This is a genomic window from Streptomyces sp. R818, assembly GCF_056172735.1.
In genome coordinates, this window is sequence record NZ_JAOCNE010000006.1 from 363,262 (window position 1) to 420,355 (window position 57,094).

Annotated in this window: 48 protein-coding genes and 3 rRNA genes (2 of these 51 running past the window's edge); 23 read left to right on the plus strand and 28 right to left on the minus strand. The window is 69.6% G+C overall.

The window, feature by feature from the left end; genetic code table 11:
* The 4 genes from manA to N5I75_RS18010 all read left to right on the plus strand — a co-directional run.
* Nucleotides 1-492: the end of a mannose-6-phosphate isomerase, class I gene (gene manA, locus N5I75_RS17995; protein ID WP_476678734.1), read on the plus strand. Its footprint begins 660 nt before the window's first position; 492 of the gene's 1,152 nt are visible here — the last part of the coding sequence; the start codon falls outside the window, past its left edge; its stop codon occupies nucleotides 490-492.
* 125 nt (nucleotides 493-617) lie between these two features.
* Nucleotides 618-1,595, plus strand: a complete 978-nt coding sequence (locus tag N5I75_RS18000) for a cation diffusion facilitator family transporter (RefSeq protein WP_476678736.1) — start codon at nucleotides 618-620, stop codon at nucleotides 1,593-1,595.
* A 346-nt stretch (nucleotides 1,596-1,941) separates the two neighbouring features.
* Nucleotides 1,942-3,405, plus strand: a complete 1,464-nt coding sequence (gene ahcY, locus N5I75_RS18005) for an adenosylhomocysteinase (RefSeq protein ID WP_476678738.1) — start codon at nucleotides 1,942-1,944, stop codon at nucleotides 3,403-3,405.
* A 163-nt stretch (nucleotides 3,406-3,568) separates the two neighbouring features.
* Nucleotides 3,569-4,183, plus strand: coding sequence for a hypothetical protein (locus N5I75_RS18010; RefSeq protein WP_476678740.1), 615 nt, complete (start codon nucleotides 3,569-3,571; stop codon nucleotides 4,181-4,183).
* 18 nt (nucleotides 4,184-4,201) lie between these two features.
* On the opposite strand, the gene N5I75_RS18015 is transcribed toward N5I75_RS18010, so the two are convergent.
* A complete protein-coding gene (locus N5I75_RS18015) occupies nucleotides 4,202-5,203 on the minus strand; it encodes an RDD family protein (RefSeq protein ID WP_476679532.1) in 1,002 nt (333 codons plus the stop codon).
* A gap of 107 nt (nucleotides 5,204-5,310) precedes the next feature.
* Between N5I75_RS18015 and N5I75_RS18020 the strand changes: the two genes are divergently transcribed.
* The 4 genes from N5I75_RS18020 to rrf all read left to right on the plus strand — a co-directional run bounded on the left by N5I75_RS18020 (nucleotide 5,311) and on the right by rrf (nucleotide 12,059).
* Entirely contained in the window at nucleotides 5,311-6,318 is a 1,008-nt protein-coding gene (locus N5I75_RS18020; protein WP_476678741.1) for a stage II sporulation protein M, read from the plus strand.
* Between the two features lie 581 nt (nucleotides 6,319-6,899).
* Nucleotides 6,900-8,425: ribosomal RNA gene (locus N5I75_RS18025) — 16S ribosomal RNA — on the plus strand.
* Between the two features lie 307 nt (nucleotides 8,426-8,732).
* A 23S ribosomal RNA gene (locus tag N5I75_RS18030) occupies nucleotides 8,733-11,855 on the plus strand.
* A gap of 87 nt (nucleotides 11,856-11,942) precedes the next feature.
* Nucleotides 11,943-12,059: ribosomal RNA gene (gene rrf, locus N5I75_RS18035) — 5S ribosomal RNA — on the plus strand.
* Together the 16S, 23S and 5S rRNA genes form the textbook arrangement of a ribosomal RNA operon.
* A 167-nt stretch (nucleotides 12,060-12,226) precedes the next feature.
* On the opposite strand, the gene N5I75_RS18040 is transcribed toward rrf, so the two are convergent.
* The 6 genes from N5I75_RS18040 to N5I75_RS18065 all read right to left on the minus strand — a co-directional run bounded on the left by N5I75_RS18040 (nucleotide 12,227) and on the right by N5I75_RS18065 (nucleotide 20,273).
* Nucleotides 12,227-14,359, minus strand: a complete 2,133-nt coding sequence (locus tag N5I75_RS18040) for a type IV secretory system conjugative DNA transfer family protein (RefSeq protein WP_476678743.1) — start codon at nucleotides 14,357-14,359, stop codon at nucleotides 12,227-12,229.
* A gap of 16 nt (nucleotides 14,360-14,375) precedes the next feature.
* A complete protein-coding gene (locus N5I75_RS18045) occupies nucleotides 14,376-15,797 on the minus strand; it encodes an ATP-binding protein (protein ID WP_476678745.1) in 1,422 nt (473 codons plus the stop codon).
* Nucleotides 15,798-15,892: 95 nt separating this feature from the next.
* Nucleotides 15,893-17,452 carry an SCO6880 family protein gene (locus N5I75_RS18050; RefSeq protein ID WP_476678747.1) on the minus strand — a complete coding sequence of 520 codons (1,560 nt, stop codon included), beginning with the start codon at nucleotides 17,450-17,452 and terminating at the stop codon, nucleotides 15,893-15,895.
* Nucleotides 17,449-18,798 (minus strand): hypothetical protein, encoded by a 1,350-nt coding sequence (locus tag N5I75_RS18055; RefSeq protein ID WP_476678749.1) that lies wholly within the window; start codon nucleotides 18,796-18,798, stop codon nucleotides 17,449-17,451. Before N5I75_RS18055 ends, N5I75_RS18050 begins: the two co-directional genes overlap by 4 nt.
* Nucleotides 18,788-19,588 carry a DUF8175 domain-containg protein gene (locus N5I75_RS18060; RefSeq protein WP_476678751.1) on the minus strand — a complete coding sequence of 267 codons (801 nt, stop codon included), beginning with the start codon at nucleotides 19,586-19,588 and terminating at the stop codon, nucleotides 18,788-18,790. The genes N5I75_RS18055 and N5I75_RS18060 overlap by 11 nt, the downstream gene beginning before the upstream one ends.
* A gap of 376 nt (nucleotides 19,589-19,964) precedes the next feature.
* Complete coding sequence (locus N5I75_RS18065) at nucleotides 19,965-20,273, minus strand: hypothetical protein (RefSeq protein ID WP_394432769.1); 309 nt, start codon at nucleotides 20,271-20,273, stop codon at nucleotides 19,965-19,967.
* A 356-nt stretch (nucleotides 20,274-20,629) separates the two neighbouring features.
* Between N5I75_RS18065 and N5I75_RS18070 the strand changes: the two genes are divergently transcribed.
* A complete protein-coding gene (locus N5I75_RS18070; RefSeq protein ID WP_476678753.1) occupies nucleotides 20,630-21,640 on the plus strand; it encodes a bifunctional lytic transglycosylase/C40 family peptidase in 1,011 nt (336 codons plus the stop codon).
* Between the two features lie 177 nt (nucleotides 21,641-21,817).
* On the plus strand, nucleotides 21,818-22,537 hold the full coding sequence (locus tag N5I75_RS18075) for a phosphatase PAP2 family protein (protein ID WP_476678755.1): 720 nt from the start codon (nucleotides 21,818-21,820) through the stop codon (nucleotides 22,535-22,537).
* A gap of 305 nt (nucleotides 22,538-22,842) precedes the next feature.
* On the opposite strand, the gene N5I75_RS18080 is transcribed toward N5I75_RS18075, so the two are convergent.
* Together N5I75_RS18080 and N5I75_RS18085 are read right to left on the minus strand one after the other, a co-directional pair.
* On the minus strand, nucleotides 22,843-24,423 hold the full coding sequence (locus tag N5I75_RS18080) for an FAD-binding oxidoreductase (RefSeq protein WP_476678757.1): 1,581 nt from the start codon (nucleotides 24,421-24,423) through the stop codon (nucleotides 22,843-22,845).
* Between the two features lie 85 nt (nucleotides 24,424-24,508).
* Entirely contained in the window at nucleotides 24,509-24,673 is a 165-nt protein-coding gene (locus N5I75_RS18085) for a hypothetical protein (RefSeq protein ID WP_476678759.1), read from the minus strand.
* A 137-nt stretch (nucleotides 24,674-24,810) separates the two neighbouring features.
* Between N5I75_RS18085 and N5I75_RS18090 the strand changes: the two genes are divergently transcribed.
* A complete protein-coding gene (locus N5I75_RS18090; protein ID WP_476679533.1) occupies nucleotides 24,811-25,644 on the plus strand; it encodes an SCO4651 family lipoprotein in 834 nt (277 codons plus the stop codon).
* A 97-nt stretch (nucleotides 25,645-25,741) separates the two neighbouring features.
* On the plus strand, nucleotides 25,742-25,930 hold the full coding sequence (locus tag N5I75_RS18095) for a hypothetical protein (protein ID WP_476678761.1): 189 nt from the start codon (nucleotides 25,742-25,744) through the stop codon (nucleotides 25,928-25,930).
* A 109-nt stretch (nucleotides 25,931-26,039) separates the two neighbouring features.
* On the opposite strand, the gene N5I75_RS18100 is transcribed toward N5I75_RS18095, so the two are convergent.
* Entirely contained in the window at nucleotides 26,040-26,408 is a 369-nt protein-coding gene (locus N5I75_RS18100) for a metal-sensitive transcriptional regulator (RefSeq protein ID WP_476678763.1), read from the minus strand.
* Between the two features lie 201 nt (nucleotides 26,409-26,609).
* On the opposite strand from N5I75_RS18100, the gene N5I75_RS18105 reads away from it, so the two are divergent.
* Nucleotides 26,610-27,230: a DUF47 domain-containing protein gene (locus tag N5I75_RS18105; protein WP_394432785.1), complete on the plus strand. Its 621-nt coding sequence runs from the start codon at nucleotides 26,610-26,612 to the stop codon at nucleotides 27,228-27,230.
* A gap of 9 nt (nucleotides 27,231-27,239) precedes the next feature.
* Nucleotides 27,240-28,238, plus strand: a complete 999-nt coding sequence (locus tag N5I75_RS18110) for an inorganic phosphate transporter (protein WP_476678765.1) — start codon at nucleotides 27,240-27,242, stop codon at nucleotides 28,236-28,238.
* A gap of 254 nt (nucleotides 28,239-28,492) precedes the next feature.
* On the opposite strand, the gene pstB is transcribed toward N5I75_RS18110, so the two are convergent.
* The 12 genes from pstB to mshD form a co-directional block, all read right to left on the minus strand.
* The gene (gene pstB / locus N5I75_RS18115) at nucleotides 28,493-29,269 is read right to left on the minus strand and encodes a phosphate ABC transporter ATP-binding protein PstB (protein ID WP_476678767.1); all 777 of its coding nucleotides are present in this window, start codon (nucleotides 29,267-29,269) and stop codon (nucleotides 28,493-28,495) included.
* Between the two features lie 73 nt (nucleotides 29,270-29,342).
* Complete coding sequence (pstA, locus tag N5I75_RS18120) at nucleotides 29,343-30,419, minus strand: phosphate ABC transporter permease PstA (RefSeq protein WP_476678768.1); 1,077 nt, start codon at nucleotides 30,417-30,419, stop codon at nucleotides 29,343-29,345.
* Nucleotides 30,416-31,423: a phosphate ABC transporter permease subunit PstC gene (gene pstC / locus N5I75_RS18125; protein WP_476678770.1), complete on the minus strand. Its 1,008-nt coding sequence runs from the start codon at nucleotides 31,421-31,423 to the stop codon at nucleotides 30,416-30,418. The genes pstA and pstC overlap by 4 nt, the downstream gene beginning before the upstream one ends.
* Nucleotides 31,424-31,537: 114 nt before the next feature.
* On the minus strand, nucleotides 31,538-32,674 hold the full coding sequence (pstS, locus tag N5I75_RS18130; protein WP_476678772.1) for a phosphate ABC transporter substrate-binding protein PstS: 1,137 nt from the start codon (nucleotides 32,672-32,674) through the stop codon (nucleotides 31,538-31,540).
* Nucleotides 32,675-32,893: 219 nt separating this feature from the next.
* Nucleotides 32,894-33,367, minus strand: a complete 474-nt coding sequence (locus N5I75_RS18135; protein WP_476678774.1) for an NUDIX hydrolase — start codon at nucleotides 33,365-33,367, stop codon at nucleotides 32,894-32,896.
* Complete coding sequence (locus N5I75_RS18140; protein ID WP_476678776.1) at nucleotides 33,337-34,323, minus strand: CHAD domain-containing protein; 987 nt, start codon at nucleotides 34,321-34,323, stop codon at nucleotides 33,337-33,339. Before N5I75_RS18140 ends, N5I75_RS18135 begins: the two co-directional genes overlap by 31 nt.
* A complete protein-coding gene (locus tag N5I75_RS18145; protein ID WP_476678777.1) occupies nucleotides 34,304-36,610 on the minus strand; it encodes an RNA degradosome polyphosphate kinase in 2,307 nt (768 codons plus the stop codon). Before N5I75_RS18145 ends, N5I75_RS18140 begins: the two co-directional genes overlap by 20 nt.
* Before the next feature lie 288 nt (nucleotides 36,611-36,898).
* Nucleotides 36,899-37,846, minus strand: a complete 948-nt coding sequence (locus N5I75_RS18150; protein WP_476678779.1) for an ABC transporter permease — start codon at nucleotides 37,844-37,846, stop codon at nucleotides 36,899-36,901.
* Nucleotides 37,843-38,826, minus strand: a complete 984-nt coding sequence (locus N5I75_RS18155; RefSeq protein ID WP_476678781.1) for a hypothetical protein — start codon at nucleotides 38,824-38,826, stop codon at nucleotides 37,843-37,845. Before N5I75_RS18155 ends, N5I75_RS18150 begins: the two co-directional genes overlap by 4 nt.
* Nucleotides 38,823-39,722, minus strand: a complete 900-nt coding sequence (locus N5I75_RS18160) for an ABC transporter ATP-binding protein (RefSeq protein WP_476678783.1) — start codon at nucleotides 39,720-39,722, stop codon at nucleotides 38,823-38,825. Before N5I75_RS18160 ends, N5I75_RS18155 begins: the two co-directional genes overlap by 4 nt.
* Complete coding sequence (locus N5I75_RS18165; RefSeq protein ID WP_476679534.1) at nucleotides 39,719-40,120, minus strand: GntR family transcriptional regulator; 402 nt, start codon at nucleotides 40,118-40,120, stop codon at nucleotides 39,719-39,721. Before N5I75_RS18165 ends, N5I75_RS18160 begins: the two co-directional genes overlap by 4 nt.
* A 114-nt stretch (nucleotides 40,121-40,234) precedes the next feature.
* Nucleotides 40,235-41,170, minus strand: a complete 936-nt coding sequence (gene mshD / locus N5I75_RS18170; protein ID WP_476678784.1) for a mycothiol synthase — start codon at nucleotides 41,168-41,170, stop codon at nucleotides 40,235-40,237.
* A gap of 200 nt (nucleotides 41,171-41,370) precedes the next feature.
* Between mshD and N5I75_RS18175 the strand changes: the two genes are divergently transcribed.
* Both N5I75_RS18175 and N5I75_RS18180 read left to right on the plus strand, forming a co-directional pair.
* A complete protein-coding gene (locus N5I75_RS18175; RefSeq protein WP_476678786.1) occupies nucleotides 41,371-43,224 on the plus strand; it encodes a bifunctional metallophosphatase/5'-nucleotidase in 1,854 nt (617 codons plus the stop codon).
* Between the two features lie 109 nt (nucleotides 43,225-43,333).
* A complete protein-coding gene (locus N5I75_RS18180; RefSeq protein WP_476678788.1) occupies nucleotides 43,334-44,536 on the plus strand; it encodes an LmeA family phospholipid-binding protein in 1,203 nt (400 codons plus the stop codon).
* A gap of 2 nt (nucleotides 44,537-44,538) precedes the next feature.
* On the opposite strand, the gene N5I75_RS18185 is transcribed toward N5I75_RS18180, so the two are convergent.
* The 4 genes from N5I75_RS18185 to N5I75_RS18200 are packed head-to-tail and all read right to left on the minus strand — an operon-like array spanning nucleotide 44,539 to nucleotide 48,104.
* Nucleotides 44,539-45,960 carry a HAMP domain-containing sensor histidine kinase gene (locus tag N5I75_RS18185; RefSeq protein WP_476678789.1) on the minus strand — a complete coding sequence of 474 codons (1,422 nt, stop codon included), beginning with the start codon at nucleotides 45,958-45,960 and terminating at the stop codon, nucleotides 44,539-44,541.
* Nucleotides 45,957-46,691: a response regulator transcription factor gene (locus tag N5I75_RS18190; protein ID WP_476678791.1), complete on the minus strand. Its 735-nt coding sequence runs from the start codon at nucleotides 46,689-46,691 to the stop codon at nucleotides 45,957-45,959. The genes N5I75_RS18185 and N5I75_RS18190 overlap by 4 nt, the downstream gene beginning before the upstream one ends.
* A gap of 59 nt (nucleotides 46,692-46,750) precedes the next feature.
* The gene (locus tag N5I75_RS18195) at nucleotides 46,751-46,924 is read right to left on the minus strand and encodes a hypothetical protein (protein WP_476678793.1); all 174 of its coding nucleotides are present in this window, start codon (nucleotides 46,922-46,924) and stop codon (nucleotides 46,751-46,753) included.
* A gap of 25 nt (nucleotides 46,925-46,949) precedes the next feature.
* A complete protein-coding gene (locus tag N5I75_RS18200) occupies nucleotides 46,950-48,104 on the minus strand; it encodes a S1C family serine protease (RefSeq protein WP_476678795.1) in 1,155 nt (384 codons plus the stop codon).
* A gap of 251 nt (nucleotides 48,105-48,355) precedes the next feature.
* Here N5I75_RS18200 and N5I75_RS18205 point away from each other — a divergent pair, with 251 nt between their 5' ends.
* A complete protein-coding gene (locus N5I75_RS18205) occupies nucleotides 48,356-50,113 on the plus strand; it encodes a trypsin-like serine protease (RefSeq protein ID WP_476678797.1) in 1,758 nt (585 codons plus the stop codon).
* 42 nt (nucleotides 50,114-50,155) lie between these two features.
* Here N5I75_RS18205 and N5I75_RS18210 read toward each other — a convergent pair whose 3' ends face one another.
* Both N5I75_RS18210 and N5I75_RS18215 read right to left on the minus strand, forming a co-directional pair.
* Nucleotides 50,156-51,178: a LacI family DNA-binding transcriptional regulator gene (locus N5I75_RS18210; RefSeq protein WP_476678799.1), complete on the minus strand. Its 1,023-nt coding sequence runs from the start codon at nucleotides 51,176-51,178 to the stop codon at nucleotides 50,156-50,158.
* Between the two features lie 53 nt (nucleotides 51,179-51,231).
* The gene (locus tag N5I75_RS18215; protein ID WP_476678800.1) at nucleotides 51,232-52,041 is read right to left on the minus strand and encodes a response regulator transcription factor; all 810 of its coding nucleotides are present in this window, start codon (nucleotides 52,039-52,041) and stop codon (nucleotides 51,232-51,234) included.
* 219 nt (nucleotides 52,042-52,260) lie between these two features.
* On the opposite strand from N5I75_RS18215, the gene N5I75_RS18220 reads away from it, so the two are divergent.
* From N5I75_RS18220 to N5I75_RS18245, 6 genes are all read left to right on the plus strand, one after another.
* Nucleotides 52,261-53,085, plus strand: a complete 825-nt coding sequence (locus N5I75_RS18220) for an alpha/beta hydrolase (protein ID WP_476678801.1) — start codon at nucleotides 52,261-52,263, stop codon at nucleotides 53,083-53,085.
* A gap of 35 nt (nucleotides 53,086-53,120) precedes the next feature.
* Nucleotides 53,121-53,375: a MoaD/ThiS family protein gene (locus N5I75_RS18225; protein ID WP_394432828.1), complete on the plus strand. Its 255-nt coding sequence runs from the start codon at nucleotides 53,121-53,123 to the stop codon at nucleotides 53,373-53,375.
* A gap of 6 nt (nucleotides 53,376-53,381) precedes the next feature.
* A complete protein-coding gene (locus N5I75_RS18230; RefSeq protein ID WP_476678802.1) occupies nucleotides 53,382-54,542 on the plus strand; it encodes a hypothetical protein in 1,161 nt (386 codons plus the stop codon).
* Between the two features lie 631 nt (nucleotides 54,543-55,173).
* Nucleotides 55,174-55,902: an LmeA family phospholipid-binding protein gene (locus tag N5I75_RS18235; protein WP_476678804.1), complete on the plus strand. Its 729-nt coding sequence runs from the start codon at nucleotides 55,174-55,176 to the stop codon at nucleotides 55,900-55,902.
* A 239-nt stretch (nucleotides 55,903-56,141) separates the two neighbouring features.
* The gene (locus tag N5I75_RS18240) at nucleotides 56,142-56,222 is read left to right on the plus strand and encodes a putative leader peptide (RefSeq protein ID WP_350203226.1); all 81 of its coding nucleotides are present in this window, start codon (nucleotides 56,142-56,144) and stop codon (nucleotides 56,220-56,222) included.
* A gap of 143 nt (nucleotides 56,223-56,365) precedes the next feature.
* A protein-coding gene (locus tag N5I75_RS18245; protein ID WP_476678806.1) for a sulfurtransferase crosses the window boundary here: on the plus strand, nucleotides 56,366-57,094 show its 5' portion. It continues 117 nt past the right edge of the window; only the first 729 of its 846 coding nucleotides appear in the window; the start codon lies at nucleotides 56,366-56,368; its stop codon lies off the right edge, out of view.

The window sequence follows — 57,094 nt, forward strand, 5'->3', positions numbered from 1 at the left end:
CCCGGCGACCCGGGCGTCATCGCCGCGATGCTGCTCAACCACGTACGGCTGCAGCCGGGCGAGGCCCTGTTCCTCGGCGCGGGCGTCCCGCACGCCTACCTGAACGGCCTCGGCGTCGAGATCATGGCCAATTCCGACAACGTCCTGCGCTGCGGCCTCACCCCCAAGCACGTGGACGTCCCCGAACTGCTCCGCATCGTCCGCTTCGAGGCCACCGACCCCGGCGTCCTGCGCCCGGAGGCCGGCGCCGACGGCGAAGAGGTCTACGACACCCCGATCGACGAGTTCCGCCTCTCCCGCTTCGTGCTCCCGGAGGCCGCCCCCGCCCACGACCTGACGGCCACCACCCCGCAGATCCTGCTCTGCACGGCCGGCACGGTCCGCGCGGGCGACCTGACCCTCGCCCCCGGCCACTCCGCCTTCGTCCCGGCGGGCGAAAAGGCCGAAGTGTCCGGACCCGGCACCGTCTTCCGCGCGACCGTCGTGGCCTGACCCCCGCCCCTCCCGTCCCGTGCTGCAACAATGACCCACCGCAAAGAGCGGGCAAAGCAGCACCACATGTCACAGCACCACATGTCACAGCAGCACGGGACGTACGAAGGGACACCGGGAACAACATGAGTGCTTCAGGCGGAGCAAAGGCGATCGTGGCGGCGCTCGCCGCCAACCTCGCCATCGCGGTATCGAAGTTCGTGGCGTTCCTCTTCAGCGGCTCGTCCTCGATGCTCGCCGAATCGGTCCACTCCCTCGCCGACTCCGGCAACCAGTTCCTGCTGCTCATCGGCGGCAAGAAGGCCCAGCGCGAGGCGACCCCGCAACACCCCTTCGGCTACGGCCGCGAGCGCTACATCTACGCCTTCCTCGTCTCGATCGTCCTCTTCTCCGTCGGCGGCATGTTCGCCGTCTACGAGGGCTACGAGAAGATCAAGCACCCGCACGACCTCGAACACTGGTACTGGCCGGTCGGCGTCCTCGTCTTCGCGATCATCGCCGAGGGCTTCTCCTTCCGCACGGCCATCAAGGAGTCGAACGCCCTGCGCGGAAAGCTCTCGTGGGGCCAGTTCATCAAGCGCGCCAAGGCCCCTGAGCTGCCCGTCGTCCTCCTCGAGGACTTCGGCGCGCTGATCGGTCTCGTCCTCGCCCTGTTCGGCGTCGGCCTCACCCTCGCCACCGGCGAAGGCGTCTGGGACGGCATCGGCACCCTCTGCATCGGCCTCCTCCTCATCGCCATCGCGATCGTCCTCGCCCTGGAGACCAAGTCGCTCCTGCTCGGCGAGGCGGCGGGCACCGACGAGGTCCGCAAGATCGAGGAGGCGGTCGTCGACGGCGACACCGTCACCGGCCTCATCCACATGCGCACCCTCCACCTGGGCCCCGAGGAGCTGCTCGTCGCCGCGAAGATCGCCGTCCGGCACGACGACACCGCCGCCGAGGTCGCCCGCGCCATAGACGCCGCCGAGGCCCGCATCCGTGCCGCCGTCCCGATCGCCCGCGTCATCTACCTCGAACCCGACATCTACAGCGAGGCCGAGGCCGCCAAGGGCCCCGACCGCGAGGCGATGCCGGGCGGCCCGACCCCGGCCCCGGAACACTGATCCCACCCCTCCGTCCGACGGCTTCCGGCCACGCCCCGCCCCCGACTCGACGGAGAGGGGGTGGGTCGGGCTGGGCCGATCGGTGTAGATTCGTAACGAGCCAGACGTCGCTGCTGATGGCGGTCGGGCAACCCGCGCGACGGGTCGTCCGAGGGAGAGAGGGCCTCCGACGGACTGCGCTGCGAGCGCTAGGGAACACCTGGGTCCCGTCAGGGAACACTTGTGTCCCACCAGCGGACCCACGGGTCCGTCGGCGCCGCAGACCAGCCATGCGCGTTCCCGATCCCGGGCATGCGCACCAAGCCCACCTCGACCATCTGCAACTGCACCGAGGAGCAGCTCACCTATGACTTCTGTCGCCGCCCGACAGGACCAGGACTTCAAGGTCGCCGATCTCTCGCTCGCCGAGTTCGGCCGCAAGGAGATCACCCTCGCCGAGCACGAAATGCCCGGCCTGATGTCGATCCGCAAGGAGTACGCCGACGCGCAGCCGCTGGCCGGCGCCCGCGTCACCGGCTCCCTGCACATGACGGTCCAGACGGCCGTCCTCATCGAGACCCTCGTCGCCCTCGGCGCCGAGGTCCGCTGGGCGTCCTGCAACATCTTCTCCACCCAGGACCACGCCGCCGCGGCCATCGCCGTCGGCCCGAACGGCACCCCGGACAACCCCCAGGGCGTCCCGGTCTTCGCCTGGAAGGGCGAGACGCTCGAGGAGTACTGGTGGTGCACTGAGCAGGCGCTGACCTGGCCGAACACCCCCACCGGCGGCCCGAACATGATCCTGGACGACGGTGGCGACGCCACCCTCCTCGTCCACAAGGGTGTCGAGTACGAGAAGGACGGCAAGGTCCCCTCGGTCGACACCGCCGAGAACGACGAGCACCGCGTCATCCTCGAACTCCTGAACCGCACAATCTCGGACGGTTCGCAGAAGTGGACCCAGCTCGCCTCGGAGATCCGCGGCGTGACGGAGGAGACCACGACGGGTGTCCACCGCCTGTACGAGATGCAGCGTGAAGGCACTCTCCTGTTCCCCGCGATCAATGTGAACGACGCGGTGACGAAGTCGAAGTTCGACAACAAGTACGGCTGCCGCCACTCCCTGGTCGACGGCATCAACCGCGCCACCGACGTCCTGATCGGCGGCAAGACCGCGGTCGTCTGCGGTTACGGTGACGTGGGCAAGGGCTGTGCGGAGTCGCTGCGCGGCCAGGGCGCCCGCGTGATCATCACGGAGATCGACCCGATCTGCGCGCTGCAGGCGGCGATGGACGGCTACCAGGTCACCACGCTCGACGAGGTGATCGACAAGGCGGACATCTTCGTCACCACGACCGGCAACAAGGACATCATCATGGCGAGCGACATGGCCAAGATGAAGCACCAGGCGATCGTCGGGAACATCGGCCACTTCGACAACGAGATCGACATGGCCGGTCTCGCGAAGATCGACGGCATCGTCAAGGACGAGGTCAAGCCGCAAGTCCACACGTGGACGTTCCCCGACGGCAAGGTCATCATCGTCCTGTCCGAGGGCCGCCTGCTGAACCTGGGCAACGCGACCGGTCACCCGTCCTTCGTGATGTCCAACTCCTTCGCGGACCAGACGCTGGCCCAGATCGAGCTGTTCACGAAGCAGTCGGAGTACCCGACCGACGTCTACGTCCTGCCCAAGCACCTGGACGAGAAGGTCGCCCGCCTCCACCTGGACTCGCTCGGCGTGAAGCTGACGACGCTCCGCCCGGAGCAGGCCGCGTACATCGGCGTCGAGGTCGAGGGCCCGTACAAGTCGGACCACTACCGCTACTGAGCCACTGACACCGGGCACCACGGCCATGCCGGTCGCGCGCACGGACTGACAGGACAGGCCCCCGCACCCCCGTGCCGGGGGCCTGTCCCGTATCCCGCGCCCAGCCGGTACGGCCCGTCACAGCCGCCAGCCGTCACGATCCCTGAAGGACCCCGCGCACCCCATGCCCCGCGGCCGATATTCGCTTCACGATCCGCACGATCACACCCCCCTCGGTGACGAGCACTTCCACTGCGCCCCCGGCCCTTCCGGCTGGCGCTACGTGGCCCAGCGGACCACCCCCTCCGGCGATCACGCCGGCTCGATCGACCTGGCCCTCGACGAGCTCGGCCGCCCCATCCGTCTCGAAGTGAACGCCGCGAGCTGGCAGGTGCGAGGAGCCGCCATCGACGGCGTGACCTGGGTACGTACCGACCCCACCGGCGCCCACGCCACCGAAGGGAACGCACCCGCTCATGCCTTCACCGGCACGTCCCCCGCGTTCCTCGTCGCCACCACGCGACTGCTGAACCTCACCCCCGCTTCCCCCTCGGCCCGCGTACGCCTGGTCGCCCTGACGGACCCGGTCCTGGCACCCCGCACCCTGGACCAGTCCTGGACTCTGCTGAACAGCGAAGCACACGCCACTGACAACGGCCCCCTCGTCGTGGACGCGTACCAGGTCACGGCCCTGGACACGGGCGAGCAGCACACCGTCCACATCAGCGGCGACGTGGTCCTGGCCGCGCCGGGCGTCGAGCTGGAGGATCTGGAGACACCGCCGTCGGCGTTCGGCTGACGCGGAGGCCCGCAGCCGTCAGGAGGGCGGGGCGAACCCGGTGGCCGACGGCGGCTCGGGCTTCCGGAAGTCCGGCGCGGGCTGCTCAGAAGGCGGGGAGGGCGGCAAGGGCGGCGAGGGCGGGGAGGGCGGCGAGGCGGGCGCGGCCGCAGCCGCCGAACCGAACTGCTGGGGCCCAGGCGCGGGGGCAGGCACGGGCATAGGCACAGGCATAGGCGCGGGCATCGGCGCCGACGCGGGCGGAGCGTAAGCCGCACCCTGCCCACTGGGGCCCGAGCCGAAGGCCCGTCGCACTTCACGCGACTGCCGCTCGTGCATCACCGCCGCCAGGAACGCCGCGGGCGGCACATCGCGCGGCGCGGGCGCACCCGTGTGCGCGGCCAGGTCCCCGGCGAGCCGCTCGGCCATGCCGTACCCGATCTGCGGATCGAGCTGCCCCATCCGCGTCAGGTACTGCCGCACGGCGAGCCACAGCCCTTCGGGCACCGCCGACAGGTCCAGCTGCGCGAACCGCCCCACCAGCCACGGCGGCGGAGGCGGCACGACCGCCGCCTGCCCCGCCGGCACCCGCTCGCGCACGACGAGCGTCCCCGCGAACACGTCGCCGACCCGCCGCCCGCGCGCGGAGACGAGCGAGGCGATGCACGCGACGACCCCGAACGTCATCAGGATCTCCACCACGCCGACGGCCCCCCGCACCAGCGCGTGCCGGAACCGGACCGGCCCCCCGTCGTCCCGCACCACCCGCAGCCCGCACGCGAGCTTCCCGAGCGACCGCCCATGGCTCAGCGTCTCCACGGCGATCGGCACACCGACGAGGACCAGCAGGAACAAGGCCACAGAAAGGGCCGCCGAGGCCGCGTCGTCCATCGACCCGGTCGCGGCGACCACGCCTATGGTCACCGCGATGTAGACGGCGAACGCCACCACCAGATCGATGAGCACAGCGAGCGCACGGCTCGGCAGCTTCGCGGGCCGCAGCTCCAACGCCACTGCCTCGCCCGTCACCAGCTCACTCACGCCGGCCACCCACCCTTCCCTGACCTGCCTCCGGAACCGCCAGTCTGCCAAGCTGAGGGCAGAACGCGCCGCACAGGTGCCGCTATAAGCGAGGAGCAGCAGACCGGATGGACCTCGACGTCTTCGTGTCCGCCCACCGCGCCGAGTGGGACCGCCTGGACGCGCTGCTGCGCCGCCGACGCCGCCTCACCGGCACAGAAGCGGACGAACTGGTGTCCCTCTACCAGCGCACGGCCACCCATCTCTCGCTCATCCAGTCGAGCGCCCCCGACCCGAGGATCATCGGCCGCCTGACCCAACTCGTGGCACGCGCGCGTAGCGCCGTGACCGGCACGCGCCGCGCCTCCTGGCGCGACGTCACCCGCTTCCTCACCCACGGCTTCCCCGCAGCGGTCTACAGGGCACGCCACTGGTGGGTGCCCGTGGCGCTGATATCCACGGCGACAGCCGCCCTGATCGGCTGGTGGATAGGCACCCACCCCGACGTGCAGGCCTCCATCGCCGCCCCGTCCGAACTCCGCGAGATGACCCGTCCGGGCGGTCAGTACGAGACGTACTACTCGAGCCACCCGGCCACGTCCTTCGCGGCCCAGGTGTGGACGAACAATGCGCAGGCCGCAGCGGTGTGCCTGGTCCTCGGCGTCTTCCTGGGCCTGCCGGTCCTGTGGATCCTCTTCCAGAACATGCTCAACGTCGGCGTCGGCATAGGCCTGATGACCTCCGCGGGCCGGCTCGACACCTTCCTCGGCCTGATCCTCCCGCACGGCCTCCTCGAACTGACCGCGGTCTTCGTGGCCGCAGGTACCGGCCTGCGCCTCGGCTGGACCGTCATCGACCCCGGCCCGCGCACGCGCAGGACGGCCCTCGCTGAAGAGGGCCGCGCAGCAATCGGCATGGCCATCGGCATGGCTCTGATCCTCTTCGTCTCCGGCGCGATCGAAGGCTTCGTCACCCCGTCGGGCTTGCCGACATGGGCCCGCATCGGCATCGGCATCGCCGCCGAGCTTGCTTTCCTCATCTACGTGTACGTCCTCGGCGGCCGTGCGGCGCGAGCAGGGGAAACCGGTGACCTGGAGACAGCGGAACGCAGCGCGGCCGTGCCGACCGCTGCGTGATGTGCATACGGCTCATCTGACCTGCTAGTCTCCTCTTCGCCCCGGAAAAACCGTTGACACGGTCAGACCAGGGAGGTAGATTCGAACAGTTGCCCCGAGCTCGACAAGACTCGATCGCAACCGTTAGCATCTATCGCGCTTCACGAAATAACATTCTTCGAGAAGCCCCCCGCTTATTCAGAGGAAAAGCAGCCGGTCAGTCCGGCCGAAAACCTCTGATAAAGTCGGAACCGCCGAAAGGCAAAGGCCCTCCAACGGCCACCGGAAATGAACTCCGAAACCGGAAACGGAACGGAAAACGGATCTGGTAAGGTTGGAAACGCAAGATCGAAGGGAAGCGCCCGGAGGAAAGCCGCGAGAGAGTCTCTCGGGTGAGTACAAAGGAAGCGTCCGTTCCTTGAGAACTCAACAGCGTGCCAAAAGTCAACGCCAGATATGTTGATTACCCCGTCTCCGGCCGTCATCTGATGGTTGGGACGAGGTTCCTTTGAAACAAAACACAGCGAGGACGCTGTGACCGGACGGGACTATTCCTCCCGCCCGGTCCGCTCTCGTGGTGTCACCCCGAGTACGGGGAAACATTCACGGAGAGTTTGATCCTGGCTCAGGACGAACGCTGGCGGCGTGCTTAACACATGCAAGTCGAACGATGAACCACTTCGGTGGGGATTAGTGGCGAACGGGTGAGTAACACGTGGGCAATCTGCCCTTCACTCTGGGACAAGCCCTGGAAACGGGGTCTAATACCGGATAACACTTCCGTCCTCCTGGACGGTGGTTAAAAGCTCCGGCGGTGAAGGATGAGCCCGCGGCCTATCAGCTTGTTGGTGAGGTAATGGCTCACCAAGGCGACGACGGGTAGCCGGCCTGAGAGGGCGACCGGCCACACTGGGACTGAGACACGGCCCAGACTCCTACGGGAGGCAGCAGTGGGGAATATTGCACAATGGGCGAAAGCCTGATGCAGCGACGCCGCGTGAGGGATGACGGCCTTCGGGTTGTAAACCTCTTTCAGCAGGGAAGAAGCGAAAGTGACGGTACCTGCAGAAGAAGCGCCGGCTAACTACGTGCCAGCAGCCGCGGTAATACGTAGGGCGCAAGCGTTGTCCGGAATTATTGGGCGTAAAGAGCTCGTAGGCGGCTTGTCACGTCGGTTGTGAAAGCCCGGGGCTTAACCCCGGGTCTGCAGTCGATACGGGCAGGCTAGAGTGTGGTAGGGGAGATCGGAATTCCTGGTGTAGCGGTGAAATGCGCAGATATCAGGAGGAACACCGGTGGCGAAGGCGGATCTCTGGGCCATTACTGACGCTGAGGAGCGAAAGCGTGGGGAGCGAACAGGATTAGATACCCTGGTAGTCCACGCCGTAAACGGTGGGAACTAGGTGTTGGCGACATTCCACGTCGTCGGTGCCGCAGCTAACGCATTAAGTTCCCCGCCTGGGGAGTACGGCCGCAAGGCTAAAACTCAAAGGAATTGACGGGGGCCCGCACAAGCAGCGGAGCATGTGGCTTAATTCGACGCAACGCGAAGAACCTTACCAAGGCTTGACATACACCGGAAAACCCTGGAGACAGGGTCCCCCTTGTGGTCGGTGTACAGGTGGTGCATGGCTGTCGTCAGCTCGTGTCGTGAGATGTTGGGTTAAGTCCCGCAACGAGCGCAACCCTTGTTCTGTGTTGCCAGCATGCCCTTCGGGGTGATGGGGACTCACAGGAGACCGCCGGGGTCAACTCGGAGGAAGGTGGGGACGACGTCAAGTCATCATGCCCCTTATGTCTTGGGCTGCACACGTGCTACAATGGCCGATACAATGAGCTGCGATACCGCAAGGTGGAGCGAATCTCAAAAAGTCGGTCTCAGTTCGGATTGGGGTCTGCAACTCGACCCCATGAAGTTGGAGTTGCTAGTAATCGCAGATCAGCATTGCTGCGGTGAATACGTTCCCGGGCCTTGTACACACCGCCCGTCACGTCACGAAAGTCGGTAACACCCGAAGCCGGTGGCCCAACCCCTTGTGGGAGGGAGCTGTCGAAGGTGGGACTGGCGATTGGGACGAAGTCGTAACAAGGTAGCCGTACCGGAAGGTGCGGCTGGATCACCTCCTTTCTAAGGAGCATCTAGGCCGCCAAGCTTGCTTGGTGGTCCAGGGCCATAACGTCGGCAAACGTTCGACGGTGGTTGCTCATGGGTGGAACGTTGACTATTCGGCACACCTGACCTGCTCTGGTCGCGAGTACTGCTTCGGCGTGGAAAGTGAACCAGTGAGGTGAGGGTGTCGGGCACGCTGTTGGGTATCTGAGGGTACGGACTTGTTCCCGACCTCAATGCCGGCCCCGGTGAAGATCTGCGTGAGCGGGTTGTGACGGGTGGTTGGTCGTTGTTTGAGAACTGCACAGTGGACGCGAGCATCTGTGGCCAAGTTTTTAAGGGCGCACGGTGGATGCCTTGGCACCAGGAACCGATGAAGGACGTGGGAGGCCACGATAGTCCCCGGGGAGTCGTCAACCAGGCTTTGATCCGGGGGTTTCCGAATGGGGAAACCCGGCAGTCGTCATGGGCTGTCACCCGCTGCTGAACACATAGGCAGTGTGGAGGGAACGCGGGGAAGTGAAACATCTCAGTACCCGCAGGAAGAGAAAACAACCGTGATTCCGGGAGTAGTGGCGAGCGAAACTGGATGAGGCCAAACCTACGACGTGTGAGACCCGGCAGGGGTTGCGTCGTGGGGGTTGTGGGATCTCTCTTTCACAGTCTGCCGGCTGTGAGACGAGTCAGAAACCGTTGATGTAGGCGAAGGACATGCGAAAGGTCCGGCGTAGAGGGTAAGACCCCCGTAGTCGAAACGTCAGCGGCTCGTTTGAGAGACACCCAAGTAGCACGGGGCCCGAGAAATCCCGTGTGAATCTGGCGGGACCACCCGTTAAGCCTAAATATTCCCTGGTGACCGATAGCGGATAGTACCGTGAGGGAATGGTGAAAAGTACCGCGGGAGCGGAGTGAAATAGTACCTGAAACCGTGTGCCTACAAGCCGTGGGAGCGTCGCGCAAGGAACTTGTTCCTTGCGTCGTGACTGCGTGCCTTTTGAAGAATGAGCCTGCGAGTTTGCGGTGTGTTGCGAGGTTAACCCGTGTGGGGAAGCCGTAGCGAAAGCGAGTCCGAACAGGGCGACATAGTAGCGCGCTCAAGACCCGAAGCGGAGTGATCTAGCCATGGGCAGGTTGAAGCGGAGGTAAGACTTCGTGGAGGACCGAACCCACCAGGGTTGAAAACCTGGGGGATGACCTGTGGTTAGGGGTGAAAGGCCAATCAAACTCCGTGATAGCTGGTTCTCCCCGAAATGCATTTAGGTGCAGCGTCGTGTGTTTCTTGCCGGAGGTAGAGCACTGGATAGGCGATGGGCCCTACCGGGTTACTGACCTTAGCCAAACTCCGAATGCCGGTAAGTGAGAGCGCGGCAGTGAGACTGTGGGGGATAAGCTCCATGGTCGAGAGGGAAACAGCCCAGAGCATCGACTAAGGCCCCTAAGCGTACGCTAAGTGGGAAAGGATGTGGAGTCGCACAGACAACCAGGAGGTTGGCTTAGAAGCAGCCACCCTTGAAAGAGTGCGTAATAGCTCACTGGTCTAGTGATTCCGCGCCGACAATGTAGCGGGGCTCAAGCGTACCGCCGAAGTCGTGTCATTCATGCAACAGCCCCAACGGGTGTATGGATGGGTAGGGGAGCGTCGTGTGCCGGGTGAAGCCGCAGCGGAAGCTAGTGGTGGACGGTTCACGAGTGAGAATGCAGGCATGAGTAGCGATACACACGTGAGAAACGTGTGCGCCGATTGACTAAGGGTTCCTGGGTCAAGCTGATCTGCCCAGGGTAAGTCGGGACCTAAGGCGAGGCCGACAGGCGTAGTCGATGGATAACCGGTTGATATTCCGGTACCCGCTGTGAAGCGTCAAACATCGAATCCAGTGATGCTAAGGCCGTGAAGCCGTTCCGGACCCTTCGGGGAAGGAAAGTGGTGGAGCCGCCGGCCCGATCTGGTAGTAGGTGAGTGATGGGGTGACGCAGGAAGGTAGTCCAGCCCGGGCGGTGGTTGTCCCGGGGTAAGGGTGTAGGCCGTGCGGTAGGTAAATCCGTCGCACATCAAGGCTGAGACCTGATGCCGAGCCGATTGTGGTGAAGTGGATGATCCTATGCTGTCGAGAAAAGCCTCTAGCGAGTTTCATGGCGGCCCGTACCCTAAACCGACTCAGGTGGTCAGGTAGAGAATACCGAGGCGTTCGGGTGAACTATGGTTAAGGAACTCGGCAAAATGCCCCCGTAACTTCGGGAGAAGGGGGGCCATCACCGGTGATGAGTCTTGCACTCTGAGCTGGGGGTGGCCGCAGAGACCAGCGAGAAGCGACTGTTTACTAAAAACACAGGTCCGTGCGAAGCCGTAAGGCGATGTATACGGACTGACGCCTGCCCGGTGCTGGAACGTTAAGGGGACCGGTTAGTGCACTTTCGGGTGTGCGAAGCTGAGAACTTAAGCGCCAGTAAACGGCGGTGGTAACTATAACCATCCTAAGGTAGCGAAATTCCTTGTCGGGTAAGTTCCGACCTGCACGAATGGCGTAACGACTTCTCGACTGTCTCAACCATAGGCCCGGTGAAATTGCACTACGAGTAAAGATGCTCGTTTCGCGCAGCAGGACGGAAAGACCCCGGGACCTTTACTACAGTTTGATATTGGTGTTCGGTTCGGCTTGTGTAGGATAGGTGGGAGACTGTGAACTCTGGACGCCAGTTCAGGGGGAGTCGTCGTTGAAATACCACTCTGGTCGTGCTGGATGTCTAACCTGGGTCCGTGATCCGGATCAGGGACAGTGTCTGATGGGTAGTTTAACTGGGGCGGTTGCCTCCTAAAGAGTAACGGAGGCGCCCAAAGGTTCCCTCAGCCTGGTTGGTAATCAGGTGTTGAGTGTAAGTGCACAAGGGAGCTTGACTGTGAGACCGACGGGTCGAGCAGGGACGAAAGTCGGGACTAGTGATCCGGCGGTGGCTTGTGGAAGCGCCGTCGCTCAACGGATAAAAGGTACCCCGGGGATAACAGGCTGATCTTCCCCAAGAGTCCATATCGACGGGATGGTTTGGCACCTCGATGTCGGCTCGTCGCATCCTGGGGCTGGAGTCGGTCCCAAGGGTTGGGCTGTTCGCCCATTAAAGCGGTACGCGAGCTGGGTTTAGAACGTCGTGAGACAGTTCGGTCCCTATCCGCTGTGCGCGTAGGAGTCTTGAGAAGGGCTGTCCCTAGTACGAGAGGACCGGGACGGACGAACCTCTGGTGTGCCAGTTGTCCTGCCAAGGGCATGGCTGGTTGGCTACGTTCGGAAAGGATAACCGCTGAAAGCATCTAAGCGGGAAGCCTGCTTCGAGATGAGGACTCCCACCCCCTTTGAGGGGTTAAGGCTCCCAGTAGACGACTGGGTTGATAGGCCAGATCTGGAAGCCCGGTAACGGGTGGAGGTGACTGGTACTAATAGGCCGAGGGCTTGTCCTCAGTTGCTCGCGTCCACTGTGTTGGTTCTGAAACCACGAACAACCGTCGTAGCCATGGTCACGGCTCCGGTTGACAGTTTCATAGTGTTTCGGTGGTCATAGCGTGAGGGAAACGCCCGGTTACATTCCGAACCCGGAAGCTAAGCCTCACAGCGCCGATGGTACTGCAGGGGGGACCCTGTGGGAGAGTAGGACGCCGCCGAACTATTTGTTAAGGGAAAGCCCCGTGCCATCGGCACGGGGCTTTTCTGCGTTCAGGCGCAATTTGGGCGCTGGGGATGGACGATGTGGCCCGGGTGCGGTTGCACGTGCATGAGGACAACGGGCGGGCCGCGCGGTTCTATGAGCGGTTTGGGTTCGTGCGTGCTGGAGTTAGGGCGCTGGGAGTTCCGCGTTCGGCCAGCGGCTGCGGGCCTGTTCCTGGGAGCGGAGCAGGGCCAGTGTCGGCAGGCCGCGGGACGGGCCGGTGGTGAGCAGCTCGGGCAGCTGGGGGAGGGGGGCCACCGCCGCTACGTCGTCCAGGACGAGCGTCATTGGTGGGTCGAGCCGACCGGCGGGTGACCTGTCGGCCATCCGGCGGCCGTGCTCGACCACGCTTGAGGCGAGCGCCGTCAGCAGGGGCATCGCGCCCGGGTTCGCCTTGGGGTCCTCGATGGGTTCACCCACCACATAAAGCGTGCCCCCTTCGTCCACGAAAGAATCCAGGGTCAGCGCATCAGTTCGGTTCGGGGTGCAGGACTCGCGGATGTGGATCGTGAAGAGTGCGGAGAGGGCGCGGGCCGTCAGTTCCTGGGCCATGTCGCGGCGTTCCGGGTGCGAGGTGAGGGCGGCCTCCAGTTCGCCGGCGGAGCCGCCTGCCGCCTTCGGGTTCGTCCGCAGGATGCGTACGGCGTCTTGGACCTGGTTGCCCTGCGCCCAGCGGTGGACGTGGCGGAACGGTTTGCCGTCGACGGCCGCCGCGTGCAAGTAGCTGCGCAGCAGCGTTTCTGCGGTTTCGGCGAGCGCGGAGTCCAGCCGGGCCTGGGGCCTCGTCGGGGCGAGCAGCGCTGCCGCGCGGGTGGTGGCCGTGGCTCGGTCCGTGCAGCCCGCTGCGGGGTTCCAGTGCATGCGGGCCGGGGTGTCGCACCGGTGCGTCGGGTCGTACAGGAGGACCGGGCCCAGTTTGGCCCGGGCGTCCTTGGTCTCCTCCCAGACCTTCGCGGCCGAGGTGATGACGAGGACCGGGCCCTCGGCGTCACGGATGGCCTGTATGGCGTGGGGGTGGCGGTCGGTGGGCGAGCCCAGGAGGAGGGGGCCGAGGGCGCTGCGCGGGCTCGGGACAACTGCCTCCGGCCAGGGGGCGGGGTGGCTGGGCGCGGCGCCGGGTGCCGGTTCGGGCTGGCCGGTGCGCACCGGATCGGCCGGGTTGTGTGGCGGGGGCTGCGCTCCCAGATAGCTCTCGGCGCGGGGCGGGGTGAGGGGTTGCTCGTGCACGGGCCCGGCGGGGTTCGGTGCCTGGCCGAAGGGGGCCGTGGGAGCCGGTGCTTGTCCAGCCGGGCTGGGAACCTGTCCGGGGTAAGCCGTGTTCGGCGTCTGCCCGGTCGGGCTCGATGTGGCAGAGCCCGGTACTTGACCGAGGGGAGCCGTGTTCGATGATGGCCCGGTCGGACTCGGTGTGGCAGAGCCCGGCGCCTGACCGACGTAAGGCGTGCTCGGTGCGGCGGAGCCCGGCGCCTGACCGACGTAAGGCGTGCTCGGTGCGGCGGAGCCCGGCGCCTGACCGACGTAAGGCGTGCTCGGTGCGGCAGAGCCCGGCGCCTGACCGACCCAAGGCGTGCTCGGTGTGGCAGAGCCCGGCGCCTGACCGACGTAAGCCGTGCCAGGCGCGGCGTAACCCGGAACCTGTCCCGCCGGGCTCGCGTCCGGCGCGACGGAGCCTGGGGCCCGCTCGGTGGCACCCGCGTCCATGGCCATGGTCGGCCCGCCGGCACTCGGCACCTGTCCGACCGGCGCCGCCCCCGGCCCGGCCGCTCCCCGTGCCTGCTCACCGGTGCCCGGCGACTGCCGCACGTGATCACGCGAGGGTGGCAGCTGCTCAGCCGGGGCCGGGACCGGGGTCGTCCCCTTCGCGTACTTCCCGGAGCGGCGGACCGCCCGCCAGCGGGCGACCGTTCCCGCCACGAAGATCGCCAGGACCACCAGGATCATCAGCTGGCCGATGAAGAGGCCCCAGAACAGGCCGTAGTTGGAGAGTTCCGTCTTCGGGGTGGCCGGCCAGGCAGCCGGGATGTCGTGGGGTTGTGCGATCAGGGAGCGCATCGCCAGGGGAGTGTGACCGAAGGTGACGTTCGAGGGCCAGGCGCCCTTGGTGAAGAGGCCGGCCAGACCCGTCGCCGACCAGACCATGATCGTCATGCCGAGCAGAAACGCCAGGAGGCCGACGAGCAGGCCGTCGGGGACGCCGCCCCGGCCGCGTTCGTCCCCGTAGCGCCGATCGTCCCCGTAGCGCCGATCGTCCCGCACCATCACCAGGCCACCTGCCTCACGCCACCGTCGACTCGGAGGAGGACGCGTCCGTCAGGCGTTGTTCGACGAACGCCGCCGCCCGCTCCTCCGCCTCCAGCTCGGCCGCGTACAGCGCGTCGTCGCCCGCCGTCGGGTCGGAGGACTCCGTCATCGCGCGGTCGGTGAAGACCAGCGGGCGTTCCGTCTCGGTGATCAGGTGTTTGACCACTTGGACGTTGCCGTTGACGTCCCAGACCGCGATGCCGGGGGTGAGCGTCGGGATGATCTCCACCGCCCAGCGTGGGAGGCCCAGGACGCGGCCCGTGGCGCGTGCCTCGTCCGCCTTCTGCGCGTAGATCGTTCTCGTCGAGGCCATCTTCAGGATCGCCGCCGCCTCCTTCGCGGCCGCGCCGTCGACCACGTCGCTCAGGTGGTGGACGACCGCGACGAAGGACAGGCCGAGGCGGCGCCCGAACTTCAGCAGGCGCTGGAAGAGCTGCGCGACGAACGGGGAGTTGATGATGTGCCACGCCTCCTCCACCAGGAAGATGCGCTTCTTGCGGTCCGGGCGGATCCACGTGTGTTCGAGCCAGACGCCGACGATCGCCATCAGGATCGGCATCGCGATCGAGTTCCGGTCGATGTGGGACAGGTCGAAGACGATGAGCGGCGCGTCCAGGTCGATGCCGACCGTCGTCGGGCCGTCGAACATGCCGCGCAGGTCACCGTCGACCAGGCGGTCCAGGACGAGCGCGACGTCCAGGCCCCAGGCCCGTACGTCCTCTATGGCCACGTTCATCGCCTCGGCGGACTCCGGCTCGGGGTGGCGGAGCTGCTCGACGATGTCGGTCAGGACGGGCTGGCGCTCCACGATCGTCTCGTTGACGTAGGCGTGCGCGACCTTGAGGGCGAAGCCGGAGCGTTCGTCCAGGCCGTGGCCCATCGCCACCTCGATGATCGTGCGGAGCAGCGCCAGCTGGCCCGTGGTGGTGATCGCGGGGTCGAGGGGGTTGAGGCGGATGCCCATGTCCAGGGCGGCCGTCGGGTCGAGGCGGATCGGCGTTATCCCCAGCTCCTCCGCGATGAGGTTCCATTCGCCGACCCCGTCCTCGCCCTGCGCGTCGAGGACGACGACCTGGCGGTCGCGGAAGCGGAGCTGGCGCAGGACGTACGTCTTCTCCAGCGCCGACTTGCCGTTTCCGGACTCGCCGAGGACCAGCCAGTGCGGGGCCGGGAGCTGTTGCCCGTAGAGCTGGAAGGGGTCGTAGATGTAGCCCTTGCCGGAGTAGACCTCGCGGCCGATGATCACGCCGGAGTCGCCGAGGCCCGGCGCGGCGGTCGGCAGGTAGACGGCCTGCGCCTGGCCCGTCGACGTACGCACCGGAAGACGGGTCGTCTCCACCTTCCCGAACAGGAAGGACGTGAAGGCATCCGTGAGGAGGGACAACGGATCCCGCATGAGCAGCGCCTACCTTCTTGCCTTGGGGGAGACCATGGGGGACACCTTGGGGGACGCCTGGAAGGAAATCTGGAAGGACACCTTGAAGGACACGGCTACCGTCGGATTCCGGTGGCGAAAGGCAGGGTGTTCACGAACGCCCGGTGGTGCTCCCGGTCGCACCACTCCAGCTTGAGGTACGACTTTCCGGCGGAGGCCCGGATCGTGCGCTTGTCGCGGGCGAGCGCGTCGGGGTTGCGGGACGAGACGGTGATGTAGCCGACGAGGTTGACCCCGGCCGCGCCGCTGGCCAGGTCCTCGCCGCGCTGGTCGAGGCGGCCGTGGGCGGCGATGTCGCGCGGGTCGACGGTCCGGTTCATCTTGGCGGCGCGGGACGCCTCCGCCTCGTCGTTGGTCTTCTCCGTCAGCATCCGCTCGATGGCGACCTCCGTCGGTTCGAGATCCATCGTGACGGCTACGGTCCTGATCACGTCCGGCGTGTGGACGAGGAGCGGGGCCAGGAAGTTGACGCCGACCGGCGTCATCGGCCACTCCTTGACCCACGCGGTGGCGTGGCACCAGGGCGCGCGCGTGGACGACTCGCGCGTCTTGGCCTGCAGATACGTCGGCTCCATGGCGTCGAGCTCGGCCGGCCAGGCGTTGCGCTTCGTCATCGCCTGGATGTGGTCGATGGGGTGGTCCGGGTCGTACATGGAGTGGATGAGCGAGGCGAGCCGGCCCTGGCCGAGCGGCTGCCGTACGCGGATGTCGGCCTCCTGGAGCCGCGAGCAGATGTCCGTCAGCTCGCGGGCCATGACGACGGCGAGGCCCGCGTCCCGGTCGATCTTCCTGCCGGCCTTGGGGCGGGTGGCGCGGGCCATCGCGTTGGCCTCGGCGGCCAGTTCGCGGTTGAAGTGCATGCAGGCGACGAGGTAGGCGCGGTGCTGCTCGCTGCTGGTGGAGACCATGGACTGGAGCTGGTCGTAGGACTCGCGCAGCCAGCCGAGGGAGCGTTCGTCGCCGCGCATGGCGACGTCCTTGGCGTGCGCGTCCGGGTCGGCGGGCAGGGTGCGGGCGAGCATCTGGAGGCGGGTGACGAACCCGTCGCCGTTCGCCACGTGCTTGAGGAGCGTGCCGAAACGGTCGACCAGCGCCTCCTGGTCCTCGGAGTCGCGCAGGCCGACGCCCGGGCCCTCGATCTCGATGGCGGCGGTGACGGTACGGCGGTCGGCGTGCAGCAGGACGGCGATCTCGTCCGGGCCGAAGGGGGCCGCGAGCCAGGTCAGGCGGCCGATGCCGGGCGGCGGACCGATCTCGACCTCGTGCCCGTCGAGCCGGACCCCGGCCTCCATCGCGCGCGAGCGGTACGCCGTGCCGCGCTTCAGGGACCGCTTGTAACTGCGGTTGATCTCGAACCACTTGTAGAAGGTGCGGTGCTTGTACGGGACGTAGACCGCGGCGATCGCGAGCAGCGGGAAGCCCATGAGCAGCACGATGCGCAAGGAGAGGACGGGGACGAGGAGCCCGCACATCATGCCGAGGAACGCCCCGCCGATGATCAGGGCGATCTCGCCGGTCTCGCGGTTCCTGCCGACGATCGCGTTCGGCCGGGCGCGGCCGATCAGATATGTACGGCGGGGCGTGACCGGAGGGGACACATGGGACTGGGTCGTCAACGCCCTGCACCTCCTTGCGGTTTGCCGTTGCTGTTGAAGCCGGGGTTGCTGCCCCCGCCAGTGCCGCGGTTACCGGCGTGCGGGGTGTTCGTGGGGCTCGTACGGGGCGCGGGTGCGGCGGAGGGGACAGATCCGCCGCCGCCCGCGCCCGAACGGGTGCTGTGCGCGGCGACGCCGCCGGCGACGGGGTTGGCGGGGCGGGACTGCCCGCCTCCCCCGTTGCCGGCGCCGCTGTCCGCGCGGGCGCTGTGGGTCTTGATGCCCTGCGAGACGAGGCTGGCGGGCGAGGTGAAGGCGGCGGCGGCCTTGGACTCGGCGCCCTGCATGAGGCGGTTCTTGCGGACGTTGGCCATCTCGTCGCCGAAGCCGGGGACGAAGCGGTAGATCATGCCGCTGGCGAAGATGGCGAGCAGGACGATGGCGAGCCCGGAGACGATGGCGGCCAGCGAGGAGGGCCCGTCGTCGCTGCTGGAGAGCGCGCCGGCGAGGCCGAGCACGATCACGATGACCGGTTTGACGAGGATGATCGCGACCATGATGCCGACCCAGCGGCGGACGTGGCCCCACAGGTTCTTGTCGACGAGCCCGGAGTAGACGACGACGCCGAGCAGGGCGCCCACGTAGAGCAGGACGGCGCGCAGGTACAGCTCCAGGTAGAGCACGCCCGCGGCGACGATCGACACCAGGGAGACGACGATCAGCATGATCGGGCCGCCGCCGATGTCGTCGCCCTGTTTGAGGGCGTCGGAGAACGTGCCGAAGAACGTGTTCGTCTGGTTGCCCGTCGCGCTCGCCAGGACGTCGGTGACGCCGTCCGTGGCGGATACGACGGTGTAGAGGATCAGCGGGGTGAACGCCGAGGCCAGCACCGTCAGCCACAGGAAGCCGATGGCCTCCGACAGCGCCGTGCTCAGCGGCACGCCGCGCACGGCCCGCTTCGCCACGGCGAGCAGCCACAGCAGGAGGGTCAGGATCGCCGAGGCGGCGAAGACGATGGCGTACTGCTTGCGGAAGTTCGGGTTGGTGAAGTCGACGTCGGCCGTCTTGCGGACCGCTTCGCTGAGTTGGTCGACGGTCCAGGAGGCGGCGTCGGCGCAGCCCTTGGCGAGGCTGGAGAGGGGGTCCAGGGGGTTGGTGGTGTCGGGGGGCATGTCGCCGCCGCCGGAGGAGCCACTGAGGCCCTTGCGACTGCCGTCACCGCGCTGGCAGTAGGCCTTGGCGGGGCCCACGATGAGGTCGCAGTTGTCGTCCGGGGCCGCGAAGGCCCTGGCCGGGAGAAGGACGGCCGCGGTCTGTACGGCGGCGACAGCGCCGGTCAGTTTGAGCGCGAGGCGGCTACCGGGCATACGTGAAGCCTCCGTACTCCTCGACTGCCTTGGCGATCTCGTCGGCGGAGGAGACCTTGTTGTCACCGTTGACCGGGGACGGGCCGTCCTTCTGGGAGAAGCTCTCGACCTTCCAGTCGCCGTCCGTCCAGCGCAGCTTCAGGGTCATGGTGAACCAGTCGTTGGTCACCGGGGTCTTCGAGCCCTCCCCGGCCGTGCCGAAGGCGCCGGTGCACCAGACCTCGGCCGTCGCCGTGCTGTCCGCGTAGGCGGTCGTCCTGGTGCCGACCGGCACGGTGCGGGAGACGTACGTCTGGCCCGCGGCGGCGTTGCCGTGCTCGTCGAGGCCGATCTTGGCCAGGAACTCCTTCGAGTACGCCTTGTCGAACTGCGCCTGGAGGGCGCTCACCTTGTCGGCGACGAACAACTGGCGCACGATGTCGGTCCGGCGGTCCGCCTTGAGGATGTCGGCGGAGACCAGTTGAACCGCGTAATTGGCGGCAGCCGACTGCACCCCCTGCTCATCGTGCGAGAACCCCGAATCCACCGGCTTCGTCCCGGTCGCCGCCGTCGAGGAGGACTTCGGGGCCGAGCCGGAGTTCCCGCTGCCGCCGGAGGCGCTGTCGTCGCCGCGGTTGGCGAACGCGATCGCCGCGATCAGCAGGACCACGACGCCGACCACGGTGATGAGGGAGCGGGACGAGGAGCGGCCCGGTCTGCGCGGCTCGGGGCCGGGCGAGTCGGGGTAGCGGGTCCGGGTCTGGCCGGTGCCGCCGTAGACGTCGTCGCTGTGCCGGTCGTCGAGACTCATCGCGCGCACGTCCCCTCAACCTCGTGCTGAACCGCCGGATACGCCGTATACGACGGTAGCCGTGCTGATTGCCGCGCGGGCGCGGAGTGGTGACTCGACATCAGGGTGACGCAACCTCAGCCGGTGGGCACGACGGAACGGATGGTGTAGGGGACTGTGGGGGTCTGTGGCGATTGGGGGGATCTGGGGACTGGGGGGATCTGGGGACTTGGGGATCTGGGGACTGGGTGCCCCGGGGGACCGGGAGACCGGGGGACCGGGGTATCGGGGTATCGGACATGGTTCGAACAGAGGCATAACCGGCGAGGACCGGCCGGAAACGGACGGTGCGTTCTCCGCCGCGGGACGAGCGGCGGGAGAACGCGGTGCCGACGGGTTAGACGGCCATGCCGTAGACGATCGTGAAGAGCGTGCCGAGGGAGCCGATGATGAAGACTCCGGTGAGGCCCGCGACGATCAGGCCCTTGCCCTGTTCCGCGCTGAACGTGTCGCGCAGCGCCGTCGCCCCGATCCGTTGTTTGGCCGCGCCCCAGATCGCGATGCCGAGGCAGAGCAGGATGGCGATGGCCATCACCACCTCGATCATTACGCGTGCCTCGTTGCCCAGGCTCCCGAACGGGCCCCAGTCGGGGGCGATCCCGCCGATGATGGTCGTGATGTCGCCTTTTTCGGCTGCCAGCAGCATGTGTAACTCACCGCCCCATGTGGGTAGTTCTGTCGCCTCCGCCGCAGCGCAGAGGTCACGCCCATTCTGGCGCAGATTGGCGCGGATGCCTGCACCATTGCCGCCATTCGTTTGGCCGAGTTCGTACGCACCGTCGCTCGCCGGGCCGCCTGGCGGGCGGTTCGGTATGCGCCGTAACGTATCGTCACTCTGTGTATCACGCCTGGTCACGCCGGGCAATCGTCGGGCGATCAAGGTCGCTGGTGTCCGCTGCCTGTCCGGTGCCCGGCGCCCGGTGGTGAATCCCCGATCTTGGGGCCGGAGCCGTTCTAGACTGGAGGGTCGGTGGACTCCCGTGCGGCGAGAGGCGGTTGACGGTGCGTAAGGCGTGGATCGTCGCGGGGTCGGCCGTCGCCGGGGGGACGGGGTTCGTGACCCTGCTCGTCGTGGGGACGTACATGACGGCGGGCAGCCTGACGAACGGGGTGGGGCAGGGGGCCGTCGGGCTCGCCAAGGGCGCCGTGCCCGCCGCCTACCAGCCGCTCGTGCAGAAGTGGGGCAATCTCTGCCCCGCGATCAATCCGGCGCTGCTCGCCGCGCAGCTCTACCAGGAGAGCGGCTTCAACCCGAAGGCCACGTCGCCGGCGAAGGCGTACGGCATAGCGCAGTTCATCGCCGGGACCTGGGCGGCGCACGGCGTCGACGGGGACGGGGACGGCGACCGGGACATCTGGGACCCGAACGACGCGATCCCGTCGGCCGCCTCGTACGACTGCAAGCTCGCCGGTTACGTGAAGGACGCGCCCGGCGACCCGACCAAGAACATGCTCGCGGCGTACAACGCGGGCGCGTACGCCGTCATCAAGTACGGGGGCGTGCCGCCGTACCGCGAGACGCAGAACTATGTGAAGACCATCACGACCCTGGAGAAGAGCTTCGCCCGGCCCGTCGGGCGGGTGCAGCCGTCGCAGCAGGCAGCCGCGGCGATCTACTACGCGCAGAAGAAGCTCGGGACCCCGTACCTGTGGGGCGGGAACGGGACGGCGGACCAGGGCGGGCGGTTCGACTGCTCCGGGCTGACCAAGGCGGCGTACGCGTCGGTCGACATCGAGCTGCCGCGCGTCGCGAACGACCAGTACAACGCGGGTCCGCACCCGAAGCGGGACGAGCTGCTCCCGGGCGACCTCGTGTTCTTCTCCGACGACCTCCAGAACAGCCGCGCCATCCGGCACGTGGGCATCTACGTCGGGGGCGGGTACATGATCGACGCGCCGAGGTCGGGTGCCGTCATCCGGTTCGACCCCGTCGACACGCCGGACTACTTCGGCGCGACCCGGGTCACGGAGGCCGGCGCGGAGGCGTTGCCGACCGCGTCGCCAGAGGTGTGACGTGGCTTGAACTCTCCGTTAACGCCCGGGCCTGAGCTGCGGGTTTGCGTCTCTCTTCGATAACGTCTGCGTGATCATTCGGTGGAGTGCGGAACGTGGGGAAGGTGGACGTGCGTTCCTTTTACTGAATCGGAAACAGACCACGGGGGTGGCTGAGGACGAAGGGGCCGTTGAACCATGGCTGGACTCGAGGCACTCGAGAGTTCCGGGTCGAACCCTGACGTCTCCCTGCTCTACGACATCAACGGGCTGACGGACGCCACCCCGGGCTGGTTCGACCGGGCCATGGAGTTCGTCGGCGAGTACGGGATCCTGTTCGGCCTCGTCCTCGTGGTGCTGTGGTGCTGGTGGGGCGCGCGCAAGCGCGGGGCCCTCGACGACGCGGCGTCCTCGGTCGCCGCCGTGGTGTGGGCGCCGCTCGCCGCCGCCGTCGCGGTCCTGGTGAACGTACCGATCCGGTCCTTCGTCGAGCGGCCACGGCCGTTCAAGGACCACGAAGGGCTCACCGTCCTCGTGGACGGCAAGAACGACTTCTCGTTCGTCAGCGACCACGCGACGCTCGCGATGGCCATGGGCGCCGCGCTCTTCGTCGCCCACCGCAAGCTGGGCCTCGCCGGGCTCGCGCTCGCCGTGGTGGAGGGGTTCTGCCGGGTCTTCATGGGAGTGCACTACCCGACCGACGTGGTCGGCGGCTTCGCGCTCGGCACCGCCGTCGCGCTGCTGCTCTCGCCGCTCGCCTCGGCCCTGCTCACGCCGCTCGCCAGGGCGATCGGCCGGTCCCGCGCGGCGTGGCTCGTGTGGGCGCCTAGGGCTGTGGCGACGGCTCCGGGCGCGGTGGAGCTTCCCGAGGCCCGCGGGTCGTCGGGGACCGCCGAGGAGCGGGATCTGGCGGCGTAGTCGGCCCCTTGCCGCCGCGGATCAGGGTGAGACCACCGGCTCCCGCGGCCGCCGCGACAGCGGCGGAGACCACCAGGAGCGGGCCCGCCTCGGGGTGCGGTGTCCCGTCGTCGAGGGCAGCGGCCGCGGCGGCGCCCAGGGTGAGGACGGCGGCGGTCGCGGTGGTGGCGGCGACTATGCGGGGTCTGTTCATGGTTCCAGGGCACCCCTGCCCGCCCGTCTGGGCCACCCGAGGGCGTGTCGCCTGCTCCATCCGGGGGGAACGGGCGTACGAGGCGGTTAGGACAGCCCTTGGGGACCGGCGCTCACAGCGCCTGCTGGAACGCGAAGAAGCCCGTCGGGTCGTACTGGCGCTTGACCTTGGTGAGGCGGTCGGCCGCCGCCCCGTAATACGCCTTCTTCCAGTCGCTCAGCGTCGAGTCCGTGTAGTTCTGGTACGCCGCGCCCGACGCGTACGGGCCCATCGCGGTGTGCGCCTTTTTCAGCCAGTCCCGTGCCGCCGATCCTGAGGTGCCCGCCCGCCACGACACGATGTACTGGGCGAGCATCCGCGAGCGGCGGTGGACGAACGCCGTGGCCGTCGGGTCGACCCGGTTGACGGCGCCGCCGAGCGCGGTGAACGCGACGGAGCCCGCGCCCGCCGCCACCGACTCCAGCTGCTTGAGCAACGTGCGCACGCCGGCGTCCGACAGGGAGCGGTCGAAGAAGTCCGAGTGGGCCGCGTACGTCTCGCGCTGGAGGTCGCCCGCGACGGAGCGGCCGGGCGTCGGGCCCGGCAGATGGCACTGCTCGTCGTCGGAGAAGGCCGAGCAGCCGGCGTAGACCTCCATCGACTCCTTGTACGAGCGGCGCTTCAGCGAGACCGAGGTGGCCGGGCCCGGGCCGCCGGGGCCGTCGGCGAGGCGGTCGACGGCGTTCTGGAGTTCGGTGTAGGTGCCGAGGGAGAAGGCGGCTACGGAGATCGTGGGGCGACCGCCCGCGGCGTTGGCCACGTGCAGCGTCGACCAGATCTCGTCGGGCTGCTCGGGGCCCCACTTCTGCCACGCCTTGAGGACCGTCGCCGCCTTCGACCAGGGCCACGTCATGTACGCGGAGACCCCCTGCGGCGCCGGGTGGGTCTTGAAGCGCAGCTCGGTGACGACGCCGAACTGGCCGTTGCCCGCTCCGCGCAGGGCCCAGAACAGGTCTTTGTTCGTCGAGGCGTCGGCGGTGAGTTGCCTGCCGTCCGCCGTGATGAGGGTGGCGCCGGTCAGACTGTCGCAGGTCAGGCCGTACGCGCGGGAGACGACGCCGTGGCCGCCGCCGAGCGTGAGGCCACTGATGCCGACCGTCGGGCAGGAGCCCGCCGGGATGGTGACGCCCTTCGCGGCCAGGCCCCGGTAGACGTCGATGAGTTTGGCGCCCGCGCCGACGACCGCCTCGCCGCCCGAGGCGCGGACCGACTTCATGCGGGACACGTCGAGGATCAGCCGTCCGTCGCCGGAGGAGTAGCCCGCGTAGGAGTGCCCGCCGTTGCGTATCGCGACCTTCACCTTGCGGGCGCGGGCGTACGCGAGGGCCGTACGGAGGTCGTCGGGGCCAGCGGCGTACGCGACCGCGCTGGGCCTCAGCTCGTCGAAGCGGGTGTTGTAGAGCTGGCGGGCCGCCGCCCACGCGGACTGTCCGGGGCGGACCAGGGAGCCGTCGAGGTCCTTGGCCAGCGCGTCGAGGTTCGCGGCGGCACGGACGGAAGGGGAGGCGCTCGCGCCCGTGGAGCGGACGGGGCCGGAGGAGGAGGCGCGGGAGGCGGACGACGCGGGCGCCGACGAGTCGTCCGGGGTGCAGGCGGAGGCCGCTCCCGCGGTGAGCGCCGCCGCCGAGGCCGCTATGAACGTACGCCGCTGCATCTGTGTCTCCCTCGGCCACCGGTTGCTTCCCGGTGACGAGACGCGTCACAGGAAGCCGGGGTTCCCCCGGCCGGTCATGTGCCCGTCATGCGGCCTGTGCATGCTCCTCCGCGTCGGAGCGTGCCTTGCTGCGCGCCCGTCTCGCGGGGCCGCGCCAGCCGCAGGTGCACCGGGCCGCCGCGAACCGGCCCTGTTCCTCGACGGTCGTCGCGTGCTCGCGCGTCGCCTGCTCGTGCTGCTGTCGTGCCACCCGGACACGGTAACGGGACCGGGTGAACGGCCCGCGTACACCTCCGTTCGCGTGACGGTCGACCCTACTCGTCGTTAACCGGTCAACAGCGGGGCCGCATTCGCACGGACGGGCTTGGGGGTAGACAAGCGATGGTGGTGCAGCAAAGGCGCCCGACGAGGACAGGGGCGGCGGCCGTGGCCGCGGCGGGCATCATGGCGTGCGCGGCCGGGTGCGGCGGCGGCGCCGAGGCGGGTGACCTGCACGCGAACGCCACGCACGTGGTCCGCCAGGCCGCCGACCGGCTGGTGCGCGAGGGCAGTTCCGAGGCGACCACGTCGATGGAGATGGCGAGCGGCGGCACCCGCGTCACCGTCCGCGGCGAGGGCCTCTACGACTACCGCGCGGGCGTCGGCAGACTGACGGTGCGGCTGCCGCAGGACGCGGCCGGGGCCCAGGAGCACCGGCCGATCACCGAACTCCTCGCCCCCGGCGCCCTCTTCATGAAGAACCGGGGCGCGGGCGTCCCCGCCGACAAGTGGGTCCGGGTCGACACCGCCTCGCTGAGCGACGGCAATCTGGTCACGGGCGGCGCCACCGACCCGCTCGCGGCGGCCGAACTGCTGCGTGGCGCGCGCGAAGTGACGTATGTGGGCGAGAGCGACATCGCGGGCGTACGGACCCGGCACTACCGGGGGACCGTCGACCTCGGGGCCGCCGCGAAGGCCGCGTCCGAGGGGAACAGGGGCGCGCTCGCGGCGGCGGCGAAAGGGTTCGGCGGCTCGGCGGTGCCGTTCGACGTCTACCTCGACGAGGAGGGCCTGATCCGCAAGGTCAGGCACCGCTTCAGCTTCGCGGACACGCAGAACAAGAAGGACGTCGCCGTCGCCTCGACGACGCTGCTCTACGGGTTCGGGAAGTCCGCGAGCGTCCGGCTGCCGCACAAGCGGGACATCTACGCGGGCAAGGTCGCCGAGAAGGCCGGGCCGTAGGCCCCGCCTGGGGCCGGAAATGGTTCTTCCGTGCCATGCGCGGTCCGTAGGGCGCTCCCTACTCTGGGAAGTCGACCGACGATGGCTGGAAGAGGTGATGAGCGTGGCTCCCGTAGGTACGGCTGTTCAGGACCACGTCGCCCTCGCCGAGATCGAGTTGTGCGGTGAACTGATCATCGCGGCGTCCGCCGTCCCCGAGGGGCGGCTCAGCGCGGACCGGATCGACGAGGTGCTGCGAGTCGCCGAGGCGCTGCCCGGCGGCCCGCACGGCGAGACCCGAAGCTGAGGTCACGGATCCAAGGGCCAGGACCCCGCCCGAGGAACGTCCGACAGCCGAACCCTCAGGTAAGCCAGTTGCGTCAGGCACGTCAGTTGCGTCAGGCATGTCAGTTGTGTCAGGTACGCAGCAGCCGCGCGATCGCCTTCGTGGCCTCCTCGACCTTCGCGTCGATCTCGTCGCCGCCCTTGACCGCCGCGTCGGCGACGCAATGACGCAGATGCTCCTCCAGGAGCTGGAGCGCGAAGGACTGCAGGCCCTTGGTGGAGGCCGACACCTGCGTGAGTATGTCGATGCAGTAGACGTCCTCCTCGACCATGCGCTGGAGGCCGCGGATCTGGCCCTCGATCCGGCGCAGGCGCTTGAGGTGCTCGTCCTTCTGGTGGTGGTAGCCGTGGATGCCGCGGTCGTGGTCGGTCACGATCTCGGCGGTGCCCTGCTCCGACCCGCCCTCGGCGGCCGCCGTCGGGCTCGCGTCCGTGGTCATCGTGTCCGACCTCCCGTAGTGGTCCTGTATACCCCCAGTGGGTATAGGATACCGGATTTTGCGCGGGCCCGGCCGGTTCGCGGGACCCCGTGCTGATCACTCTGCCTGATGGGCGACACTGGGGGAACGCCGGTTAGCCGTGGCCGGATGATGCGCCTAGCATCAGCCTGACCCATATCCAGAGCACCCCGAGGACCCCACGTGCGTTTTCGTCTGACCCCCAGGGAGACGAGCTTCTACGACATGTTCGCCGCGTCCGCGGACAACATCGTCACGGGCTCGAAGCTCCTGATGGAACTGCTCGGGGCGGATACCTCCGCCCGGGCCGAGATCGCGGAGCGGATGCGGGCAGCCGAACACGCCGGTGACGACGCCACCCACGCGATCTTCCACCAGCTCAACTCCTCGTTCATCACGCCGTTCGACCGCGAGGACATCTACAACCTCGCCTCGTCGCTCGACGACATCATGGACTTCATGGAGGAGGCCGTCGACCTGGTGGTTCTCTACCAGATCGAGGAGCTCCCGAAGGGCGTGGAGCAGCAGATCGAGGTGCTCGCGCGGGCGGCCGAACTGACGGCCGAGGCGATGCCGAACCTGCGCACGATGTCGAACCTCACCGAGTACTGGATCGAGGTCAACCGGCTCGAGAACCAGGCCGACCAGATCCACCGCAAGCTGCTGGCCCAGCTCTTCAACGGCAAGTACGACGCCATGGAAGTGCTGAAGCTGAAGCAGGTCGTCGATGTGCTGGAAGAGGCGGCCGACGCCTTCGAGCACGTGGCCAACACGGTGGAGACCATCGCCGTGAAGGAGTCCTGAGGCCGGCTCATGGACACCTTCACCCTGATCGTGACGATCGGCGTCGCGCTCGGATTCACGTACACGAACGGCTTCCACGACTCGGCGAACGCCATCGCCACGTCCGTCTCCACCCGTGCCCTGACGCCCCGCGCGGCGCTCGCCATGGCCGCGGTGATGAACCTCGCCGGTGCCTTCCTGGGCAGCGGCGTCGCCAAGACGGTCAGTGAGGGCATCATCGCCACGCCCGAGGGCGACAAGGGGATGGGCATCCTCTTCGCCGCCCTGGCGGGCGCGATCGTGTGGAACCTCATCACCTGGTACTTCGGGCTGCCCTCGTCGTCCTCGCACGCGCTGTTCGGCGGCATGGTCGGCGCGGCGCTCGCCGGGGGTACGACCGTGTACTGGTCCGGGGTGCTCGACAAGATCGTCATCCCGATGTTCACGTCGCCGGTGATCGGTCTCGTCGTCGGTTACCTCGTGATGACGCTCATCATGTGGATGTTCCGGCGCTCTAACCCGCACAAGGCGAAGCGCGGATTCCGGATCGCGCAGACCGTCTCCGCGGCCGGCATGGCGCTCGGCCACGGTCTCCAGGACGCGCAGAAGACCATGGGCATCGTGGTCATGGCGCTCGTCATCGGCGGCCACGAGACGTACAAGGACCCGATCCCGGTCTGGGTCAAGATCGTGTGTGCGGTGATGCTGTCGCTCGGTACGTACGCGGGTGGCTGGCGGATCATGCGGACCCTGGGTCGGAAGATCATCGAACTGGATCCGCCGCAAGGGTTCGCCGCCGAGACGACTGGGGCCTCGATCATGTTCGGGTCGGCGTTCCTGTTCCACGCGCCGATCTCGACGACGCATGTCATCACGTCCGCGATCATGGGTGTGGGGGCGACCAAGCGGGTCAACGCCGTTCGGTGGGGGGTTGCCAAGAACATCGTGGTGGGGTGGTTCATCACGATGCCGGCGGCGGCGCTCGTCGCTGCCGCGAGCTACGGGATTGTCTGGCTGGCCTTCGCTTAAGCCGCCCAGGGGCGCGGGGAACTGCGCGCTCAGCCACGGAAAAGCCGCGGACGCGACTGCTCATGTACCGAGCAGACGCGTCCGCGGCTTTCGTCGTGGCTGGTCGCGCAGTTCCCCGCGCCCCTGGCGGCGATCCTGTCCCCCGGCGTCACGAAGTGAGAGCCCGCCCCCCTACCGGGGGCGGGCTCTCGGGCCTCGTGGCGGCACCGCCATGCAGCGCCACGAGGAGTCCGGGTCAAACGGGCGGCCAGCCCCTAGCCGAAGCGGCCCGAGATGTAGTCCTCCGTCGCCTGGACCGACGGGTTGGAGAAGATGCGCTCCGTCTCGTCGATCTCGATGAGCTTGCCGGGCTGGCCGACCGCCGCGAGGTTGAAGAAGGCGGTGCGGTCCGAGACGCGGGCCGCCTGCTGCATGTTGTGCGTCACGATGACGATCGTGAACTGCTCCTTCAGCTCACCGATCAGGTCCTCGATGGCGAGGGTCGAGATCGGGTCGAGCGCCGAGCAGGGCTCGTCCATGAGCAGCACGTCCGGCTGGACCGCGATGGCGCGGGCGATGCACAGACGCTGCTGCTGGCCGCCGGAGAGGCCGGAGCCCGGCTTGTTCAGACGGTCCTTGACCTCGTTCCAGAGGTTGGCGCCCTTGAGGGACTTCTCGACGACGTCGTTCAGCTCGGACTTCTTGTAGGAGCCGTTGAGCTTCAGGCCCGCCGCCACGTTGTCGAAGATCGACATGGTGGGGAAGGGGTTGGGGCGCTGGAAGACCATGCCGACGGTGCGGCGTACGGCGACCGGGTCGACGTGGGAGCCGTAGAGGTCCTCGTCGTCCAGGAGCACCTTGCCCTCGACGCGGCCGCCGGGGGTGACCTCGTGCATCCGGTTGAGGGTGCGCAGGAAGGTCGACTTGCCGCAGCCGGACGGGCCGATGAAGGCGGTCACGGAGCGGGGCTCGACGGTCATCGAGATGTCGTCGATCGCCTTGTGGGATCCGTAGTAGGCGGTGAGTCCGCTTACGTCGATTCGCTTGGCCATGATGGGTTTCACTACTTCCGGTCGAGTCGCTGAGGGGCGCATGCGCGTTTGAGCGCGTGCGCGGGTAGCCGCGTCAGCGGCTCGTCTTCGGGGCCTTCCAGCGGGCCACGCCGCGGGCCAGAAGGTTGAGGATCATGATGAAGGCGATGAGGACCAGGGCCGCGGCCCAGGCGCGGTCGTACGCCGCCTCGCTGCCGCCGCTGCTCGCGTACTGCTGGTAGATGTAGAGCGGCAGCGACGCCTGGGGGCCGTCGAACGGGTTGCTGTTGATCAGCGGGTTGCCGAAGACCAGGAGCAGCACCGGGGCCGTCTCGCCCGCGATACGGGCGACCGCCAGCATCACACCGGTCGTGATGCCGCCGATCGATGTCGGCAGGACGACCTTGAGGATGGTGCGCCACTTCGGGACGCCGAGGGCGAGCGAGGCCTCGCGCAGCTCGTTGGGTACGAGCTTGAGCATCTCCTCGGTGGAGCGGACCACGACGGGGATCATCAGGATGGACAGGGCCATCGAGCCGGCGAAGCCGGAGAAGCCGAAGCCGAGGATCAGGATCCAGAAGCTGAGGATGAACAGGCCCGCGACGATCGACGGGATGCCCGTCATGACGTCGACGAAGAAGGTGACCGCCTTGGCGAGCTTGCCGCGGCCGTACTCCACCAGGTAGATCGCGGTCAGCAGGCCGATCGGCACGGAGATCAGGGTGGCGAGGCCGACCTGTTCCAGGGTGCCGAGGATCGCGTGGTAGATGCCGCCGCCGGGCTGGTAGGCGGTGACGAAGCCCATCGAGTGCGACAGGAAGTAGAAGTCGAGGACCTTGATGCCGCGCTTGACCGTCTCGAAGACGAGGGAGGCGAGCGGAAGGACAGCCAGGATGAAGGCGACCCAGACGATGCTGGTCGCGGTCCTGTCCTTGGCCTGGCGCTTGCCCTCGACCTTGGCGGCGAGGCCGTAGGTGACGAGGACGAAGAGCAGGGCGGCTATCAGGCCCCACTGGATGCGGCTGCTCAGTCCGGCGCCGAGGCCGATGGCGCAGGCCGCGGCGATCGAGCCGAGGGCGATGGCCCAGGGCGACCAGCGGGGCAGGCGCGCGGCGGAGAGGGACGAGGGGCGCTTCGCGGGTGCGGGCGCGGGCGTCGTCGCGTGGCTCATGCGTTGGCCCCCGAGTACTCGCTGCGGCGGGCGATGATGAACCGGGCCGCGCCGTTGACCAGCAGGGTGATGACGAAGAGGACGAGGCCGGAGGCGATGAGGGCGTCGCGGCCCTGGTCGTTGGCCTCGGAGAACTTCGCGGCGATGTTCTGCGCGAAGGTGCCGCCGCCCGGGTCGAGCAGGCTGGCGTGGATCAGGAAGTCGGGGGAGAGGACCGTGGCGACGGCCATCGTCTCGCCGAGCGCGCGGCCGAGGCCAAGCATCGACGCGGAGATCACACCGGAGCGGCCGAAGGGGATCACCGACATGCGGATGACCTCCCAGCGGGTGGCGCCGAGGGCGAGGGCCGCCTCCTGGTGCATCAGGGGGGCCTGCCGGAAGACCTCGCGGGAGACGTTGGTGATGATCGGCAGGATCATGATCGCGAGCAGGATGCCCACGGTGAGCAGGGTGCGCGGGGCGCCGCCCTGCCAGGAGAAGATCCCGGTCCAGCCGAAGTAGTCGTCGAGCCAGCTGAACAGGCCCGTCATGTGCGGCACCAGGAAGAGGGCGCCCCACAGGCCGTACACGATGGACGGTACGGCGGCGAGCAGGTCGATGACGTAGGCGATGGTGCCGCTGAGCTTCTTCGGCGCGTAGTGCGTGAGGAAGAGCGCGATGCCGACGGCGACCGGGACCGCGATCAGCATGGCGATCACCGAGGTGACGATCGTGCCGAAGGCGAGGACGGCGATGCCGAAGACGGGCGGGTCCGCGGTGGCGTTCCACTCGAAGGTGGTGAGGAAGTTGCCCTCGTTCTTCGAGAGGACCAGCGAGGCGCGGTAGGTGAGGAAGACCGCGATCGCGGCCATGATCACCAGGAGCAGGATGCCCGAGCCGCGCGAGAGACCGAGGAAGACCCGGTCGCCGGGGCGGGTGGCGCCGCGGGCGGCGGCCTTCTCCTGCGCTGGGGTCGGACGGTCGGCGGGCGCCGGTGGCGCGGGTGATTGCGTGGTTATGTCCATGGGGTTCTCCGGTCTGCGAAGCCCTTTCCGCTCACTGCGGTCGCGTACGGGCTTCTGGCGGCGGTGCACCGGACGGTGCGGGCCACCCGCTGGTGGGGGTGGCCCGCACGCGGGCTAGCTGATGCTGGCGACGGTCTCGCGGACCTTGGCGTTGATCTCCGTGGGGATCGGCGCGTAGCCCAGGTCGGAGAGGGCGGCCTGGCCCTCTTCGGAGGCCGTGTAGGTCAGGAAGGACTTGGTCGCGGCGAGGGTGTCGGCCTTGTTGCCCTTGTCGCAGACGATCTCGTACGTGACCAGGGTGATCGGGTAGGCGCCCTCGGCCTTGGTGGCGTAGTTCAGCTCCAGGGCGAGGTCCTTGCCGGTGCCGATGATCTTGGCGTCGGCGATCGCCTTGGAGGCGTTCTCCGTGGTGGCCTTGACCGGGGCGGCGGCGCCCGTGGCGATGTCGACGGTCTTCACGCCGTCCTTGGCGTAGGACAGCTCGAAGTAGGAGATGGCGCCGTCGGTCTGCTTGACCTGCTGGGCGAGGCCGGAGGAGCCCTGCGCGGACTGGCCGCCCTTGGCCTGCCAGGCCTTGCCGCCCTCGTACTTCCAGTCGCTCGGGGAAGCGGCCTTCAGGTACTTGGTGAAGTTGTCCGTGGTGCCGGACTCGTCCGAGCGGTGGTACGCCTGGATCTTGGTGGACGGCAGCTTCGCGTCGGGGTTGAGCTTCTTGATGGCCGCGTCGTCCCACTTGGTGATCTTCGAGTCGAAGATCTGCGCCAGGGTCTTCGCGTCCAGGACGAGGTTGTCGACGCCCGAGACGTTGTAGGCGACGGCGATCGGGCCGCCGACCATCGGCAGGTCGATGCCCTGGCCGGTCTTGCAGACCTTCTTGGAGGCGGTGACCTCGTCGGGCTTGAGCGCCGAGTCGGAGCCGGCGAAGGCGACCTGGCCCTGGTTGAACGCGGTGACGCCGGCGCCGGAACCGTCGGGCTTGTAGTTGATCTGCACGCCCGAGCAGGCCTGGGCGAAGGACTGGCGCCAGGCGTCGATGGCGTTGGCCTGCGCCGAGGAGCCGATGCCGAGGAGCTGGCCCTTGGCGTCGTCGCACTTGATGTTCGAGCCGTCCGCCTTGGCGGAGGAGCTGGCGCCGCCGCCGCTGGTGTTGCCGGTGTCGTCGGAGCCGCACGCCGTGAGGGCCAGGGCGCCGGAGACGGCGAGAGCGCCGAGGGAGAGGGCGCGGAGCCGGTTCTTGCGCTGAAGCTTCACCTTCGGATGTTCCTTCCAGGAGCCGCCGGCCTCTTGTCGTCCGTGGCGGCGTGCGAAGTCTGCGTATGTCTCGGATTTCTCAGTGAACGGTGAGCGGGTCCCTTGTCGCGGGGACTCACCGTCCACGGCCGAAATTAGGCAGATCAGGTGAAGTGACCGATGGCCGTGAATGAACGGAGGGTGAACCTAAGCGGGCGGTGTGGTTAGGTCACGGAGCGATTACGTCAGGTGGGCGTGGAGGGCCGTGAGCAGAGCGTCGACGAGCTTGCGGTCGCGGGGCTCCGTCAGGCGGTTGCGGGCCGCCGCCGGGGGGAGCCACAGGACGCGGTCGACCTCGCGGTTCGGGGTGAACGTGCCCGACGTCGCCTCGGCCGCCCAGTACGCGACCGTCTTGGGGCGGCCCGCGGCCACGTAACGGACGGTGGGCAGAGTGGCCCCCGGGGCGCACTCCTGGCCGGTTTCCTCCCGTACCTCGCGCAGCGCGCCGTCCAGTTCGGACTCGCCGCGCTTCAGCTTGCCCTTCGGGTGCGACCAGTCGTCGTACTTGGGCCGGTGGACGAGGCAGATCTCCAGGCCGTCGTCGAACGGCGAGCGGCGCCACAGGACGCAGCCCGCGGCGCGGACGGTGTGCGTGTTGTCTTCGATGTCGTCATGGCGCACGGTCACGGGGTTCCCACTGTCTCTCGCTGCCATGCCTGCCGGAACGCGGTTCTGGAGGCATCCACCTGATGGCGCTGGTCGGCGTGGAGCACGCCCAGGGCGTACGCGGTCGCGGGCGCGATGCGCGGGGTGCGGGCCGCCTGGGCGGCGGCGGCCGCGGCCTCGGCGGCGTCGCGGTGGGCGTTCAGGGCGTGCGCCGCCTCGTCGTCGGCGGAGCGTCCGCCGCCCGCCGGGGTGCCGAGGGCGACCTCCTGGGCGTACCGGTGCAGCCGGAGCAGCAGCCGTACGTGGTGCCAGGGCGTGTCCGCGTCCGGGTTGTACGGGTGGCCGGCCGGGTGCAGGGCGGCGACCGCCTCGGTGAGCCGGGACTCGGCGGCTGTCGCGAGCTTCTTCAGCCCGGTGTCGGCGCCGCGCAGCGGGACCTCGCTGGCGAGCACGGCGACATTGTCCGCGACGGCGTGGAAGCGGGACGAGCCGAGGGCGCCCAGCGCGGTGCTGTGGGCGCGCGTCTTGGCGAGGGTCAGCTGGCGGTCGAGGAGGGCGGCGGCCTTCGCGGCGCCGAGGGTGAGGGTCTCGCGGGCCGGGGGCGCCCCGGTGTCGGACCGTACGGCGGGGTGGTGGACGGCGGGGCGCGCGGTCACGGTCGTGAGCCGGTGCAGCGCGTCGTTCAGCCGCAGCAGGCGGTCCGCGTACGCGTGCTCCTGCGCCAGGGTGCCGGACAGCCAGGCCAGTTCGGGCCGCAGCGCGTCGGACCAGTCGGCGTCCAGGAGCGGGCGGAACGTGTGCAGGGTGCCGCTGATGCGGCGGGCGGCGCGGCGCAGGGCGCGGGCCGCGCACGCCGTCTCCCCGGCCGCGCCGCTCTCGCGGTGCTGGCGCAGCGCCCGCAGGAACTCGGTGGCCTGGTCCCGCAGATAGGACGCGAGGGCCGAGTCCGCGGTGTCCGCGGCGGCGGCAGGGGCCGGGACGGATTCAAGGTGTCGCTGTGCCACGCCGGCGCCTCCGGGCGTCTATGAGCATCTCCTGTACGTTGCGCAGGGGCCGCCCGTCCGCGTCGAGCGCGTGCCGGGTCCAGTCGCCGTCCGGGCCGAGGTGCCAGGAGGCGGTGTTGTCGGACATCCCCGTCTCGAGCAGCCGGCTGAGGGCCGCCCGGTGGGCCGGGTCCTCGACGCGGACCAGGGCCTCGATGCGGCGGTCGAGGTTGCGGTGCATCATGTCGGCGCTGCCGATCCACACCTCGGGCTCGCCGCCGTTGCCGAAGGCGAAGACCCGGGAGTGCTCCAGGAAGCGGCCGAGGACCGAGCGGACCCGGATGTTCTCGGACAGGCCCGCGACGCCGGGCCGCACCGCGCAGATCCCGCGCACCCACACGTCGACCGGGACGCCTGCCTGCGACGCGCGGTAGAGCGCGTCGATGACGGCCTCGTCGACCATCGAGTTGACCTTGATGCGGACGTACGCGGGGCGGCCCGCGCGGTGGTGCTGGACCTCCTTCTCGATCCGCGTGACCAGGCCCGTGCGCAGGGACCTCGGGGCGACGAGGAGGCGGCGGTAGGTCTCGCGGCGCGAGTAGCCGGAGAGCCGGTTGAAGAGGTCGGAGAGGTCGGCGCCGACCTCCTGGTTCGCGGTGAGCAGCCCCAGGTCCTCGTAGAGCCGGGCCGTCTTCGGGTGGTAGTTGCCGGTGCCGACGTGCGAGTAGCGGACGAGCTGGTCGCCCTCCTGGCGCACGACGAGCGACAGCTTGCAGTGCGTCTTCAGACCGACGAGCCCGTAGACGACGTGGCAGCCGGACTCCTCCAGCTTCCGCGCCCACTTGATGTTGGCCTGCTCGTCGAAGCGGGCCTTGATCTCCACCAGGACGAGGACCTGCTTGCCCGCCTCCGCGGCGTCTATCAGCGCATCCACGATCGGGGAGTCGCCCGACGTCCGGTACAGCGTCTGCTTGATCGCGAGCACGTCCGGGTCGTTGGCCGCCTGCTCAAGGAACGCCTGGACGGAGGTGGAGAAGCTGTCGTACGGGTGGTGGAGCAGGACGTCGTGGGTGCGCAGCGCCGCGAATATGTCGGGCGCCGACGACGACTCGACCTCGGCCAGATCGCGGTGGGTGCCCGCGACGAACTTCGGGTACTTCAGCTCCGGCCGGTCCAGGCCCGCGATCGAGAAGAGGCCGGTCAGATCGAGCGGGCCGGGCAGCGGGTACACCTCCGCCTCGCTGATCTTCAGCTCCCGCACGAGGAGGCTCAGCACCTCGGAGTCGATGGTCTCCTCGACCTCCAGGCGCACCGGCGGTCCGAAGCGGCGCCGCATCAGCTCCTTCTCCAGGGCCTGGAGCAGGTTCTCGGTGTCGTCCTCCTCCACCTCCAGGTCCTCGTTGCGGGTGAGGCGGAACATGTGGTGCTCCTCGACGGTCATGCCGGGGAACAGCTCCGCCAGGTGGCGCGGGGCGGCGATGACGTCCTCTATGGGGACGTAGCGCTGCGGGGACGCCTCCAGGAAACGGGAGAGCAGCGGCGGGACCTTGACGCGGGCGAAGTGCCGGTGGCCCGAGACCGGGTTGGAGACCACGACCGCGAGGTTGAGGGAGAGACCCGAGATGTACGGGAACGGGTGCGCCGGGTCGACCGCGAGGGGCGTGAGCACCGGGAAGATCTGCTGCATGAACAGGGTGTAGAGCCGGGCCTGTTCCTTCTCGGTCAGCTCGTTCCAGCGCACGACGTGGATGCCCTCGTCGGCCAGGGACGGGGCGACCTCGTCCTGATAGCAGGCGGCGTGCCGCGCCATCAGCTCGCGCGAGCGGTTCCAGATCAGCTCCAGGACCTCGCGGGGCTGGAGCCCGGAGGCGGAGCGGGTGGCCACGCCGGTCGCGATGCGGCGCTTCAGCCCCGCCACCCGGACCATGAAGAACTCGTCGAGGTTCGAGGCGAAGATCGCCAGGAAGTTGGCGCGCTCCAGGAGCGGGGTGTTCGGGTCCTCGGCCAGTTCGAGCACCCGCTCGTTGAACGCCAGCCAGCTGCGCTCGCGGTCCAGGAAACGGCCCTGCGGCAGCTCGGCGCCGCTCGCGTCCTGACCCGCGTACTCGTCCTCGTAGTCGTCCGGGTCCGCGTCGATGTCGGCGACGATCCCGGCGAGCTTCGCGGCCGTGCGGTCGTAGTCCGCTCCCGCCACGGGTTGCGGGCGGTGCGCGGCGAGCGAGCCCACGGACGGCTGCGGGGCCGCCGTGGCCTGCGGCGCGGAGGTGGTCGGGTCCTGGGCGGCGTTCGACTGACTCGGCTGGCTCATGGCCCCATTCTTCCGCGCGAGGGCCCGTCCGGGCGCGGCGTGGAGGCGGCCCGGGCGGTCGGGGTCCGGGGTCTGCGCGGGGTCGGGGGCGGGGCGCTGCATTCCGTGAGCGTGTCAAGGCGTTCTGAATCGCTGGTTACGGTGACATGACGTCCCGGGGGCGGGCATGGCGCGGGCGGGTTTTTGTTCGGGGGGTCGGTTCGGCGCCGCGACGGTTGAGGGTTGCCCCCGGGTGCCGGTCGGTGGCCTCTTCCCGCGCCGTTCCCCGCGCCCCTGGCGGGGTGCCTGTCATGCGGCGATTCTTCTGCGCAGGATGCGGTAGGTGAGGGTTACGGCCAGGGCGGTCAGGGCCAGGAGCAGGGCGGTTTCGGTGAGTTGGAGGGGCCAGAAGTGGGCGGGCGGGTGCCCCTCCGTGTAGAAGCCCGTGATGTCGTGCTCGGCGAGGCAGGCGCTGTCGCCGACGCACAGGGGGTCGGCGATGTGCGCGCCCGAGCCGGTGATCGCGCCGTCGCCCGTGACCTCGCCCCGGAAGGAGACGTAGCCCTCCCGGACGCCGCCCGTCACGGTGCTGGTGGGCCACATGTGCGGACGCAGCACATCGGCGCAGAACGCCAGCAGGAGCGTGAGCACGCCGGAGAAGGCCGCCGCGCTGCCCGCCTTGCGCTGGAGCACGGCGCCGAGCGCGCCACAGGCGAGGCCCAGGAGAGGCAGGGCGACGGCCGTGGTCCCCAGGATGTTGTAGGAGGGGCCGGTCCACCACTGGTTGTCGTTGAGGCCGGGTGCGGCGGCGGCGACGGCCCGGCGCAGTGCGAGCAGGAGCCCGGTGCCGGCGATGAGGAGCAGTGCGGGCAGCCCCAGCTTGGCGGCGAGCCAGCGGGCCGGCGTGACGGACTGCGTCCAGGCCAGCTGGGCTGTGCCTCGCTCCAGCTCGCGCCCGAGGAGGACGCCGCCCGCGAAGACGGCGACCAGCAGGGGGAGGGTGCTCAGCGAGGCGTCCACGGCGGTCAGCGCGGTGGTGTACGAGGCGGCGCCCGGTCCGGCCGCGAAGCACGACTGCGAGCCGTCACCCGTCCCGCAGTGTCCGCGGAGCACGAGCCCGTCCGACCCCGGCCCCCACAGCCACAGCAGCACCCCCGCCGCCACCGCCACGTACCCGGTCCACAGCCACAGGGCGATCCGGTGCAGGCGCAGCACCGTCCAGGTCAGGCCCCGGGGGCGGGGCAGCGCGAGGCTCATGCGGAGGCTCCCTTGGGCTGGGTGCGGCGCAGGACGAGGAAGGCGGCCGCGACGGCGAGCACGGTGAGGCCCAGCAGGAGGCCCGTCTCGGTGAGCTGGCGGGGCCAGTAGTCGGGGGAGGGCAGGTAGTGCCGGGTGAAGCCGGTGACGTGGTGCTCGGCGAGGCACTTCAGGTCCTCGTAGCAGCCGGGGTCGCCGGTCTCCGCGCCGCTTGAGGTGATCGCCTTGCTGTGGACGGCCAGCTCGGGCTGCTGGTACCAGCCCTGGAACGGCCAGGAGTTGGAGCGCAGGGCTCCCGCGAGGTACTGGCCGATCCCGGCGATCGCGAGGGCGGGCAGCGTACGGCGGACGAGCAGGGCGACGAGCACGCCGAACGCCAAACCGAACAGAGCATTGGCCACGGTCGCCGGGCCGATGGAGAAAGCGAAGTCGCGCGGGCCGATCCCGGCGACGAGGAGGTGGCCGCGCGCGTCCCACACCCCCTGGTAGAGGAGGACGACGAGCGCCGTGCCGAGCGTGATGAAGAGGGCGGGGACGGCCAGCTTGGCCGCCAGCCAGCGGGCCGGGGTCACGGACTGCGTCCACGCGAGCTGCGCGGTGCCCGACTCCAGTTCCCGCGCGATCAGCGGACCCGCCGCGAACACGGCGACGGCGACCGCCGCGATCCGGGTCAGCGACAGCGGGTTGTAGAAAACGGCGTCGAAGGAGCCGAAGAGGGGGACGGTGGAGGACAGGCCCTGAAAGGCGTTGCCCTGCGCTCCCCGGTAGCCGAACGCGTCGAACGCCTCTCGCGCTTCCGACGAGCCCGGCCCCCACAGCCAGAGCAGCAGGCCGACCGTGATCGCGAGGTAGCCGAGCCACATCCACAGGGCGGTGCGGTGCAGCCGCAGCACCGTCCAGACCAGGCCGTCGGGGCCGGGCGGGGTGCGCCGGGGCTTCCGGGCGGCGGACCCGGGCCGCTCCAGGGTCGTCGTGCTCATGCGGACACCGCCGATCCCGTGGTGGTGCGGGCGGTGGTGCCCGGGGTCAGCAGGGCCGGGGCGTCGGGCGCCCGGAGGTGGGCCAGGAGCAGCTCCTCCAGGGAGGGTTCCTGGACCTGCCAGCTCGCGTCGAGCGGGCCGTCGCGGCGGATCAGGGCGGTGACGCCGCGGCCCGAGGCGCGGGACTCGACGACCGTGTGGCCGGACAGGTCGCCGCGCCCGGTGACGAGGCTGTGCGCGTCCGTCAGGTCGTCCATGCCGCCGCCCAGCCGGATCCGGCCGCCGCCGAGGAGCAGCAGGTGGTCGCAGGCGTCGGCCAGCTCGGCGACGATGTGCGAGGACATCAGGACGGTGGTGCCGTGCTCGGCGGCGTCCGCCATGAGCGTGCCCATCAGCTCGTGCCGGGCGAGCGGGTCCAGGTCGGCCATCGGCTCGTCCAGGAGCATCAGCTCGGGCCGCTTGCCGAGCGCCAGGGCGAGCGCGACGCGGGTGCGCTGGCCGCCGGAGAGCGAGCGGACCCGGGCCCGCGGGTCGAGAGCGCCCTGCTCGACGATTCTCGCGGCGTACGCGGCGTCCCAGCGGCCGGGGTTCAGCTCGGCGCCCATGCGCAGGGTGTCCGCGACGGAGAGCTGGGGGTAGAGCGGCTTGTCCTGGGAGAGGTAGGCGACCTTCGCGCGTGCCTGGCCGGGAGTGCCGTCCAGGACCTCGATCCGGCCCGCGCTCTGCCGCAGCAGGCCCGCGGCGATGGCGAGGAGCGTGGACTTGCCCGCCCCGTTCGGTCCGACGAGGGCGCTGATCCGGCCGGCCGGCAGCCGGAACGAGCAGTCGTCGAGGGCGGCGGCGCCGAGCCGTCCGTACCGCTTGCCGAGGCCGGTCGCCTCGATGGCCGTGCTCATGCAGTCCCCTTGGTGGTGCTGGTGGTGCCGAAGTGTGTGTCCAACGCGCTGCCGAACAGGGCGGCCACGTCCTCGCGGTCGAGCCCCGCCTCCCGTGCCCGTCCCGCCCAGTCGTCGAGCTCCGCCCGCAGCGGTGAGTCGGCCGCTGCGGAGCCGAGGGATCTGCGCACGAAGGTGCCGAGGCCCCTGCGGGCCTCGACGAGTCCGGAACGCTCCAGCTCGCGGTAGGCCTTGAGCACGGTGTTCGGGTTTATGGCCGTCGCCTCCACCACCTCGCGGGCCGTGGGCAGCTTGTCGCCGGGTTCGAGCAGGCCCATCCGCAGGGCCTGCTCCGTCTGGTGGACGATCTGGAGGTAGGTGGCGACGCCGCTGTGGCGGTCGATCCGGAACTCGATCACGTACTCCCGCTCGCCCACTGGCGTACCCCCCTTTCACTAATCAAGTAGTGAAAGGGTGATGCAAGAGAGGGGGTGACGTCAAGCGACGTCACCCCCAGGGGTAGAAGGTGCTGGTCAGGACTCCGTGCGGTACATCAGGTCCGTCTCGTGCGTGCTGAATCCGAGCCGCTCGTACACGCTCACCGCCGCCTTGTTGTCGGCGTCGACGTAGAGCATCGCCGTCGGCAGCCCGGCCGCGGCCAGGTGGCGCAGGCCCGTCGTGGTCAGCGCCTTGCCGAGGCCGCCGCCCTGCTGACCCGGGGCGACGCCCACCACGTACACCTCGCCGAGCCGCTCCTCGGCGTGCACCTTCGTCCAGTGGAAGCCGACCAGTTCGTCGCCCTTGAACGCGAGGAAGAAGCCCGCCGGGTCGAACCACGGCTCCGCCTTGCGGTCGTCGAGGTCGCGCTGGGTGAGGGAGCCCTGCTCGGGGTGGTGCGCGAACGCCGCCGCGTTCACCGCCAGCCAGGCCGCGTCGTCCTGCCCCGGCACGAACGTGCGGACGCGGACGCCCGCGGGCAGTACGGGGTCGGGCAGGTCCAGGCCGGTCAGGGGGCGCCGCATCTGGCGCAGTTCGCGGAACAGGGACAGGCCGAGCACCTGCGCGAGGTGGCGGGCCGCGCCGTGCCCGCCGTGCGCCCACACCCGCAGCCGCTTCCCGGAGGCGGCCAGGAGCGCCGCGCCGAGCGCCCGCCCGTGCCCGCGCCCGCGGAAGCCGGGGTGCACGACCAGCTCGGCGGCCGGGGCCTCGACCGGGTCGGTGTCCTCCAGCTGCGCGTACCCGAGCAGTTCGCCGTCGACGGTGAGCAGCAGGTGGTGCACGCCCTCGCGCTCCCCGCCGCGCAGTTGCAGCCGCCCCTGCTCCGAGACGGCCTGCTGGCCGTCGGCGCGGGCGGCGTCCGTGAGCAGCGCGAGGACGGTCGCGGCCTGCGCGTCGGTCAGGGCGGACAGGGTCTCGATCTGGCGTCCTGGGCGGGCCGGATCGCTGGTGGAGGCGGGGTCGGTGGTCATGGGGTCGAGGGTACGGCGGACCCGTGGCCAGGTGGCGGCAACCAGCGGCAACCAGCTCGTAACCAGCAACCCCCTGTTGCGCTACGCGCGTTGACTCTAGGCTTCCCGCTGTCACGCCGACAGCAGCAAGTCCAGCAGTAAAACCAGCAGCAAAACCACCAGTAGGTCAGCACTAGTCGCACTCGGCCCCAGGGGGACGTATGCCCACATTCAGACCAGTTTCCGGCGCGGGGCCCCGCCCGGTCCGCCGCCGCGTCAAGGCCACGCTCGGCGCGGTCGCCACCCTCGCCACGGCCGGTGCGCTGATCGCCGCGCTTCCGGCGAGCGCGGCCCACGACAAGGGTGAGCGGCACGGCAAGCACGACCAGGGCCGCTACCAGGACATCCAGCTGCTGTCCTTCAACGACCTCCACGGCAACCTGGAGCCGCCGGCCGGATCGTCGGGCCAGGTCACCGAGAAGCAGGCCGACGGCACGACGAAGCAGGTCGACGCGGGTGGCGTCGAGTACCTGGCCACGTCGCTGCGCACGGCGCGCAAGGGGCACCCGTACAGCGTCACGGCCGCCGCCGGTGACCTGATCGGCGCGAGCCCGCTGCTCTCCGGCCTCTTCCACGACGAGCCGACCGTCGAGGCGATGAACAAGCTCGACCTGGACGTCACCGGCGTCGGCAACCACGAGTTCGACGAGGGCGCCACCGAGCTGGCCCGCATCCAGAACGGCGGCTGCCACCCCAAGGACGGCTGCTTCGAGAAGGGCCGGAAGTTCCAGGGCGCGGACTACCCCTACCTCGCGGCGAACGTCACGGACGAGAAGACCGGCAAGCCGATCCTCGCCCCGTACTGGGTGTGGAAGCACAAGGGCGTGAAGGTCGGCTTCATCGGCGTCACCCTCGAAGGCACGCCGAACATCGTGTCGGCGGACGGCGTCAAGGGCCTGAAGTTCCACGACGAGATCGAGACCGTCAACAAGTACGCCAAGATCCTCGACAAGCAGGGCGTGAAGTCGATCGTCGCCCTGATCCACGAGGGCGGGGTGCCGGCCTCGTCCTCGTACAACTACGACTGCGACGCGTCCGGCGCCGGCTCCGGCGTCTCGGGCCCGATCGTCGACATCGCCAAGGGCATCACGCCGAAGGTCGACGCGCTGGTCACGGGCCACACGCACAACGCGTACGTGTGCACGATCCCCGACCCGGCGGGCAACCCGCGCATGGTCACCTCGGCGTCGTCCTACGGAAAGCTCTACACGGACACGGCCCTCACGTACGACCGCCGCACCAAGGACGTCGTGCGCACGTCCGTGAAGTCCTCGATGTCGGCGAAGTCGGTGAACCACGTCGTGACCCGCACCCAGCCCAAGGCGCCCGACATGACCGCGCTGATCGGCCGCTGGAACAAGCTCGCCGCGCCCGTCTCGAACCAGGCCGTCGGCTACATCTCCGGTGACATCCCCGGCCGTGGCGCCGGTACGCCGGAGGAGCCGCTCGGCGACCTCATCGCGGACGCGCAGCTCGCCCACGCCAAGACCCTCGACCCGAAGGCGTCCGTGGCGCTGATGAACCCGGGCGGCGTCCGCTCCGACCTCGTCTACAAGGCGAGCGGCAGCGAGGGCGACGGCGTCGTGACGTACGGCGAGGCGTTCACGGTCCAGCCGTTCAGCAACACGGTCAACCTCGCCGACCTCACCGGCGAGCAGCTCATCACCGCGCTCCAGCAGCAGGTCAGCGGCTCGAACGAGGCCTCGCCGAAGATCCTCCAGCCGTCGGCGGGGCTCACGTACACCCTCGACATGACCAAGTCCGGCGCCGCGCGCGTCGTCGTCGACTCGATCAGGCTGAACGGCGCGGCGATCGACCCCGCCGCCACCTACCGCGTCGCGATGAACTCCTTCCTCGCGGGCGGCGGCGACGGCTTCGCGGCGCTCGGCCAGGGCAAGAACCCGCTGGTCGGCGCCGACGACCTGAAGGCGTTCAACGACTACCTGACCGCCAACTCCTCGGCCGCGAACCCGATCGCCCCGCCGAAGGCGGACCGGATCACGATCGTGAAGTAACCGGGTAGAGCGGGGAAACATGGGGTGGCCTACGGTTGACCGTGGGCCACCCCGTTCGTTGGTCAAGGCCGCTTGCCCGGACGGTGGGGGTGTGTGGTGGAATCGCCCGATGCGTACCCCCCACCGCATAACCAACTACCGCAACCCGTACGAGGAGTTGGCCGCTCTCGCCGACCCGCCGGAGAACCCGCTCGAAGAGGTGCTGCACAGCGAGCCGCCCGCCGCGGACGACCCCGACGACGCGTGGCAGCCGCCCGACCACGGGCGCGGCCGCCGCCGCAACCGGTTCGCCGGGCTCTCGTTCGCCGTCAAAGGCGTGATCGCGGTCTGCGTCCTCACCGCGTTCCTCGTCCTCGCCGACCGCTGGGCCGTCCTCTACGCCGAGCACCGCGCCGCGCAACAGCTCAAGAAGGAGCTGAAGCTGACCGCCGCGCCCGAGGTCGAGATCGAGGGGTTCCCCTTCCTCACGCAGCTCGCCGACCGCCGCGTGGACGAGATGAAGATCACCGTCCCCGACGTCGCCGCCGACCGCGTCACCCTCGCCAAGGTCTCGGCCACCGCCCACGACGTACGGATCGAGGGCTCGGGCCCCACCGACATCAGCGGCGCGTACGTCGACGCCATGCACGGCGAGGTGCTGCTCAGCTTCGCCGACATGAACCGCGAGCTGGGTGCCTCGCAGGTCACCTTCACCGGGCACGGCCGCGACCGGGTCCTCGCCCGCGGCACCCTGCCCGTCGCCGGACACGACGTGCACGTCAGGGCCGACGCCACGATCCGCCGCCTCGGCGCGTCCGGCATCGCCACCGACATCGACGGCATGCGCCTCGACCTCGGCGGCCTCGCCACCTACCGCCCCGGCACCCGCGCCGACGAGGGCCTGCACCTCAGCGCCGCCTCGGTGCGCCGGATCACCGAGGAGACGGACAAGGCGAAGCGGCTGCTCGCCATCCCGGCGATCGCGCACCGCGCCGGGGTGCCCGACTCGGCCGTCCGACAGGCCCTGCGCGGCGACAAGAAGGTCAGTGAGGTGACGGGCGCGCCCCGCTTCGTGCACAGCCTGATGAGGATGAACCTCGTCGACATCGCGCTCGACCACCCGTGGCTGCTCCAGAAGCTGGGCCTCGACCCTGCTCTGTTGAAGGGCCTCTCCCAGCTCACCCGCCCGCAACTCGCCGACCGGCTCTCCCTCGCGTTCCACCTGCCGAAGCTGCCGGGCGACCACGGCTACGTACGTCTGCGCGACGTCCACGTGGAGAGGGACGGGATCAGGGTGGACCTGTCGGGGGCGGGTCTTTCGGTGGGCCGCTGAGGTCAGGGGAGTTCCGGCGGCGGCGTGGGCGCGCCGGGCAGCCGCATCGTCGCGACCGTCCCGCCGCCGTCCGCCGCCGCGAGCGCGACCTCGCCGCCGCTCGCCTCCACCGTCCGCGCCACGATCGACAGACCGAGCCCGGAGCCGGGCAGCGCGCGGGCGGTCGGGGAGCGCCAGAACCGGTCGAAGACGTACGGGAGTTCATCGGCGGGGATGCCGGGCCCGTGGTCCCGGACGGTGAGCGTCCCGCGCATCAGACGGACCTCGACGGTCCCCTTCTCCGGGCTGAACTTCACGGCGTTGTCCAGGAGGTTCACGATGGCCCGCTCCAGTGCCGCCGGTTCCGCGCGGACGTACCAGGGGGCCAGCTCGGCGTCGATGGTCAGCTCGGGGCCGCGCAGGCGGGCGCGTTCGACGGCGCTGCGGACGGTCTCGTGCAGGGAGACGACCTTGACGGGGCCGTCGCCCGCGCTGAGCCCCGTCCGGGACAGCTCCTGGAGATCCCCGATCAGCGCGGCCAGCTCCGTCATCTGCGCCTTCAACGACGCCATCAGCGCCTTGCGGTCGTCCGGGGGGATGGCGCGGCCCGTGTCCTCGCTGCGGGTGAGCAGTTCGATGTTGGTCCGCATCGAGGTCAGCGGCGTACGGAGTTCGTGGCCCGCGTCGGCGATGAGCTGCTGCTGCAGTTCGCGGGAGGAGGCGAGTGAGGCGGTCATCGAGTTGAACGACGCGGACAGGCGGGCGATCTCGTCGTCCCCGTCGACCGGGATACGGACGGTCAGGTCCTCGGTCCTGGCCACGTGCTCGACGGCCTCGGTGAGCTTGTCGACGGGCCGCAGCCCGGTCCGGGCGATCCAGAGCCCGGCGGCGGTGGCACCGAGAACACCGATGCCGCCTACGGCCAGGAGGACCCAGGCCAGCGTGGTGAGGGGCCTGGTGACTTCCTTTATCGGGCTGGCGATCGACACGGCTTGCGGCAGCCGGTTGCGGTCTCCGTCCACAGCGGGCAGCGTCACGACACGCATGGCCGTGCCGTCCTCGGCCTCGGTGGTGTGCTCCGCCGAGTCGCTCGTGCCCTGGGCGACCGCCACGTCGGAGTCCTGCACCGGGATCTTGGGGTCCCCGGGGGACGTGCACGCGGTACCGTCCGACTGGATGATCTGCACCGTCGGGCCCGGGAAGCCCTGGCTTCCCGGCGATGTCCCCGAGTTGCACGTGGCCTGGATGAACTGCAGCTGGGACGTCTTGACGGACGTCGCTTCGGTCCGGAGGTTGTTGTCCATCTGGTTGTACAGCTGGTCCCGCGTGATGAACCAGCACGTCACCGCCACCGCCGCAACCGCCGCCGCAACCGCGACCGCGACCAGCAGCGCCAGCCGCGACCGCAACGGCAACCCGCGCACCCTGCGGAGCACCCCGCTCATTCGGCCCCGCCGGACCGCAGCACGTACCCCACACCCCGCACCGTGTGGACGAGCCGCGGCTCACCCCCGGCCTCGGTCTTGCGCCGCAGGTACATCACGTACACGTCGAGCGAGTTGGACGACGGCTCGAAGTCGAAGCCCCACACGGCCTTGAGGATCTGCTCACGCGTGAGGACCTGACGCGGATGGGCCAGGAACATCTCCAGGAGCGTGAACTCCGTACGGGTCAGTTCAACAGTCCGCTCGCCCCGCGTGACCTCCCGGGTCGCCAGATCCATGCGCAGGTCGGCGAACGACAGGACATCCGTGTCATCGACCCCCCCGACCGCAGCGGCCGCGTACCCGCTGCGCCGCAGCAGCGCCCGCACCCGCGCGAACAGCTCGTCGAGTTCGAACGGCTTGACCAGGTAGTCGTCGGCGCCCGCGTCGAGGCCGGTGACCCGGTCGCCGACGGTGTCGCGGGCGGTGAGCATGAGGATCGGGGTGGTGGACCCGGTGGCGCGGAGGCGACGGGCGGCGGTGAGGCCGTCCATGCGCGGCATCTGGATGTCGAGGACGACGAGGTCGGGCCGGTTGGCGGCGGCCTTCTCCAGTGCGTCGGCGCCGTCGACGGCGACCTCGGTGGCGTAGCCCTCGAAGGCGAGGGAGCGCTGGAGCGCCTCCCGCACCGCGGGCTCGTCGTCGACGATGAGGATGCGGTGCGGGTCGCGGTCGCCTTCGGCGGGGCTCATGAGCTGCGCTTCCTTCACAACGGTGGGGGCGGGCGGGAACGTCTCTCGGAGACAGGCCCTCAGCCTCGCACGACGGCGCGACGCCCGCGTACGGCGCGGCGCGTCGCCGTCGGCACGACTTCGGGCGCGCGGGTGACGGGCGGGTGCAGGGCGGAGACGACGGTGAGGGCGAGGGAGAGGCCGGCGGGGCCGGCGGTGGCGGTCCCCGCGGGATGACGGACGGTACGGATCATGAGGTGCTCCCGGTTCGGGGGACGGTCAGTTGTCGGCGCCCCCGGCGCGCAGCGTGTCGAGGTCGGCCTTGACGGTGTTGATCGGGATGGCGAAGCCGAGCCCGACGCTGCCCGCGCTGGAGGAGTCCCCCGACGAGCCGGAGGAGCCGGAACTGGCGGAGTACATGGCCGAGTTGATGCCGATGACATTGCCGTTCATGTCGATGAGGGCGCCGCCGGAGTTGCCGGGGTTGAGGGACGCGTCGGTCTGCAGCGCCTTGTACGTGGTCGTGGAGGAGCCGGTGTCGCCGTTGAACTCCTGGCCGCCGAACTCGAACGGCCACTGGCCGCCGGAGCCGCCCTGCTGCTGTTGCTGCTGGCCCTCGTCGGTGGAGACGGTGACGTCGCGGTTGAGCGCGGAGACGATGCCGCTGGTGACGGTGCCGGTCAGGCCCTCGGGGGAGCCGATGGCGACGACCTGGTCGCCCACCGCGACGCCGGAGGAGTCGCCGAGCGTGGCGGCCTTCAGCCCTGACGCGTTCTTCAGCTTGATGAGCGCGAGGTCCTTCTTGCTGTCGGTGCCGACGACCTCGGCGGTGTACGACTTCCCGTCGTTCGTCTGCACCTTGATCGAGGAGGCGCCGGAGATGACGTGGTTGTTGGTGAGGATCTCACCGTCGCTGGTCAGGATGACGCCGGAACCGGTGGAGGAACCCGACGACAGCGAGGCGTTGACCTCGACGATCGAGGGGCTGACCGCCGTGGCGACCCCGGAGACGGTCCCCTTCTGGCTGCTCGGCACGACGGTGGTGCTGGTCGAGCTGGACGCCGTGGTGTCCGAGCCGCTCAGCTCCTGGAAGGCGTACGCGGTACCGCCCCCGACCGCGGCCGCCGCGACGGCGACGGCGGCGAGCAGCCCGACCGGCCCGCGCAGCCGCTTGCGCTTCTTCGGAGCGGGGGCGGGAGCGGAGGCGAGGGCGTCGGCCGGGGCCTGCGCCTCGGGCCCGTACGCCGCGAACTGAGCGGTCTGCCCCGACTCGTACGACGAGGCGGACGACGGCTCGTACGACGGCGGGGGAGGGTAGGCGCTCCCCGCGTACGGGGCGCTCCCCCCGTACGGGGCGCTCCCCGAGTACGGGGACTGCTGCGGGGCGGTGCTGTCCTGCTGGTACTCGCCGCTGTGGCGGAAGCTCTCGGTCATGGGACAAGCGTGTGGCCCGTACATGAGAGCCACCTGAGCGCGCCCTGAGAGTCCCGGCAGAACCCTGTTTGCCCGAAATAAAGGAGCGCGGGGCGGGCGAACGGCGGGTGGCCGTGGGGTGTGATCGCGGAGTGCCCCGGACCAACACTTTCCGGACCTGTGTGAACACCGTGTGGGGGGCGGCTGCCGATGCCTACGATCCCCGCCCGTGCACGAACCCGTGTGCGAACTCGTCACACCAGGAGCCCTGAGTGATACGTGCTCACCGCGGCCGTTGGAGACGCCCCGTCACGGCGTTGCCCACGGCCGCTCTCGCGCTGGCCCTGACCTGCGCCGGTGTCCTCTCCGCGCAGCCCGCGGGCGCGGCCGGCACCCCGCCCGGACTGCCCGACGCGGCCGCCGTCGCCGGGGCCGTGAACCCGGCGCCCGCCGCCCCCGACTCCGTTCTGCGCGAGCGGGTCGTCGAGGCCGCGAAGACGCAGGCGACGCCGGAGACGAAGCCGAAGAAGACCCCGTTCATCATCGGCGGCACCACGACGTCGATCTCGTCCGCACCATGGATGGTGCAGCTCTCGTACTACGACGAGGCGGCGGACGAGGGCTACTTCTGCGGCGGCACCCTCGTCGCCCCGAACAAGGTCCTCACCGCGGCCCACTGCGTCGCCGGTCTCGACTGGAAGGCGAACGGCGCGGTCGTGGCCGGCGCCTCCGGGCTGCTCGACGACGCGAACGGCACCGTCGCGGGCGTCTGGCGCCAGTGGAACCACCCGCGCTACGACAGCGCGACCACCCAGCACGACATCGCGGTCCTCACCCTGGACCGCCCCCTGGAACAGCAGTGGACCAAGCTGACCCAGAGCAACGACACCGCCTCGTACAAGGCGGGCACCACCGCCACCGTCTACGGCTGGGGCCTGACCTCGGGCGCCGACGACGCGGACCTGTCGGCGACCCTGCGCAAGGCGACCCTGCCGATGGTCGCCGACTCCACCTGCGACAGCGCGATGCGCTCGGTCCTCGGCGAGGACGACTTCGTCGAGGGCTCGATGTTCTGCGCGGGCACCCCCGCCACGGGCACGGACGCCGGCACGCAGAGCCCGTGCAGCGGTGACTCGGGCGGCCCGGTGATCGTCGGCGGCAAGGTCGTCGGCATCGTCTCGTGGGGCGTCGCGGGCTGCACCGCCGAGGGCGCCTACCCGGTCTTCACCAAGGTGGCCCCGTACGTCTGGGCGGCGCAGCCGCGCATCGACGACACGGACCTGTCCCTCGACGGCCGCGCCGACCTCCTGGCGCGCACCCCCTCCGGCAACCTGTTCGAACAGGACAGCAAGGGCACCTCGCTCACCACCCGCGCCTTCCAGGGCGACGGCTGGCAGTACGCCACCTGGGCCCTCCAGGCCGACCTGGACCGGGACTTCTACCAGGACGTGATCGTCCGCGACAGCACCGACGGCAAGCTGTACCGCAGCTACTACGACCATGCCTCGGACGCCTTCGAGTGGATGCAGATCACGTCGGTGTGGGGCGGCTACAAGTCCTACGCGATCCCCGGCGACATGACCGGCGACTCCCGCCCCGACCTCGTCGCGGTCGACGCCGACGGCTCCACCTACCTCTACCCGGGCAAGGGCGACGGCGAGTTCTACGGCAAGGTCAAGGTCGTCGACAAGTCCTGGAAGGGCGTCAAGGTCTTCGGCCGCGGCGACCTGACCGGCGACGGCAAGGCCGACCTGCTCGTGCGCAACAGCTCCGGCGTCCTCTACCTCTACCGGGGCACGCAGGTCGAGCACACCCCGTTCGCCGCCCGCATCCAGGCGCGTACCGGCTGGAACTTCAACGCGTACGTGAGCAACGGCGACGTGACCGGTGACGGCATCGCCGACGTCATGGCCCGTGACTCGGGCGGCACGCTGTGGCTCTACCCCGGCACCAACAAGGCGTCGGCCGATGTCTTCGGCGCGCGCAAGAGCCTGGGCACCGGCTTCAGCCAGTACAACCTGTTGTTCTGAGCCGTCCGAACCCGCACCCCTGGTCCTGCGGCTGTGACCGCTTCACGCGCAGCCGCAGGACTGCCGGACCACGAGTCGGGACGGGAACAGCTTCAGGCGTTCGCGGCGGGAGCCGGCGACGCGCAGGGAGTCGTCGAGGACCAGGTCGACGGCGGCGCGTGCCATGGCCGAGCGGTCCGAGGCGACCGTGGTCAGCGGCGGGTCGGTGAGGCCCGCCTCCTTCACGTCGTCGAACCCGGCGACGGCCAGTTCGCCCGGCACGTCGATGCGCAGCTCGCGCGCGGCCCGCAGCACGCCGATGGCCTGGTCGTCGGTGGAGCAGAAGATGGCGGGCGGCCGGTCGGGCCCGGCGAGCAGCCCGAGCGCCACCTGATAGGCGTCGTAGCGGTTGTACGGGGCCTCGAAAAGACGGCCCTCGGTGGGCAGGCCCGCCTCCTGCATCGCGCGGCGCCAGCCCTCGACGTGGTCGGAGACCGGGTCGCCGACGGACGGGGTCTCCGCGGTGCCGCCTAGGCACGCCACGTACGCGTTGCCGTGTTCGAGCAGGTGGCGGGTGGCGAGCTGGGCGCCGCCCACGTCATCGGTGACGACGGCGACGTCGTCGATCGACTCGGGCCGCTCGTGCAGCAGCACCACGCGCGCGTCCCACGCCTCTATCTCGGCGGCGGCCAGATCGTTGAAGCCGTGGCTGACGAGGATCAGCCCCGACACCCGCATACCGAGGAACGCGCGCAGGTAGTGCACCTCGCGGTCGCCCACGTAATCGGAGTTGCCGACGAGGACCATCTTCCCGCGCTCGGACGCCGCCTGTTCCACGGCGTGCGCCATCTCCGCGAAGAACGGCTGGCGCGCGTCCGGCACGATCATGCCTATGAGGTCGGTCCGCCGCGACGCCATGGCCTGGGCGACCCGGTCGGGGCGGTACCCCAGCTCCTTGATCGCGGCGAGCACCCGCTCGCGCGTGGCCGGGGCGACCGGCCGGGGTCCGTTGTTGATCACGTAGGACACGACGGCGGTCGAAGTACCCGCCAGTCGCGCGACGTCGTCCCGAGTCACCTTGGCCACGCGCGGAGTCTACGCGGATGGAACCCGCCGTGGGCAGGGCGTGCGCCCCCTTCTCACGCCTCCGCGGAAACGGCGGTGCGCTCGCTCTTCCGCGCGCCTGTCTCCGCCTTGCCGTCGGCGCCCGGCTCGGCCTTCTTCCCGGCCTTGTCCTCCGACGCGTTCTCCGCCTTCTTCTCCGCTTTCTTCTCCGGCTTCTCCGGGGTGACGAAGCGGTATCCCACGTTGCGCACGGTGCCGATCAGCGACTCGTGCTCGGGGCCGAGCTTGGCGCGCAGGCGCCGTACGTGCACGTCGACGGTGCGGGTGCCGCCGAAGTAGTCGTAGCCCCACACCTCCTGGAGCAGCTGCGCGCGCGTGAAGACGCGGCCGGGGTGCTGCGCCAGGTACTTCAGGAGCTCGAACTCCTTGAAGGTGAGGTCGAGGACGCGGCCCTTGAGCTTGGCGCTGTACGTCGCCTCGTCCACGGAGAGGTCGCCGTTGCGGATCTCCATGGGGGAGTCGTCGGCGACGATCTGCTGGCGGCCCATCGCGAGCCGCAGCCGGGCCTCGACCTCGGCGGGGCCCGCCGTGTCGAGGAGCACGTCGTCGATGCCCCAGTCGGCGGTGACGGCGGCGAGGCCGCCCTCCGTCACGACGAGGACGAGGGGGCAGCCGGGGCCCGTGGAGCGCAGCAGCTGACAGAGGCTGCGGACCTGCGGGAGGTCGCGGCGGCCGTCGATGAGGATGACGTCGGCACCCGGGGTGTCGACGAGTGCGGGGCCCTCGGCGGGGGCGACCCGCACGTTGTGCAGGAGCAGGCCGAGCGCGGGGAGCACCTCCGTCGACGGCTGGAGGGCGTTGGTGAGGAGCAGCAGAGAGCTCATCGCGCCCCACCTACCCGGGTCGTCATACGTTCGTGCACGGTTCGCTGGCCCATAACGTCTGGTTCCTCCTCGGTCCCTGCGAGGACGTTGCGGCACTGCTTCGTACTTCTTCGTGGTGGTGCTGGGGTGGTACTGGGTGGTGCTGAGGTGTGCTCGTGAAAGCACAAAAGGACCCGGGGGCTGCATTGCCCGAGTCCTCTTCACAGCACAATAGCCCACATGACTTGGGGTCCGGCAGATGACGAGAGCGGATCTTCTGTGCGGCCGATCACTGAACGGACACGGCGCGTGATGCTGCGGACACCGGACGGGGTCGCCATCGAGGCGGCCTACGAGCCCGGTCCGGCGCCCGGCGACGACCCCGTGATCGTGCTGGCGCACGGCTTCACGGGCGATCTGGAACGGCCGCACGTACGGCGCGCCGCGGCGGTGTTCGCCCAGCATGCGGCCGTGATCACGTTCTCCTTCCGGGGGCACGGCCGCTCCGGTGGACGCTCGACCGTCGGCGACCGCGAGGTGCTCGATCTCGCCGCTGTCGTCGAGTGGGCGCGCTCGCTCGGCCACGCGCGCGTGGTGACGGTCGGGTTCTCGATGGGCGGTTCCGTCGTTCTCCGGCATGCCGCGTCGCACAGGGGGCGCACAGAAGCGCGCACTGACGCGGTCGTCGCGGTCAGCGCTCCCGCCCGCTGGTTCTACCGCGGCACGGCCCCGATGCGGCGGCTGCACTGGGTGGTGACCCGGCCCACGGGCCGCATGGTCGGCCGGCTCGGGCTCCGGACCCGGATCCACCCCTACGACTGGGACCCGGTGCCGCTGTCGCCGGTCGAGTCGGTCCCGCTGATCGCGCCGACGCCGCTGCTCGTCGTGCACGGCGACCGCGACCCGTACTTCCCCGTCGACCACCCCCGGATGCTCGCCGAGGCGGCGGACGGCGGCGCCGAACTGTGGCTGGAGCCGGGCATGGGCCACGCCGAGCACGCGGCGAGCGACGCGCTGCTGAGGCGGATCGGGGCGTGGGCCGCCACCGCGGGTGCCGCACAATAGGACGCCGACCGCACACGAGGAGAGGAGCCGCCTCCATGGCTCAGGGCACGATCCGCTACTGGGCGGCGGCCAAAGCGGCCGCCGGCGTCGCCGAGGAACCGTACGACGCGGAGACCCTGGCCGCGGCCCTGGACGCGGCCCGCACGCGCCACCCCGGTGATCTCGTACGGGTGCTGCAGCGCTCTTCGTTCCTCATCGACGGGGATCCCGTGGGGACCCGCGGGCATGAGACGGTACGGCTTGCCGAGGGCGGCACGGTCGAGGTGCTCCCGCCGTTCGCAGGAGGGTGACACCCGATGAGCAACGACCAGCAGTATCCGCAGCAGCAGCACTATGCGCAGCAGTATCCACAGCAGCCTCAGTACGAGCAGTACGACCAGTACGGGCGGCCGTACGCGCAGCAGGCGCAGACGTACGACGACGCTCCTGAGACGCAGCAGTGGCAGGGGCAGACCTGGGACACGCAGGTGCAGCCCCCTGTCCGGCCGCAGCAGTCGCAGCCGCAGCAGTCGCAGCCGTATCTGCCGCCGCAGCAGCCGCAGCAGTCGTACGGGGCGCAGCAGTCCTACGGGGCTCAGCAGCCGGGCTGGGCGGGGCACGACGCGGCGCCCGCGCCTGCCCCGGCGCCCGAGACCGCTCCCTCGGCCGAGCCCGGGCCCGGGCCCGAGTACGGGCCGGCGACCGTCACCGGCAACACCCGTGTCACCGACGCGCAGCGCGCCCGCGCCGAGGGCCGGTCGCCGATCATCGAGCCCGGGATCCAGCCGGCCGCGCTGACGGCCGCGCTCGGCGTCCTGATCGCGGGCGGCGCCCTCGTCGGCTCGTACGGGCTGCTCGTGCCGCTGCTGCTGCTCCAGGCGGTCACGGCCGCGGGCTGGTTCCGGCTCAACGGGATGTGGCCCGCCCGCCAGGGCATCGCCCTCGCCTTCCTCGGCGGGGTCGTCGCCGATGTCGCGCTGCTCGCGGCCGGACGGGAGCACGGGCCCGCCGCGATCCTCGGCACCCTCGGGGTCTGGGTGCTGCTCACCCTCGTCCTCCAGCTCCGCTCGCACGCCTCGCCGGACGAGCGGATGTACGGGCTGACGGCGACGGTCACCTCGGCGGCGCTGGCCATCATCGCCACGGGGTGGCTCGCGGCGGAGCCGGACGCGGTGACCGTCGGGGCGGTCGCCGTGGCCGTCGCTGTGGTGGCCCGGGCCTTGCCGTTGCCGACGCCCGCGTCCGTGGTGGTCGCGCTGCTCGCGGCGGCCGGGGCGGGTATCGCGGCCGGGGGTGTCACGGATCTGGGTGCGGGTGGGGCGCTGCTCGGGCTCGGCGCGGGTGTCTGTGCCCTGATCGGCCACCGGGTCGCCTCGTACGACTACCCGTCGCGGTTCGTCCACATGACGGCCGGGGTAGCGCTTCCGCTGGCCGCGGCGTCCCCGGCCATCTACGTGCTGGGCCGCGCCCTCATCTGACCCCACCTGCGGCCCGGCAACCGCTGCTCACCATGGGCCACGCGTTCGACGTACCCGCCGTCGTGGCTGGTCGCGCAGTTCCGCGCGCCCCTGGAGCTTGCGGCTCCGCCGCAGCCCCATGGGGCAGGCGTTCGGCGCACCCGCCGTCGTGGCTGGTCGCGCAGTTCCCCGCGCCCCTGGAGCTTGCGGCTCCGCCGCAGCCCCATGGGGCAGGCGTTCGGCGCACCCGCCGTCGTGGCTGGTCGCGCAGTTCCCCGCGCCCCTGGAGCATGCGGCTCCGCCGCAGCTCCATGGGGGTCCCTGAGATGGTGCACGCAGTGCGCATCTCAGGGGCGCGGGGAACTGCGCGAGCAACCACGACGAGAGACGCGCCCGGCAACGGACAAGGGGGATGTCGCACGCAGTGCGCATTCCAGGGGCGCGGGGAACTGCGCGACCAGCCACGACGTGAGCCGCGCCCGCCGCTCCACACCGGCCGCCCCCAACCCATTCCGCTGATCGACAACTCCGCTACAACCGGGCCCGGCCCCGCCGGACGCGTTCGAGGGGACGTACCCTCGGCCCCGAGATCCACCCCGGCCGGGGGACAAGAGGCGCCGGGTACGTACACACGGCAACTGGGGGGACCCCGATGCGCGCACTGCGAATACTGCTGATCTTCGTCGTCATCGTGGGCGGCCTCTTCGTCATAGCCGACCGCGTCGCAGTCAACTTCGCGGAGGACAAGGCCGCCGACAAGATCCGCACGAGCGAGGCCCTGGCCGACACCCCGGACGTGAACATCAAGGGCTTCCCCTTCCTGACCCAGGTCGTGGGCGGCACCCTGGACGACGTCGAGATCGGCATCAAGGACTACGACGCGAAGAGCGGCGGCGACAGCATCCGCATCGCGGACCTGGACGCCGAGATGCACGGCGTCGAGTTCGACAGCAGCTACAGCTCCGCGACCGCCGACTCGGCCACCGGTACCGCCCGGATCTCCTACGCCGAGCTCCTGAAGGCCGTGAAGAAGCAGGATGTCGCCCAGGTGGCCCCCGGCATCACCGCCCAGATCGACGGGCTCTCGTACGGCGGCGGCGACAAGATCAAGGTCGCGGTGACGGTGAAGACGCCGGTGGGCACGTTGCACCCGACCGTGCTGAGCGCCGTCGAGGTGACCGACGGCAAGGTCTCGGCGCGGGCCGACAGCCTGCCGAAGATCGGCGCGTTCGACCTGGCGGAGGGCCGGGTCCGGGCCGTCACCGACTTCCAGCAGGCGATCGACAACCTGCCCGCGGGCATCGAGCTGGACAACGTCCAGGCGGTGAAGGACGGCGTGGAGATCACGGTGAAGGGTTCGGACCTGAAGCTCGTCGGGTAGGGACGAGCGAGGGCGCCGGACGGGACGCCGGACGAGAAGGCGCACGGGACGACGAGACCGCAGCCGTCCGCACTGCGAGACGAAGCCGTCCGTACCGCAGAAGGCCGAGCCGCAGAAGCGCGCGCACGGCCGCCCCACGGCAACCTCGGCGGCCCTCTCTTCCCGCCATTCGGACGATTACGTCTCAGTATGCGACATGGCGGTGACACGGCGCCCGATGCGTCCTTACGATCGGACGCATGAAGCGACAGGCGGACCTCACGAAGCGGCGGGCAGTAGACCTGTGCCGCGTCGCCGCCATGCTCTGTCGCACTGTCTGAGCGGGACACCCGGCCGCACAGCGTCGGCACCCGCCTTCTCCCAGGCCCCTCGAGTCCGGACTCGGGACTCGGGGCCGCCCCGCGCCCATCCCGCGCACCGAAATCCCGCATGCCCCGCCGCAACTGCCCCGGAGGAAGACAGCATGAGCCGCAGCGACGTCCTGGTCGACGCCGACTGGGTCGAGGCCAACCTCGACAACGAGAACGTGGCGATCGTCGAGGTCGACGAGGACACGTCGGCGTACGACAAGAACCACATCAAGAACGCGATCCGGATCGACTGGACCAAGGACCTCCAGGACCCGGTCCGCCGTGACTTCATCGACCAGGAGGGCTTCGAGAAGCTCCTGTCGGAGAAGGGCATCGGCAACGACACGACCGTCGTCCTCTACGGCGGCAACAACAACTGGTTCGCCTCCTACGCGTACTGGTACTTCAAGCTCTACGGCCACCAGGACGTCAAGCTCCTCGACGGCGGCCGCAAGAAGTGGGAGCTGGACTCCCGCGACCTGGTCGACGGCGCGCAGGTGCCGAACCGCCCGGCCACGCAGTACAAGGCCAAGCCGCAGGACGCCTCGATCCGCGCCTTCCGCGACGACGTCGTGAACGCGATCGGCACCCAGAACCTCGTCGACGTGCGCTCGCCCGACGAGTTCTCCGGCAAGTTGCTCGCCCCGGCCCACCTGCCGCAGGAGCAGTCGCAGCGGCCGGGCCACGTCCCCACCGCGCGCAACATCCCGTGGTCGAAGAACGCCAACGACGACGGCACGTTCAAGTCGGACGACGAGCTCAAGGCCCTCTACGAGGACGAGCAGGTCGACCTCGCCAAGGACACCGTCGCGTACTGCCGTATCGGTGAGCGTTCCGCGCTG

Excerpts from the sequence above, each read along its gene's own strand:
- N5I75_RS18135 (WP_476678774.1), bottom strand. The coding sequence starts at position 33,367 with ATGGCAGCGAGAGACAGTGGGAACCCCGTGACCGTGCGCCATGACGAC.
- N5I75_RS18240 (WP_350203226.1), top strand. The coding sequence starts at position 56,142 with ATGAAGCGACAGGCGGACCTCACGAAGCGGCGGGCAGTAGACCTGTGC.
- N5I75_RS18075 (WP_476678755.1), top strand. The coding sequence starts at position 21,818 with ATGGCTGGACTCGAGGCACTCGAGAGTTCCGGGTCGAACCCTGACGTC.
- pstC (WP_476678770.1), bottom strand. The coding sequence starts at position 31,423 with ATGGACATAACCACGCAATCACCCGCGCCACCGGCGCCCGCCGACCGT.
- N5I75_RS18060 (WP_476678751.1), bottom strand. The coding sequence starts at position 19,588 with ATGAGTCTCGACGACCGGCACAGCGACGACGTCTACGGCGGCACCGGC.
- N5I75_RS18010 (WP_476678740.1), top strand. The coding sequence starts at position 3,569 with ATGCCCCGCGGCCGATATTCGCTTCACGATCCGCACGATCACACCCCC.
- N5I75_RS18215 (WP_476678800.1), bottom strand. The coding sequence starts at position 52,041 with ATGAGCTCTCTGCTGCTCCTCACCAACGCCCTCCAGCCGTCGACGGAG.
- N5I75_RS18020 (WP_476678741.1), top strand. The coding sequence starts at position 5,311 with ATGGACCTCGACGTCTTCGTGTCCGCCCACCGCGCCGAGTGGGACCGC.
- N5I75_RS18235 (WP_476678804.1), top strand. The coding sequence starts at position 55,174 with ATGCGCGCACTGCGAATACTGCTGATCTTCGTCGTCATCGTGGGCGGC.
- N5I75_RS18190 (WP_476678791.1), bottom strand. The coding sequence starts at position 46,691 with ATGAGCCCCGCCGAAGGCGACCGCGACCCGCACCGCATCCTCATCGTC.
- N5I75_RS18180 (WP_476678788.1), top strand. The coding sequence starts at position 43,334 with ATGCGTACCCCCCACCGCATAACCAACTACCGCAACCCGTACGAGGAG.
- N5I75_RS18200 (WP_476678795.1), bottom strand. The coding sequence starts at position 48,104 with ATGACCGAGAGCTTCCGCCACAGCGGCGAGTACCAGCAGGACAGCACC.
- N5I75_RS18145 (WP_476678777.1), bottom strand. The coding sequence starts at position 36,610 with ATGAGCCAGCCGAGTCAGTCGAACGCCGCCCAGGACCCGACCACCTCC.
- N5I75_RS18095 (WP_476678761.1), top strand. The coding sequence starts at position 25,742 with ATGAGCGTGGCTCCCGTAGGTACGGCTGTTCAGGACCACGTCGCCCTC.
- N5I75_RS18185 (WP_476678789.1), bottom strand. The coding sequence starts at position 45,960 with ATGAGCGGGGTGCTCCGCAGGGTGCGCGGGTTGCCGTTGCGGTCGCGG.
- N5I75_RS18045 (WP_476678745.1), bottom strand. The coding sequence starts at position 15,797 with ATGCGGGATCCGTTGTCCCTCCTCACGGATGCCTTCACGTCCTTCCTG.
- N5I75_RS18175 (WP_476678786.1), top strand. The coding sequence starts at position 41,371 with ATGCCCACATTCAGACCAGTTTCCGGCGCGGGGCCCCGCCCGGTCCGC.
- N5I75_RS18055 (WP_476678749.1), bottom strand. The coding sequence starts at position 18,798 with ATGCCCGGTAGCCGCCTCGCGCTCAAACTGACCGGCGCTGTCGCCGCC.
- N5I75_RS18065 (WP_394432769.1), bottom strand. The coding sequence starts at position 20,273 with ATGCTGCTGGCAGCCGAAAAAGGCGACATCACGACCATCATCGGCGGG.
- N5I75_RS18225 (WP_394432828.1), top strand. The coding sequence starts at position 53,121 with ATGGCTCAGGGCACGATCCGCTACTGGGCGGCGGCCAAAGCGGCCGCC.
- N5I75_RS18150 (WP_476678779.1), bottom strand. The coding sequence starts at position 37,846 with ATGAGCCTCGCGCTGCCCCGCCCCCGGGGCCTGACCTGGACGGTGCTG.
- pstA (WP_476678768.1), bottom strand. The coding sequence starts at position 30,419 with ATGAGCCACGCGACGACGCCCGCGCCCGCACCCGCGAAGCGCCCCTCG.
- pstB (WP_476678767.1), bottom strand. The coding sequence starts at position 29,269 with ATGGCCAAGCGAATCGACGTAAGCGGACTCACCGCCTACTACGGATCC.
- mshD (WP_476678784.1), bottom strand. The coding sequence starts at position 41,170 with ATGACCACCGACCCCGCCTCCACCAGCGATCCGGCCCGCCCAGGACGC.
- N5I75_RS18220 (WP_476678801.1), top strand. The coding sequence starts at position 52,261 with ATGACTTGGGGTCCGGCAGATGACGAGAGCGGATCTTCTGTGCGGCCG.
- N5I75_RS18000 (WP_476678736.1), top strand. The coding sequence starts at position 618 with ATGAGTGCTTCAGGCGGAGCAAAGGCGATCGTGGCGGCGCTCGCCGCC.
- N5I75_RS18080 (WP_476678757.1), bottom strand. The coding sequence starts at position 24,423 with ATGCAGCGGCGTACGTTCATAGCGGCCTCGGCGGCGGCGCTCACCGCG.
- N5I75_RS18110 (WP_476678765.1), top strand. The coding sequence starts at position 27,240 with ATGGACACCTTCACCCTGATCGTGACGATCGGCGTCGCGCTCGGATTC.
- N5I75_RS18100 (WP_476678763.1), bottom strand. The coding sequence starts at position 26,408 with ATGACCACGGACGCGAGCCCGACGGCGGCCGCCGAGGGCGGGTCGGAG.
- N5I75_RS18195 (WP_476678793.1), bottom strand. The coding sequence starts at position 46,924 with ATGATCCGTACCGTCCGTCATCCCGCGGGGACCGCCACCGCCGGCCCC.
- N5I75_RS18160 (WP_476678783.1), bottom strand. The coding sequence starts at position 39,722 with ATGAGCACGGCCATCGAGGCGACCGGCCTCGGCAAGCGGTACGGACGG.
- N5I75_RS18040 (WP_476678743.1), bottom strand. The coding sequence starts at position 14,359 with ATGGTGCGGGACGATCGGCGCTACGGGGACGATCGGCGCTACGGGGAC.
- N5I75_RS18230 (WP_476678802.1), top strand. The coding sequence starts at position 53,382 with ATGAGCAACGACCAGCAGTATCCGCAGCAGCAGCACTATGCGCAGCAG.
- ahcY (WP_476678738.1), top strand. The coding sequence starts at position 1,942 with ATGACTTCTGTCGCCGCCCGACAGGACCAGGACTTCAAGGTCGCCGAT.
- N5I75_RS18155 (WP_476678781.1), bottom strand. The coding sequence starts at position 38,826 with ATGAGCACGACGACCCTGGAGCGGCCCGGGTCCGCCGCCCGGAAGCCC.